This is a genomic window from Agarivorans sp. Toyoura001, from assembly GCF_005405585.1.
Classification (GTDB): Bacteria; Pseudomonadota; Gammaproteobacteria; order Enterobacterales; family Celerinatantimonadaceae; genus Agarivorans.
In genome coordinates, this window is record NZ_BJEQ01000020.1 from 1 (window position 1) to 57,671 (window position 57,671).

The window sequence follows — 57,671 nt, forward strand, 5'->3', positions numbered from 1 at the left end:
TGGTCGATGAATCGGTTAAGCTCTACAATGAATATAGGCCTCACGAGGCACTAAAATACAAAACGCCCGATGAAGTGCATCGAGCGTTTTAGTCAATCAAGTGTCAACCCATATCAGGACGGGTCATTGGCTAAGGTTTACTTCTTGGCTTTTTTGGCCAGCTTTTTAGCACGCCCCTTGGCCTTCTTCTTAGCCGCTTTTTTAGCCTCTACTGTTTTTGGCTTTTTCTTCTTGGCTGGCGGCGCTGCAACACGATGTGTCGGGCGCAAGCTGTCAATCACGCGGCGTTTAATCGGTTCATCGGTATAGCGCTCTGCTTTGGCTAACGCGCCCATATCATGCGCTTCGATTAGGTTTACAGCCATGCCTTTACGACCTGCGCGAGCGGTACGGCCAATGCGGTGTACATATACGTCTGGTGTACGAGGCATATCGTAATTAAATACGTGGCTAATCTCTGGCACGTCTAAACCGCGGGCTGCAACATCAGTGGCAATAAGAATCTTCACTTCGCCATCTCGAAAGGCTTGCATCGCTTGGTTACGTTTGTCTTGAGCCATTTCACCGCGCAAGTAAGACGCTTTAATATCGTCACTTTGCAGTTGCTCCGCTAGCGCATATAGGCGGTCACGGGTTTTTACAAAAACCACACAACGCTCGATTTCTTCGTTGAGTAGGTAATGGCGTAATAACTGGTATTTGTGGGCGGCATCATCACAAAAGTGCAATATTTGATGAATTTTAGCGCGTTCTCGGCGCGGTGAATCTACTTCAATTTGCTCAGGGTCTTCCATTACTTTTTCAGCAAAACGTAGCAAACCTGAACCTTCTAACGTGGCAGAGAATAGCGCGGTTTGGCCTCGTTCACTGGTTGCATCACTAATGGTTTCCATGTCTTTAATGAAGCCCATATCGAGCATGCGGTCGGCTTCATCAAGAATGAGAACTTCAATGGCTTGGGTATCAAACACCTTGTAGGTGATGTACTCCATTAAACGGCCCGGCGTGGCAATAACAATATCAATGTTGCCTTTAAGCTGCTCGGCGTGTACATCGTATTTAACTCCACCGGTAATATCGATGGTAGTCAGATTGGTGTGAGCAGTGGCTAAACGCGCCTGCTCGGCAACCTGCATAGCAAGTTCGCGAGTAGGGGTTAAAATAAGTACTCGTCCTGGACCTGCTTTACGGCGCGGGTAGTCCAGCAAGTGCTGAATAGCCGGCAGTAAAAACGCCAAGGTTTTACCGGTGCCTGTGGGGGCGCTAGCCAATACATCTCGACCATCAAGCATAGCTGGGATCGTTTGCTGTTGGACCATCGTCGCTTTTTGCAAGCCCATGTCGCTTACAGCGGCTAATATTTGTGAGTCTAGGTCGAGGTCTTCAAAGGTCATAAATCTACCAAGTTGTCAGGCGCCATCGACTTGAACCAAAAGCGCGGGTCATTTACATTCGCGGCATAGTATAGCGCCAAACAGGGGCAAGCAAGAAGTGATCGAACACAATCAACGACCAGGTTTTACTTTTAAGCAGTTTCACGTGGCTCATGATCAAACCGCAATGAAGGTGGGAACCGATGGGATCCTGTTAGCTGCTTGGTCGCCTCTGCATAATATTAAGCGTGTTTTAGATGTAGGAACGGGCACTGGGCTGATTAGTTTAATCTTGGCCCAGCGATTGGCTGGAGAGGTGGTTATTGATGCCATCGATATCGAAACCGATGCTTGTTCTCAAGCCCAACAAAACGTAGCACATAGTCCTTGGCCCTTGGCGGTTAATGTTCAATTACAAAGTATGCAAAACCATCGGAGCACGCAGAGCTACGATTTAGTTATTTCTAACCCACCATATTTTTCGGCTGGGCAAGTGTTTGAAGAAAAGCGCCAACAAGCCAGGCATAGCGCTAGTTTAAATGCCCAGGCGTTTTTTGCTGCGTTAGCAAAATTAGCCCATCAAAACACTCAACTGGCGGTAATCCTACCTTGTGACGTGGCCGAGCAATGGCTGCTTTTAGCTGCATTGGATGATTGGCATTTAGTGAGGCGTGCTCAAGTTCATTCTTTCGCCAATAAGCCAGCTATTCGCAGTATGTTATTACTTACTAAATCACCGGTTTCGTGTTGCCAGCAAGAGCAAATTCTTATCTATCAACAAGATAAAAGCTATTCTCCTCAGTTCGTTGATCTCTGTAGATATTTGTACCTTAAAATGTGATTTTTGTTGGCGTTGAGTTGGATCAATTATCACTAATGTAGTTCGATATACTGGTTTTATGTTTAAAAGCCATGCTATATACTTCTTTGCTTAAAATTATAAATGATTGCAATCTACAACGAGGAATACACGTGACCAAAGCACTTGGATCATGGAACACAATTAGTTTAGGGATGATGGTATTTGCCTTCTTTTTAGGCGCTGGTAACTTAATTTTTCCGCCTATGGCGGGCATGTTAGCAGGCGATAATTTGCTGTTATCGATGCTTGGCTTTTTAGTAACAGCGGTAGGTTTGCCATTGCTAGGCTTGTTGGCGATTGCTAAAGCTGGCGGCGGCATTGTTCATCTAGGTCGTTATTTGCCAAGTAAAGTGGCCAATGCTATCGCACTGGCTATTTACTTAGTGTTAGTGCCAATGTTTGGTATTCCTCGTACCTGTTTAGTGGCTTATGAGCTAGGTTTTGTACCTTTGGTAGAAAGTGCTAGCCAGCTAACCTTAATTGGCTACTCTCTGTTTTACTTTATTGCAGCACTATTCTTTATTTTACGTCGTGGCGGGCTGATCGACACCGTAGGTAAAATTATTACTCCGCTGTTGGTTATTTGTATCGCAGTGATTGGTGTGAGTGTATTTAGTGCACCGTTTGCCGAAATCGCCCCGGCTCAACAAAACTTTGCTGACATGCCATTTGGTCAAGGCTTTATCGATGGTTACAACACCATGGATGCCTTAGCTGCGCTAATGTTTGGTGTATTGATGATTGATGCGCTAAATGGCAAAGGTGTATCGGGTAAGTCTGAGCAATTTGGTTACTTGGTTAAAGCCAGTTTAATTGCCGCGGTGGGACTCACTCTGTTTTATGTTGTGCTGTTCTACTTAGGCGCAACCGCTACAGGTGTAGCGCCAGAGGCTAAAAACGGTGGCGAAATCATTGTCGCCTATGTTGGCGTGCTATTTGGTGCCAAAGGACAGTTTTTATTGTCTACGGTGGTTGGCTTAGCCTGTTTCACCACCGCTATTGGTGGTATTTCTTCGTTTTCTACTTATGTGAGTGACAATACCAAAATCTCTTACAAGCTCACGGCTATTCTAACGGCAGCGTGTTGTGCGCTGGTTGCTAACATTGGTTTGAATCAACTATTGGTTGTGTCTATTCCTATTCTGATAGGTATTTACCCGGTTGCAGTAGCATTGATTGCCTTTAATTTGTTGGTGGACTGTTTTAATCGCCCACAAATGGCGGCTCGTTTAATTATTGGTGTAGCCGCTATTTTTGGGGTACTTGATGCGATTAAAGCGGCAGGCGTAAATATGGATGCCTTTAATGTACTGCCTGGTTTCTCACAAGGTTTTGCTTGGTTATTACCCACTCTAGCGGCGGTAATGGTTAGCGTATTTGTTCGCGATAGCAAACAACAAGTGGTTGAAACCGCTTAACTGTTAAAGCGCTAGTAGCCCTGCTAGCGCTTTAGTTCTAATTATTCATCATAAAAAATCAACACAATCGGTTAGCTTACGTTTTTTTTGTTTGTCTTATCTCATTAGCTGAACGGCGGGATCTCGCATTCATTCAGCGTGGGTCATAACATGAATGATCATTAATTGCGCAGTGCAATACAAAATGGAGTTTGTCATGAAAGAAGTCCCATTTAGATGGATCGATCGCTATAACATTCATTTAAAGTTACAGGAGAAATTCCTGTTAATGTTTGCCTTTCCGATGTTGGCCTTGGTGGCCATTTTGCTTATTGTATCAAGTAATTTTGAACAGCATTTGGCGCAGGTACATTTGCAAGAAGCGCAATTGCTAAGCCAGGTGATTCAAGCCGAACCAGAGCATCTGCGCAGCGTGTTATCGCGCGCGGGGTATTCGTTACAGCAAAATACAGTGACTTCGCAACACGACGATACCTCAATATTTGATTTGTTTTCGGGATTTCAGTACGCCAGTATCGCGGCCATTTTATTTGTGGCGGGTTTGCTGTTTTATTACATCATGACCTTTATTGGTGGGGCGATGTACCAAATACACAACGCCCTAGATATGCTGGCCAAGGGTGACTTAACCTATCGTTTAAACTATTTTCCTGTACGTGATGAATTTAGCTCTATTGCCATCATTATTGATAAAGTCGCAGAGCGCGAGCATCAACTGGTAAGCGAAACCAATGCCACCAATGGCTTGGTAAAGCAGCTTTGCGAGCAACTAAGCAGTACCAGTGAACAATGCAACAGCCTTAGTGTTCAGCAGCAAGACAGGGTTGATTCGCTGGCAAGTGCTATTGAGCAAATGGTGGTCACTATTCGCAACGTTGCCGCAAACGCTAATGATACCGCCGAGCAAACCGGCCAAGCTAATCAAGCTACCAGTGACGGGCAGCAAAAAGTAGAGCTAACCGTAGACGCCATTGAGCATCTAATGAATGACGTGCAACGGGCGGAACAAGCGGTAACTCAGCTAGAACAGCGCACGCAAGATATTGGCGCAGTGGTCACCACTATTAACTCTATTTCAGAGCAAACCAACCTACTGGCCTTAAATGCGGCTATTGAAGCGGCACGAGCTGGCGAGCAAGGCCGTGGATTTGCGGTGGTGGCCGATGAAGTACGTAGTTTAGCTGGGCGCACCCAGCAAGCTACGGTAGAGATTCAATCGATGATTGAAGAGCTGCAATCTACCAGTTCCGGTTTAAGTTCTACAGTGAAAGAAAGTGTGCAGCGCGGTGAAACCAGCAAAGAGATGATGGGCGGAGTGCACCAAACTATTGCTGATATTCATCAGCGTACTGACATGGTCTCGGCAAAAATCTCTGAGATTGCTACCGCTTCCGAAGAACAAGGTGCGGTAGCCACAGGCATTTCGGATGATACTCATCAGTTGCGTGATCAAACGGTGTTGGTGACCGAACTCGTTCAAGGTTCAGACCAAGCGATTAAGTCTTTGTTAGAACAGGTAGAAGTGCTGGAATTACTGACTAAAGAGCTAAGTATTAAGCGCTAAGGTTTAGTACTCAGTTAATGCGATAACTATTCACATTGTCGTGTTAACTGAGTTCCTTTAGCTCTTGCTTTAACTGCTCACACCATTGATGAATGCGTTCATCACTTTGTTCAAACTGGTGTTCGTCGTCTAGCGCTAAACCATAGAAGAATTCTCCGTCTTCAGTAAGCGCTTTAGAAGCTTCAAATTCGTAACCTTGGTTTGGCCAAAAGCCAATAAAGTTTGCGCCAGAAGGCGCTAATTGCTCAAACAACATGCCCATTGCATCTAAAAACCATTCGCTGTAACCCATTTGATCACCCAAGCCAAACAGGGCGATGGTTTTGTTTTTTAATTCTAGGCCTTCAAGGTTGTCCCATACCGCTTCCCAATCTTCCTGTAATTCGCCATAATCCCAGGTAGAAATACCGAGGATAAGTAGCGAATAATCACTCATTTGCTGCACGTCGCAATCTTTGATGTTGAATACATCAAGGTTGTGCTCAGCAAATTCAGCTTGAATCTTTTCAGCTGCCATTTCGGTGTAACAGGTAGAAGAGCCGTAGAACAGGCCAATGCGCATGCTATGCATCCTTAAAAGCGTTGGAGAGTGCGCGGGCAGTGTACCAAAAGCCTTTAGTAACACCAATATGCTAAGTCTTAGCTTTGTAATGTAGTGAGCGAAATGCCAAGTAAGCAAGTTAAATCAAAAGCCAGCAAAATAGATAATCCGCATATCAACCGTTTTATCGAGCAACTGTGGTTTGAGCATAGCCTTGCCGAAAACACCCTTAATTCCTACCGAAACGATCTTAACCAGCTTGCCTGTTATTTACAGGGCAAACAGCTTGCGATTGAATTAGCTGAAGCATTGGATTTGCAAGGGTTTATCGCTTCGCGATTTGAGTTAGGTCAAAAGCCTGCTAGTGCGGCTAGGCAGTTATCTACCATGCGGCGTTTTTATCGTTTTTTACTGCAGGATAAAATCCGCACTACCGACCCTTGTGCATTGCTGGTTCAGCCCAAGCTGGAGAAGAAGCTCCCCGGTACCCTAAGTGAAAGTGAAGTTGAAGCCTTGTTAGATGAGCCGCAGCTCGATGATCCGATTCAACATAGAGACTTAGCCATGTTAGAGGTTTTGTATGCTACTGGATTGCGTGTTACCGAGTTAGTGAGTTTACAAATAGAACAGGTGAGTTTGCGCCAAGGTTTAGTCAGAGTTGTAGGCAAGGGCGGTAAAGAACGTTTAGTGCCTTTAGGTGAACAGGCTGTCGATGTATTAGAGCGCTATTTAAAACACGCCCGCCCAATGTTACTTAAACAAGAGAGTGATGTATTGTTTCCTAGCTTGCGTGGTAGCCAAATGACCCGGCAAACTTTTTGGCATCGCATTAAGCGTTATGCGAGTTTGGCGGGTATAAATAGTCATTTGTCGCCGCATACCTTGCGTCATGCATTTGCGACCCACTTGTTGAACCATGGTGCTGATTTGCGAGTGGTACAAATGCTGCTAGGCCATAGTGATTTGTCTACTACGCAAATCTACACCCATGTTGCTAATGAGCGTTTACGCTCGGTGTACCAGCAGCATCATCCGCGCGCTTAAATGCGCTAGTAAGCGCTTTGTAATTAAAATTTTTGCATTTAAGCCATAGAGACGGTAAGTTTTGCTGTGTTTGCACGGTCTGCTTAAACACCCCTAATTCGGAGAAGATTTAATGAAATTATCCAAGGCCTTACTGTTGTCGATGAGTTTATTCGGCCTGAGCCTAAATAGCGCGTGGAGTGAAGACGCAGCCCAGTTAAGCGCTGTTAAACTAGATACCAGTAAAACCCAACATGTCATTGAAGCACGTTTAGGGGTAAGTATTGACTCCATTGCTGAAACGCCCCTGGCGGGAATATATGAAGTAGCCACCAGCCAAGGTTTATTTTACGTAAGCTCAGACGGAAACTATTTACTGCAAGGTAGCTTGTTTGATTTAGTGAACCGGATAAACCTAACCGACCAAAGTATGTCTAAGGTGCGTTTAACACAACTGGCTAGCTTTGAAGATGACATGATTGTATTTAAAGCTAAGGATGAAAAACACGTTATTACGGTGTTTACCGATACGAGTTGTGGCTATTGTCGTAAGCTGCATAACGAGCTTTATACTTATAGAGATAAGAACCCAGAAACCAATAAAGTGGAAGACCTTCCAGGTTACACCGACTTGGGTATTACCGTTCGTTACTTAGCTTTCCCACGTGGTGGAGTGGAGTCACCAGTGTATGGTGAAATGCAAAGCGTATGGTGCGCCGATGATAAAACGACGGCTATGAGCGCAGCTAAAAATGGTAGCAACGTAGCACGTAGTAGCTGCGATAATACGGTATTAAAACAGTATCAATTAGGCGAAGCTTTTGGAGTACGTGGCACGCCAGCTATGGTATTGGAAGATGGCACTATGTTACCAGGCTACCGCCCACCTGCTGCTTTGCTTGAGTATTTAGAGCGCGGCTAAACATTAAGCGCCTGTAATTGGGCTCCTGCTTTTTAATTAGAGCGGAGCCTTTTTTATTTACTTCAAAAAAGAGTAAACCAACCGTGTTATTACGCCGCAGAGAAGACCTAGATACCCAAGCATTACCCAAAGACTGGCCAGAGCTGATAAAGCAGGTTTATGCACGCCGTGGTGTAAAAACTGCAGCCGACGTAGAGCGTCGAGCGCAAGCTTTGTTGCCGTTTCAAGGTTTACAAGGCATGGATGATGCGGTGAATTTACTCATCGAAAATCTCAGCGTAAGAAAGAAGATAGTGATTGTGGGTGACTTTGATGCCGATGGCGCTACGAGTACCGCGCTGTTAATGGCGGGATTGCCACAGTTTGGTTTTCGCCCGGTAGACTTTTTAGTGCCTAATCGTTTTGAGTATGGCTATGGTTTAAGCCCTGAGATTGTAGAGTTGGCTGCCGCTAAGGGCGCCGAGCTTATCATTACCGTTGATAATGGCATCTCGAGTATTAGCGGTGTAGAAAAAGCCAGTGCCTTGGGGATCCCGGTATTAATTACCGATCACCACTTACCTGGGGAGCAACTCCCCAAAGCAGCAGCGATTGTTAACCCTAATTTGTCGGCTTGTGCTTTTCCTAGTAAAAATTTAGCCGGTGTGGGCGTTGCTTTTTATTTGCTAATGGCGCTGCGCAGCAAAATGCGTGAACAAGATTTGTTTGCAAAACAAGGTTTGCAAGAACCTAACATTGCCAGCTTATTGGATTTGGTGGCGCTTGGCACGGTAGCTGATGTAGTCCCTTTAGACAGCAATAACCGTATTTTGGTACACCAAGGCTTGCAGCGTATTCGAGCGGGTGCGTGTCGCCCTGGCATTCAAGCCTTAATTGAAGTATCTGGCAGAAATAAAGCCAATATGGTGGCCAGTGATTTAGGGTTCGCTATTGGTCCACGTTTAAATGCTGTGGGTCGCCTAGATGACATGAGCTTGGGTATTCACTGTTTACTGAGTGACGATATTCATCATGCTCGCCAGTTAGCTAGCGAAATGGATAGCCTGAACAGCGAGCGTAAAGATATTGAACAAAGCATGCAGCAGGAAGCGCTGATTAGTGTGAATGAGCTGAGCTTAGATGCCGAATCACTCCCTAAAGCCTTGTGTTTATATCAAGCAGATTGGCACCAGGGTGTGGTGGGATTGGTGGCTTCGCGTATTAAAGAAAAGTATTACCGCCCAGTGTTTGCGTTTGCCGATGGCGATAATGGCGAGGTGAAAGGCTCGGGTCGCTCCGTTGCGGGGGTTCATTTACGTGATTTGTTAGAGCGTATTGATACTCAGAATCCTGGTTTAATTAGCAAGTTCGGTGGCCACGCTATGGCTGCGGGGTTATCGTTGCCGCAAGCGCGCTTTGCTGAGTTTAAAGCGTGCTTAGAAAATACCGCGAAAGATTTTATAGATGAAGAGTGTCTTACTCATATGCTGCTTAGTGATGGCGAGCTGCTACCCGAGCAATTGGTACTCGGTTTTGCTGAAATGCTCAGGGAATCAGGTCCTTGGGGGCAAGGCTTTCCTGAACCATTATTTGATGGCGAATTCGAGCTTTGTGCGCAACGGGTAGTAGGCGAGAAACACTTAAAAATGAGTGTAAAGCTGCCCGGCATGTCGCAAGAAATAGATGCTATAGCATTTAATGTGGATCGAAGTATTTGGCCAAATGCCAGCCTAAAACAGGTGCAGTTGGTTTACAAATTAGATGTAAATGAATTTAGAGGGCGCCGCAGTGTGCAGTTAATGATTGAGCATTTAGCGCCACTGTAAGTTGCTCGTTATTGGAGAATGAAATAAATGTCTGAATCACTCATCGTTATTTGCCCTAGTTGTAACGCAGGTAATCGTTTGCCTCAATCGCGTATTGGCGAACAGGCTAAATGTGGGAAATGCAGTGAAGCCTTATTTAAGGGCGAGCCGATAGATACGGATGAAGCAGGTTTTGCACGCCATATTGGTGGTGAGTTACTCGTTATCGTCGACTTTTGGGCACCTTGGTGTGGCCCATGTAAAAGCATGGCCCCAGCCTACGAACAAGTGGGCAAGCAGTTTGCTCACCAAGCACAGTTTTTAAAAGTGAATACTGAAGAGCAACAAGCCTTAGCGCAGCGCTATCAAATTCGCTCTATTCCCACATTGATGTGCTTTAAAAGCGGTAAACTGCTCGGACAACAAGCAGGGGCTTTACCTGCCCAAGCTATGCAGCAATGGATTGAGCAGTTTGTGTAATGAGTCAAAGCTGTATCTAGATAAAATGCCCAGCACATCGCTGGGTATAGTTTAGTTAGTTGGTCGTTAAGTTATGAAGGTGAGTGATGGCTTTAATCGCATTATCGAAAGAAAAGGCAACATTGGGCTCGGTGAGCAAAAGTGTTTCTAAGCTTTCGGGCTCAACTAATACAGCTTGGTGAATAGCACCATTGTAATCAATTAGGGCCCAGTCTATTGCCATGTAAGCGCCCGCATACTCGTAGGGAGAGTTAATTCTTACAATAGCTAAATTAGCTACAGTGTCATGTTTTACTGTCCAGCGACTATCACCTATCTCGATGGTATCGTCGCCTATCAACACGTAGTTAACTTGCCCAGGAAGAATCAATTCAGCAATTTACTCTAAAGTTTTTCCCTCGATAGAACCATTGCTGATGAAGCTCTCTTCGTCACTGACATCCACCATAATTAAGGGAACGGTAGGATAAGACACCATTTTGTAGCCATATCCTGCAAAGTTAGCGTCATCCCAGGTCCAGGGGACATCGCTAATGTTTAGCGCAGCATTTAATGCGCCTTGTTTAGATAGATCAACTTGCTCTGCGTAGATTTTAAAATTAACGTCCAAAATAGCACTGGATACTAACAAGTAATCATCAACCACTTGCATGTCATCGCCGTCATTAAAGAACTCTGTTTCAGGAAGAATATTCCATGACGTTCCATTCCAAACATTTGAGGTAAGTGAACTTGTCTCCGACTGCTGCTCTTCAAAAGTGTTGTCACTCATCGAATAAGCAATGGAGTAAGGCTGAGGATCTTGGGCAAATACTTCGATATTGATGGTATCTTCATCAAAATGGTTGAGCGGATCGTTGGAGACGTTAGCGATGTAGCTTTCATCCCAGCTTAATATCTGTTGGTACTGCTCTAAGCTCAACCTGTTAGGTGAAAACTCACCAGGAGTAGTCGGGGGCGTAGTGGGTTTGTTTGCGATTGGCGTTCCATCATCACCTCCGCCACATCCTGCCAAGGTTAAACTGATTGCTATCGTTATGGCACTTAAGGTTTTATTCATGTTTATTCCGTTAATACTTCGAATGACGTCATTGTCTTAGATTCAAAAAACGCACGATAATGACATAAAAGTTATTAGCTGGTCTATTGTTTTGTAAGATGGTTAGTGGTGGCGTTATGTGAGGCGATAGAACTAGGCAAGATTACAAAAATGGGCTGATAAGTAAGTGACTTAGCAGCGACAGACTAACTATTGGCTATTGTTTTTCATTAGCAGCAAGGTCAGTACTATTTTACTCGGTACCATCAGTAATAAACCCAGACCAATAGTAACGGCGATAATCTGCACACCACGAACGCCCATTGATACGCTAATGTTGGAAAATAGTGCTAAACCCACGCCCAGTATCACTAACGCTAAACCTATAGCGATTACGATATACAACAAATATGTCCAAGCCTTTTGAGTCATTGCTAGTGTCTATGGTTTGAGCGATGACGACTATTATTGAGCAGTAAAATTTGGTGTGCTTTGCGCTAGCGCAGGCTAAGGCTGATTGCTTACAACCTCAAATTTCCCCTTGCTGCTTATGGTATCTAATACTGCAATGTTGTCTTGCCATAATAGCTTCCCTTCCACTCGCCAGCGGGAGTTTAAGTTTGGATTGCTGGCCGCTGGAGCGATAATAATCACCGAGAGAGCTTGGTTGGGTAAAACTTTAGCATGTATATAGAGGGTATTGTCTTGTAATGGGCTAATACCTTTCACCACAATGCTTCCTTCTGCCCAAGCTGCAGTTTGACTGCTTAGTGCTTGCTCTAGGGCTAGTTTAGGGAGTTTCTTAAATGGGCTGGCTGGGGCCCAAGTGTAGTAGCAAAACAAAGCAATTAATAAGGCTAATACAAAAGGGATGCGTTTATCGATGACTCGAGGATCTTTTACCATTTTTCTCACTTATAACGTCATATTACTTAGTCCAGCATAACTGAGTTTTAGGCACTTAGCGCCCACCAGTTACATCCAAAATACTACCAGTTACGTAAGACGCTTTATCTGAAATAAGCCAAGCGATCGCTTCGGCTATTTCTTCTGGCTCGCCGCCTCGCTGTAGTGGAATTGCACTTCTTAATCGCTCAATACGATTTGGCTCGCCACCATCTGCATGCATTTCTGTGTGTATAAACCCAGGACGAACACCATTTACGCGTATTGCTTGCTCGGCTAATTCGAGAGATAAGCCTTTGGTTAGCGTATCTATGGCACCCTTGCTTGCTGCATAGTCAATGTATTCAAAAGGCGAACCTACACGAGCCGCAGCTGAAGATACATTAACAATGCTTCCTCCAGATCCGCCATGGCTAGTTCCCATTCTTTTAATCGCGTATTTACAGCACATGAATGCACTCGTGACATTAACGCTAAAAAGCTGATTAATTCGCTGAGCGTTCATTGCTTCAAGCCGCATTTGAGGAAACAACATTGCGGCGTTGTTGACTAGCGCGTTGATTGGCCCAAGCTGCTGATCTATATGATTAAAAAGTTGCTCAACTTGGTGTTCATCACTGATATCCGCTCTTATGGCAATGGCGGTACCTCCTGTAGATTGAATACGTTCTACGACCTCTGATGCTGCGGCTTGGTTTTTCTTATAGTTGATACATACCGAATAGCCTTGTTCAGCGAGCAAACATGCCGTGGCTGCGCCTATTCCTCTGCTCGAACCGGTCACTAAAGCAACCTTGCTCATCCATGCTCTCCTTCGCTTCAACATTTTATTCTATGCTAGCAAGCTTAACACCTTAACTGAATAGCGTTACAGCTCGTATTAAGTGGCGAACCTTCGAACTATTGTGCGAGACATTTGAGTGTGAAGCATTGGTTTTAAGCCTAAACCTTTCTAGACTCAAGCCACTTATTGTTACTTGAAGAGATTTATTATGGATATTACCTTTGACCTTGCCCGTGCATTGACTGAAAAAGCTTTAGGCCTTGCTAGTGAGAAACAAGCAAGTATTGCGGTAGCAGTAGTAGATGCACATGGTGAGTTAGTGAGTTTTGCGCGTATGGATGGTGTCGCATTTCATGCTGCGGTGTTGGCCCAGAATAAAGCCTATACGTCGGCGCGTGACCGCCAACCTACCGCCAATTTAGCTGCTTGGGCTCAAGAAACTGGCAAAGATATGGGCTATTGGAGTGATGCTCGTTTTACAGGTATTCAAGGCGGCGTGCCAATTTATCAACATGACCAAGTGGTTGGAGCGCTAGGTATTAGTGGCATGAGTGAGCAAGATGACGCTACTTTAGCTCAAGCCGCAATCGATACCTGCGTTTAATTCAGATCAAACTTTTGTCACGAAGCGCAGATCTTTAATTTGCGCTATTGATTAATCTCTCATATTATTCCCCGTTAATCTTATCCGTCAACTCGCCTATAGATTGTCTTAAAGGCGTAATAGGCTTGAGTAATAGTCCTTAATCTTGGTGAGTTTTAAGGTTTACTTTTCTTTAACACTTGAGAAACGTAGGTTTACCTATAGCTTAGTCATTTTATTTGGATACAAAGTGGCAACAGCTTTGCTTGGTTAGATTAGGCATTTAGCTGCCCACCTATTGGGCATGGCTGCTTTGGTAGTTACAGCAATGAAATACAGGGAAGTAATATGATTGTTCAAATTAACAGGCTTTTAAATCAATTTCTTAAAATGAGCTTGGTTACGTCGCTGTTGTTATTAACTGCTTGTATAGATGAAGAGGAAGAAGTATCTCCTGTACCTAACTCCGATGCAGCAGTGCAGGTTAAAAACTTGCGCCTACAAGAAGGTACTACAGAGCTTGCCGTTGGTGACTCCTCTCAGTTGGTTGTTAATGCTGACTACAATAATGGTACTACCAAGCCTTTGCCTAAATCAGGCCTTATTTGGCGCTGTGAAGGCTTTGCTGTAGATATTAGTTCAAGTAGTGAAGTGAGTGCTGTCAAAGCTGGTGAGTCAAACTGCATTGTTTCATTTAGTATGTTGCAACTCGCAGTAGATTTTGTCGTCGCAGCAAATGATAATCCGACTTCACCAGGAGAAGGTGATACGACTTCACCAAGTGATGTTCGCAAGCTTCGTTTAGGTGCTGGGGAAACATCTTTGAAAGAAGGTGACACCTCTCAATTAGTTGTTAACGGTGTTTATGCTGATAATTCAACTACGCCTATAGCAAACTCTGAGCTTGTTTGGCAATGTGATAGCCCAGCAGTGAATATTAGCGCCACTAGCTTCTTAAGTGCATATAAAGCTGGCGAGTCTATTTGTAAAGTCAGTTGGAACGCGTTGACGCTCTCTGTAAACTTCGTAGTAACAGCCAGTGAAGTCCTACCTGATTTTATTAGTACCATTCCTCAAGGGCATTTGATTCTTCCTTTGGCTACTAAGCAAGACATTAAGCTTACCGGATACTTCTCCAATGGCACCAGTGAGTCTGAGCCTTCTGACGCAACATTGAGCTGTGATACTAGTAACGTTAGTTTAAGTGCAGAGAATGTGTTGACCACCGAGAGTGTTGGCCAAGCCACTTGTACCGCTACTTGGAAAGAAAAGACTGCTCAGCTTCTGGTCACTGTGGTTGATTCTGCCGCTACCCAACGTAAACTGTCTCTGGCTTTCCTCGACCACCTACGTTTTTCCGATGAAGATTACAGTAAATTCACTGCTTGGGTAGATAAAGCGGTGGAAGGTAAACCAGGTTATGGCTTTTCACCGACAGACGCCATTTATATGTACTACCTAACCCAAGATAAAAAGTATATTGATTTAGCGATTGCAGATGTCGAAGCGCAAGTGGTTGCAGCTGAAGCCAAAATGGCTGCTAATGAGAAGCCTGCTGTTAGTGCAGATTCTTACCTACATGTTGGTAACTACATTTCTAAGCTAGCTTATGCTTATGACTATGGTTACGAGTTACTTAGTGAGAGTCAGCGAAAACGATGGGAAAACTACGCCGAACAAGCGATTTGGAATGTGTGGAATCATAAAGATGCGGAATGGGCGGGTAATTCCTTTTCATGGAGCGGTTGGGCGACTACTAACCCAGGCAATAATTACCATTTTAGTTTCCTGAAGGCGACTATAACTTGGGGGGTGGTTACTCAAAATGACACATGGTTAAACCTTTTAAGCAACGATAAACTGCCAAAGTTGGTAGCGTACTATGACCAATTTGAGAAAGGTGGTAGTCGAGAAGGAACCGGTTATGGTGTTGCTCAGCGCGATCTGTTTGAATTGTACCAAATATGGAAAGATTCAAGTGGCGAAGACCTTTCAGCCCAGTCTGTTCATTCTAAGGAGACTATCGATTACTGGATACACGCAACCACTCCTCCCCTAGAAATGTTTGCCCCGATTGGCGATCAGTCTCGAGTTTCTAAACCAAAGTTATTTGACTACCATGAAAACTTGATACACCGAGCTGCATCTTTAAATATTGGTACAGATGAAGCTAAACGCGGTAAGTGGTGGCTAGATAATAACTCAGTAAATCCAATTGTTTATGGGTTTAACTTAGATACCACATTGCTACAGCAAGAGCTTAATCAACTAAAACCAACCGAGTTGGTATATCACGCGACCGGTGCTGGGCACTTGTTTGTTAGATCTTCTTGGGAAACCGATGCTACTTGGCTATCTGCAGTCGCGGGTATTTATGATGAGTCTCATGCCCACCGTGATCAAGGTTCGTTCAGTTTGTATAAAGATGATTGGTTAGCGGTAACACAAAACATTTGGTCACACAGTGGCATCCATCAAGAATCTGAAGTACATAACATGGTGCGTTTTGTCGAAGATGGTGAAACCATTTTGCAAAAACGCCGTACTGAAGCGACCATGGATTACACAGTTAATGGCGCTGAAACTATTATCAACATGGATTTAAGCCAAATCTATGCGGCTTATGATTCAGTGACGTCATGGCAGCGCAAGATTAACTTCACTGCAAACCGAGTACTGGTAAGTGACCAGTGTGTTGTAGCTGACAGTGTGTCGGCTATTTGGCAAATTAACCTTCCTGTAGAGCCCATTGTTAATAATGATGGCACCATAACTGCTGGTAATTTACTTATTACTCCTATTGCCCCCGCTAATCCTTCACTAAATATTGTGAACTGGCAGGATGTGAATGAGAAAGAGTATAAAGATCCACATTATAAGTTAGAGCTGCAAGGCGCTGGCTGTAACTATCAAGTACAGTTAGATGTATTGAATTAATCATCTAAACAGTAGATAAAAATAGGGAGCCGATATGGCTCCTTTTTTTATTGTTTGATAGTTATTATTACGCAGCGAAGCTACTTGTAACCACTCTCTCTTAAGCGCTTATAAACAGTGTTTCGGCTTACACCAAGCTGCTGAGCGGTTTTAGATATGTTGCATGATAGGGATTGATAAACCGCAACAATATCTTGAGTGCTGGAGCTTTTAGTTGGGTGTTCGGCGTCGTTGCTGAGCGGTTCTGCAGAAGGCGTAAAGGCTTCCACATTGTTATTCTTGCTGTCTAAGTCAGCAAAGAAATCATCGGGTAAGTGTTGAAAATCGATGGCTTGATTGTCAGACATGGCCTGTGCAATTTGAATCACGCTGACCAACTGGCGAATGTTACCTGGCCAAGGGTGCTGGCAGAAACTCTGCATAGCACGTTCGGTAATTAAGCCATCTTGTGGCGTCTCAGCGTAATAATTAAGTAAGAACTGAATCAAGTGTTGGCGGTCACTGCGGTGGCGTAACGCAGGTAACTCTATGTTTAAACCGCTGACCCGATAATATAAATCTTGGCGAAAACCGCCGGCTTCTACCTCATCTTTTAAATTACGATTAGTCGCCGATACCAGTTTAAAATCTACAGGGTATGACTCAGTGCTGCCCAATGGGTTAACGCGGCGCTCCTGCAGTACGCGCAATAATCTAGCTTGCACATTTAAGGGCATGTCGCCAATTTCGTCTAAAAACAAAGTGCCTTTATCAGCTTTACGTATTAAGCCAATATACCCCTTATTGCTTGAACCTGTGAACGCCCCTTTTTCATAACCAAATAGCTCTGACTCGACCAACTCTTGGGGAATAGCAGCGCAATTTACCGTTACCATATTTTGTTTACTACGCAGGCTAGATTGGTGCAGCGCTTTTACAAACACTTCTTTGCCTACACCGGTTTCGCCGCGGATCAATATTGGGATCTCTTTATCAACAATACGCTTACTTTGTGCCACGGCTTTCGCCATTACCGGATCGCCGAGGTTGAGGTCATCTAACAAGAACGGCTGTTTCTTATCGCCTTGCTGGCTATCTGTGTTGGTATCAGTTTTCAACAGCGTCCTAAAGTCTAAGACCCTAGGTTTAGCTTGTTTAGGTTTGTGTAAAATGCCATGCACTCTAAATTGCTGACAGGTGAGCAAAGGAACTTGAAAGCTCTCTGGCTGGTTAATGAGCTGGCTCACGCTTATGTCGAATAATTCACTGATATTTACCAGTTTTAAATCTGTTGCTAGCACCAGCTCTGCTCTGCGATTGGCTGAGATAACGAGTCCATTCTCGTCAAATACAATCAATGCAGACCATTGGCTATCTATGTTTTCGGGGCTGGTATTAAAACGCAGTAAAAAGTGTTCACTGTTAAAGTGGGAGATAATGAGTTGGTTTTCTACCGCTTGTGACATGATTTTTACCATGCCTAAGGTATGAGATTCAGGTAGGTAGGTATCACTAGAGATATCGATTACGCCAACCATTTCTCGGTCCACTCCAAAAATAGGTGCAGCAGATCCGGTCATAAATCGATTGGCCACCAAAAAGTGCTCATCGTGATGAATTTGCACCACACTCCCTGTTTTTAGTGCGGTACCAATTGCATTAGTTCCTAATGCCGGTTCTTGCCAGCCGGTACCTGGAGCAAAAATCTCTTGGTGTTGTTGCTTAAAGCGCTGCTCCCCCCAGCTTTTTAATACGTAGCCTTGGTGATCTGCCAGCATTACTTGGCTGTTGCTGTTAGCTAAAAGGTTCTCGTAATAAGGCAAAACTTGGTGATGGGTGGTTTCTAACAGTTGATGATGCTGCTCTAACAAGCAAGACAAATCGCCCGCAGATTTATGTTCAACCTCCGGCTCACTGTGGTGGCTTAACCCCAAGTCTCGGCAACGCTGCCAAGAGTGTTTGATTAGTGCTTCATGCTCCAAATACCACTGAGTTTTTTCGCTCATTTTCGTCCTTTAATCAGCATCACATCAGTAAACGTGAACTTGATCAGGGCTGAACTTTCGCATACGAACATTATTTGGTCAAAACTGATTAACAAAATGTTCACATTGATCACGTTTTATGAACATGTTTAATTTCAATAAAAGCTTTAGTTAAAATTAAACCCTTTTAAATCAGTATCTTGATGAATTATTGAATGTGGCACGGCTCTAGCAATTATCTTCGTAGATTTGCGATTGTGAACACAGCGCGAACATTGTTTAGCGCTAAGTAAAAGGAGAGCCCCCACCCATGTCACTGACATTGGAAAACGTTACACGGATGGTTGACGGTCAATACTACATAAATCAAGCCAGTCTCAACTTTGAGCCGGGGTCGTTTAATGTATTACTTGGTCGCACCTTATCGGGCAAAACCAGCTTGATGCGATTAATGGCGGGTTTAGATAAACCCAATACTGGTCGAGTACTGATGAACGGATTAGATGTCACCGGAGTGTCGGTACAAGAACGAAATGTATCGATGGTGTATCAGCAGTTCATTAATTATCCCAACATGACGGTTTACGACAACATTGCTTCACCTTTGCGTTTAGCTAACGAATCGGAAACGCTGATTAACAAGAGGGTGATGGAAACAGCAGAAATGCTGCACATTACTTCTTACCTATCGCGTTTGCCTTTAGAGCTTTCTGGCGGCCAGCAGCAGCGTACAGCCATGGCAAGAGCCTTGGTAAAAGATGCCGACATTATTTTATTTGATGAGCCTTTGGTGAACTTGGATTACAAGTTACGTGAAGAGCTGCGCCAAGAAATGCGAGATTTGTTTGCTCAACGCAATACCATTGCGGTGTATGCCACTACCGAACCTAATGAGGCTTTAGCTCTAGGCGGTACCACCACCATATTGCATGAAGGGCGCATTATTCAAAGTGGCCCCACTGCTGAAACCTACCATTCGCCGTGCAATGTAACAGCTGCGGCGTTGTTTAATGAGCCACCGATTAATCTCATCACCGGCAAAATGAGCGCCACTGAAGTGACCTTTGATGACAAAGTGCATTTTCCTCTTAATGCTGACTTAAAAGCCTTGGGCGAGGGGGATTATCAGTTTGGTATTCGACCAAGCCATTTGAGTTTATTGCCTAAAAATGACGATGATCTAGAAATCTCGGTGCAAGTTGAGTTGGCTGAGATTTCGGGCTCCGAAACCTTTTTACATGTACGTAATGAGCACTTCCAATTGGTGCTGCATTTATCTGGCGTGCATTCCTACCATGTGGACGAAAAAATAAAAATCTATGTGCCTACCCACAAATTACACGTGTTTAACGGTGACGGGCAACTAATTCAGGCTTCGAGCCGTCGTATTGAGGACCATTATCATGGCTGAGATCCAACTTAAATCACTGGCTCACTGCTATGACAAGCAAGCAGACGAACCACTCTATGCCATTAGAGAGATGAATCATGTGTGGCAAAAGGGCGGAGCATACGCGTTGCTTGGGCCATCGGGTTGCGGAAAATCAACCTTGCTCAATATTATTTCTGGTCTGCTAGAACCCTCGGACGGGGAGGTTTTATTTGATGGGGTGAGGGTGAACGACATTCCGCCGCAAGAGCGCAACATTGCTCAGGTATTCCAGTTTCCAGTGGTGTACGACACGATGACGGTATTTGATAACTTAGCCTTTCCGCTGCGCAATATGGGCGCTAGCAAGGCCAAAGTGCAATCTAAAGTAGGGGAAATTGCTGAGATCCTCGATCTCACCGCGGTGCTCAATAAAAAGGCTGCCAACCTAAGCGCCGATGAAAAACAAAAGGTGTCGATGGGGCGTGGCTTGGTACGTGATGATGTATCAGCAATTTTGTTTGATGAACCGCTCACAGTCATTGACCCACACCTTAAGTGGAAGTTGCGCCGGAAGCTCAAGCAAATTCATGAGCAGTTCAACATTACCATGGTTTACGTGACTCACGATCAGCTAGAAGCCTCAACCTTTGCCGACAAAATTGCCGTGATGTACAACGGCCAAGTGGTGCAGTTTGGCACCCCGCGAGAGCTGTTTGAGCAACCTAACCATACCTTTGTAGGCTACTTCATTGGCAGCCCAGGGATGAACTTGATGGAAGTTGAGCGTTGCGAGCAAGGTGTGTGTTTTGGGCCACAACAAATTGCCTTAAGTCCAGTCGAGATGGCTGCGGTAAACGCAAGTCAGTCCAATAACCTAAAAGTAGGTATTCGCCCTGAGTTTGTGCATGTATGGGACAAGCCTAATGGCGATGCTTACCAAGCTGAAGTGTTGTTCGTAGAAGACCTAGGCACCTACAAAATCCTCAGTTTAAAGCTGGGTGAGCAGGTGATTAAAGCCCGCTTACAAGAAGACCAACGCGTACCGCAGCAACATGCCTACATTAGCTTTCCCGAACAATGGTTGATGCTGTACATCGATGAATACTTGGTAGCCAAGGAAGACAATCATGATTAAACCCTATACCAACAAAGCGTGGTACTTGGTCTTGCCAGTATTTGCGCTGGTGGCTTTTAGCGCCATCATCCCCTTGATGACGGTGGTGAACTACTCGATTCAGGATATTTTTGATGCCAATACTCGCTATTTTGTGGGCACCGAATGGTATCGAGAAATCCTTAACGATACTCGCTTGCACGATTCACTGGTTCGACAGTTTATTTTCTCTGGCTCGGTATTGTTAATTGAAATCCCATTGGGCATTTTAGTGGCGTTAATGATGCCTGCTCGCGGCCCTGGTTCGGTAGTGTGCTTGCTGGTATTGGCCTTGCCTTTGTTGGTTCCTCTGAATGTGGTAGGCACCATTTGGCAAATTTTTGGGCGGGCTGATATTGGTTTATTTGGCTGGGCCTTAAATAGCCTTGGTATCAACTACAACTATGCGGCAAACCCCATGGACGCTTGGTTTACCGTGTTGCTGATGGACGTATGGCACTGGACTTCGCTGGTGGCTTTGCTGTGTTACTCAGGCTTGCGGGCCATTCCTGATGCTTACTACCAAGCGGCGCGAATCGACCGTGCGTCAAACTGGGCGGTATTTCGTTTTATTCAGCTTCCTAAACTTAAAAACGTGCTGCTGATTGGCGTGTTATTGCGCTTTATGGACAGCTTTATGATTTACACCGAACCCTTCGTGCTCACCGGTGGCGGCCCGGGTAACTCCACCACATTTTTAAGCCAAACCCTAACCAAAATGGCTGTAGGTCAATTTGATATCGGTCCGGCAGGCGCGTTTTCCATCATTTATTTCTTAATCATCTTGTTAGTCAGCTGGCTGTTCTATACCGCCATGACCCATAACGACGGTAAGTAAGCACTAGCGAAAGGATGCAACTATGAACATTAAAAAAACACTAGGAATGGGCGCTTACATCTTGTTCCTACTGTTACCGATTTATTGGTTATTGATTATGTCGTTTAAGAGTAATCAGGAAATTTTGGGCGGCTTAAGTTTTTGGCCTGAACATTTCACGTTGGCTAATTACATCACTATTTTCAGTGACGCCAGTTGGTACATGGGCTACGTCAACTCAATTTACTACGTGTCGCTAAACATGGTGATTACCTTAGCGGTGGCATTACCCGCGGCTTATGCCTTCTCGCGGTTTCGTTTTATCGGCGACAAGCACCTGTTTTTTTGGCTGCTTACCAACCGAATGGCGCCTCCGGCGGTATTTTTGCTGCCCTTCTTTCAGCTTTATTCGTCGGTAGGTTTGTTCGATACCCACATTGCAGTGGCCTTGGCGCACTGCCTATTTAATGTGCCGTTGGCGGTGTGGATCCTCGAAGGTTTTATGTCTGGTGTACCAAGAGAAATTGATGAAACCGCCTACATCGACGGTTATAGCTTTCCGCGTTTCTTCGCCAGAATCTTCATTCCACTAATCCGCTCTGGCATTGGTGTCACCGCCTTCTTCTGTTTCATGTTTAGTTGGGTGGAGCTGCTACTGGCGAGAACTCTCACCTCGGTAGACGCGAAACCCATTGCCGCAGTAATGACTCGCACCGTCAGCGCCTCGGGCATTGATTGGGGCGTGCTCGCGGCAGCAGGCGTATTAACCATTTTACCTGGCGTATTGGTTATCTGGTTTGTGAGAAACCATGTGGCGAAAGGTTTTGCCCTCGGACGGGTATAGGAGAAACAACATGAATTGGATGGCTTGGACGACTCCATCAGCATTATTTTTTACCGGCATTGGCTGCATTTTGTTTGCCATGACTTGCTGGGAACTAAAGAGCCCTTGTGTGGCACGTAAAGGGTTTTTACCGATCACTACCACCCGTGGTGACCGATTGTTTATTGGTTTATTAAGCAGTGCGTTTATTCATCTTGGTTTTATTGGGATGACTGAACTGAGCATTTGGTTACCGTTTTCGGTAGCGGTGGTGTGGCTGTTTATTGTGATGAAATGGGGGTGACCTGCACACAATTTGAGAGCAAAAAAGGATGTGCGAAGGCATCAGTAGATGCCGCAGAAAAAACAACATGCACTTTAAAAACAAAAGGAATGAAGAAATGCCCTACAATAAAAAATCAATGTTTAAGCTAGCTCGCCTTAGCGTGGCAATGGTTATTGCCGGCTGCAGTAGCGTAGCCTTAGCAGATCAATACAGTGATGCCGCCAAACAGTGGGTAGGTGATGAATTTACACCTTCTACGCTAAGTCAGCAGCAGCAAATGGATGAGATGGCATGGTTTACAGAAGCGGCAAAACCATTTCGCGGTATGGAAATTAATGTTGCTTCAGAAACCATTACCACCCATGAATATGAAAGTAAGACCTTAGCCAAGGCGTTTTTCGAGATTACTGGGATCAAGGTTAATCATGACTTGATTCAAGAAGGTGACGTAGTAGAAAAACTGCAAACGCAAATGCAGTCGGGTCGTAATATTTATGATGCCTACGTAAACGATTCAGATTTAATTGGTACTCACTTCCGTTACGGTAAAGTGGTGCCTATTAGTGACTTTATTAAAGGTGAGGGTAAAGATGTCACCCTCCCAACTCTAGATTTAGAAGACTTTATCGGTCTGAGTTTTACCACCGGCCCAGATGGCAAAATCTATCAACTGCCAGATCAACAGTTTGCCAACCTCTACTGGTTCCGTGCCGATTGGTTTGAGCGCACCGACTTAAAAGAGAAGTTTAAAGCGGAATACGGCTACGAGTTAGGAGTACCACTTAACTGGTCTGCCTATGAAGACATTGCTGAATTCTTCTCAGAAAAAGTAAAAACCATTGATGGCGAACGTGTTTATGGCCACATGGATTATGGTAAAAAAGATCCTTCACTCGGTTGGCGCTTTACCGATGCTTGGTTATCTATGGCGGGTGCGGGCGACAAAGGCATTCCTAACGGTGTGCCGGTTGATGAATGGGGCATTCGGGTAGAAGGCTGTAACCCTGTAGGCTCAAGCGTAGAACGTGGTGGTGCCACCAATGGCCCTGCGGCAGTTTATGCCACAGCTAAATACGTAGAATGGCTTAAAAAATACGCGCCACCAGAAGCCCCCGGCATGACCTTTGGCGAAGCTGGCCCAGTACCTGCGCAAGGTAGCGTAGCCCAACAAATCTTCTGGTACACCGCCTTTACCGCCGATATGACCAAACCCGGATTACCAGTCGTGAATGAAGATGGCACGCCAAAATGGCGCATGGCTCCTTCGCCGCGCGGCCCATACTGGGAAGAGGGCATGAAGCTGGGTTATCAAGATACCGGCTCATGGACGTTCCTAAATTCAACGCCGCTAGACAGACGCCAAGCTGCTTGGTTGTATGCCCAGTTTGTGGTGTCTAAATCAGTATCGCTTAAGAAAACCTTGGTGGGCTTAACGCCTATTCGTGAGTCAGACATTAACTCGCAAGCAATGACCGACGCCGCGCCTAAGCTAGGTGGTTTGGTGGAGTTTTACCGCAGCGATGCACGGGTACAATGGACACCAACCGGTACCAACGTGCCAGACTATCCAAAACTGGCACAGCTTTGGTGGCAATACGTGGCAGAAGCGGCCAGTGGTGAGAAAACCCCACAACAAGCAATGGACGGCCTAGCTGCCGCACAAGACAAAGTGCTAACACGCTTAGAGCGCAGCGGTGCGCAAGGCGAGTGTGGTCCTAAGCTTAATCCCAAGCAAGACGCCTCTTACTGGCTAAACCAACCTGGCTCACCTAAAGCCAAGTTAGCCAACGAGAAGCCGCAAGGTAAAACCATTGCTTATAAAGATTTAATCGCCCAATAAGCAAATCAGTAAATCAAAAGACCCAGCCTTGGCTGGGTCTTTTTGTTAGTGATTAAGTTCGAGCAGCGGGTTACTTGTTTGTGAATAGAACACTTTAAGTGACGAAGTGAGAAAGTTTAAAGTGACTCTGACCCTTATTATTAAAGACAGGTGCTACGACGGAATAAGTAAGGTTAGCGCTGCCCGCTGTTTGGGTAATCTACGGATATCAGCATGAGAACCGACGAACTTACTTGCTTCAAGCTCATGCATTAACTCGCCCTTTAGGCAAAGAGCAATGGTTCACACGAGCTAGGGGGTTAGGCGCTCAACTTGACATGGGGAGTCATACCAACGCCTCAATAAGAGGAAATTTATAGCTGGCTAAAATGTTGAACGCAGTGAAAACAGCCAGCTGTAAATTTTCCTGCTTGATTGCCTTGTTAGCTGTATTTAAAGCCAAAACTGCCACCATTTTTTACTTTCTTGTACTTTGTAACCAGTAGGTTCTTTTTCTTCTACGCTACGGTTATCTTCATACTCTATACCTTGATACTCGCCACTGTGGCCAGTGATTACAATTTTACCATTATCTAACCACTCAAGAACTTTCTCAACTTCACCTAGTATCTGGGGGTAATAATCATCTACCTTTTCGTTGTATTGATCAGGACAGGTTATACCTAGACCATATCCCAATCCTAAATTGTCCATGAAGTCGAAACCATCACAATATAAGTCGTAACACTGTTCTATGTATTTTTGAACATCAGTGGGCTTATCTGTTATTTTTTGCAGTATATTTCGAATGTTCCATTCGTAATACTTCCCCATTGAAAAATAATTGGAAAGCACTTTCTCAGCTTCATAAAGACCCGAAGGGATTTTGTAATTTATCGAAATTAGTTCTAAGTAATCATCAGAATTTAATGTTTCTTCAAGCTTTGATTCTGAGTACACCCATTTCTCAAATTCTGATAATTCGATCTCATGAGAAACTAACTTAAAGAAAACCAACTCTACAGGATTCAATGAACTCTCTTATACAGCTAACAGTTTATTAATAGGAAAATTTCCTTGTTTAAACACGGAATTTTTCCTCTTTCACGCATTTGATAAATCCAAGATTATCACCTTTCCTAAATTACATCAGCCATCTAGCTCTAAAAGTAACAAAAACATCAGCAAGAAAGGTGGGATACACTTGGGAAAGAAGGAATCACAATTTACTTGTGTAAAATCACTGTGCTTTATTGGTTCGAACTTACTAAAGCAAAGAGTAAACAGGAGTAAGGTTGCTGCTTAGTGCCGCCGAAGTTGCATACGTTTAGTCGTAAATGCTGCCGATGTTGGCGCTAGATATAAACTTAGGATGCTTCTTTAGCCGTTGCTGTAGTAAGTCTAGTTGGATTGAATCACTGTATTTAGGAAATACGCTCACATCAGCAAGTTGGTTGATAGAAAGCCTGCTTCGTCGCCATTTAGCCCACCTAGCATTAAGCAATAAACGGTCGGTTTCACGAAGGAATTGCTTGCTGCGGTAACGCCATATTATTTGCTTTAATACACGGCTGAGAAATTTGTTTTGCTTAGTCATAGCCAGCTGGTAAAGATACTCATAAAACGACAAGTCTTCTTCACTCTTAGGTGATAGCTGTTTTAAGTCTGTGGTAGTAATTGGTTCAGAAAATTTAAAATTAGTAACATCGTTGAGCTGCATCGCCATATGAGTTCGATAACATTTGGCACAGCGCCCGCAATTGTAGTTTGGGTCTTTCCAGCATACCCATAAGTTGTGCAGGGCATCGGGGTAGTGTTTGATGGCGGCGATTTTCTTTGCTCGATCTGCTTCTAAACCCACATGTGATAACTCACAGGACTCTGATGACCAGAGTGGGTCTATCAAAGGGTGGCCGTTTGAAGGGTGCACTGCATCATAAGTAACCGCTGCGCTGCACAAAGCACTTTTAGGGTTAAGCAGCAGTGCCACGCTGGCAAGCGAGGCACCAAAATTAGCGAAACGCGCTAAACGGGTCCAGCCGGTAAACTCCTTCAAATTGCTTTCAACACATATCAATCGCTTGTCGAAGATGTGAGCCGTTTTCTGACAGCGTGCCACCATATTGCGCCAGGTGGTTTTGTCCATGCTGAAATCAAAGCCGTTTATCAGAATAAGATTCTCTAGTTGGTTTAGATGCTGAATCAACGAATAGGTGCCGTCTACGCCGCCAGAAAAAAATACACTATGACCCAACTGTTTATTTGACGGTTTAAAGCTTTGAGTGGTGGCTTGAATATTGATTATCTTAAAAATGGGGTTCCAAGCATGCATGATGGTTTGGATTTTCTGCAAGTTTTCTAGCAAGGTTGCGGATACGTAATACTGCCTATCAACCACGATATCTTCACCCAAAAACATCGCCGGGGCTAAGGCTGAACAAATAAATGGGCTGGCATCGTTCCCCGCTAAAACCAAATCGGGGCTGCTCTTAAACCATAAGGGAAAAGGACCAAGCATGGCTGAGAGTTTATTGTAACGGCGGTGTTTTTCTAGGTTAAGTTGATGAATTCGCATAAGGCGGACTAGTGCTTTTTAACGAGTTGTTTTAGTTTGTGGGCGTAGCCGTGAAGCACTAAGTCATCAAATTGATTGGCCAGTTCTCGTAGTTGAAAGTTTCGTTTTATATGCTCAAGGGCTTCGGTCAATACCTTGTCGTGAGCTTGCTTTGCCTGCTCTATGTTTTCTTCAAGAAACTGCACATCATGCACGTTATACAATTTTAGTGGGCGGAGGCGTTGCTTGATTTTTTGGTCGCTAAGTTTAGGAAAGGTGTTGCACTCTATGCCGAGTGCTCGCAAGCTGCTCATGGTACGTAGGCATTTTTCGCATTCACCGCAGTTATAACCATGATCGTGCCAGCATACTCGGAGTATGTTTAGGTAGTCAGGGTCTTGGCTTAGCACCTTTAGTTTGTCGATTCTTTTACAAGCTGCACCATGGTGTTCTATTTGAGTATGGTGATTACTCCATAAATGATCGGTGATGTAATTAGAGCCCTCTGGAATATTGTTTTCATAGGTTAGCCCAGACGCGATAAAGCATTTTTTCACGCCCAAGGCTAAAGCAATGCTCGATAAACCGCCGCCAAAACACACTCCCCAATTTAGCTGGTGGTGATAACCTAAAAAACGCACATTGGTTTCGCAGGGGACCAGCTGCTTGCCTTTACTGGCCAAATATTGCTCGTTGCAGTTATAGGCTTGTTGATACAAGTTATCGCTGGAAAGCTGCATATCAATGCCTTTAGCAAACAATAGGTAGTCTATCTGCTGCTGTTTTTGGTTAAAGGTGTAACTCCCATCTATACCTCCAGAAAAAAAAGACACCGTGTCGTTGTTAGCGTTAGCCGGCTCCATGGCGACACCGCCGTTTACTTTAATAGTATTCAGTTGATGCTTAAGGTAGGGCTGCCAGTAGCTAAAAATATGTTGCAGTTGCTCTAGGTTATTCAGCAAAGTGGGTGAGTAGTTGGCGCTATCTTCTAATTGTAAATCTTGATTCTTGGCCATGCTTATTAGCAAGCAGGCTGCAATAAAGGGATCAGCACTTAAGACCGGAGGGTACTGCTCTGGAAACTTATACCACAAGTCAAAACCCGCGCAGTCGGCACGTAAAATAGCATGTCCTGCAGTGTGTTCTATGCGGATTTGAGAAATCTTCATAAAGCCTCCTCGCTAGCTGTTAATCCTAGTGGCAATAAGCTTTTTTATACAATTAAGCGGGAGGACTAAGGCGAGGATTCGTCAGAAAAGCCTTAGTTGCAGTTAGCTATTGTTTACACTTGCCCGAGCCAACTTGTTCGGTTCAGGTACAATCATTATTTAAAATGCGTTAATTCATTAGCTTAAATTTCATTTAAATAGGCCAAGCAAACTGCCGTTGCACTGGTTCGGTTCTCTACGGCTAACTTTTGAAATATAGCTTCAAGGTGTTTATTGACGGTACGCGGGCTCATATCCAATATTTGGGCTATTTCACGATTGGTTTTTCCTCTCGCTAACCAAAACAGTACTTCGGACTCACGTTCAGTTAAGGCAAAGCGTTGGCGCAATGAATCCCGCATGCTGTGCTCGTCGTTGTCGACTAATCGCAGTAAGTGTTCTCCGGGGGATGATTGCCCCAGATAGCGGATCTGCAGCGGCTTATCTAGTTTAGCTAGCGACAATATCGAATGTTTCTCTGGCTTATGCATAAGCCACGTTTTTAGTTGTTGGGTGAGTAATTCAAGGTTTTGATTAAGCTCTATGCTTATTGAGCTTAAAAGCGCGGCCGCTTTAGAGCTACGCCAAATAACAGCTGCTTTATTGTTGATGGTGAAGGTGGCTTGGCCTAACTCATCTAAAGCGCCGTGAGCGCTGCGAGTGAGGCGCGCGTTGCTAAGGTGAACTTTTATTCGCGCGAATAACTCATCGAGCTTTATGGGTTTATGGATATAGTCGACACCGCCTGACTCTAAGCCCTTAATCATTGATTCGCTGTCGCTCAAACCGGTCATAAATATCACTGGAATATCGCTAAAATCGCTATCTTGTTTAAGCAGTTGGCAGGCTTCAAAACCGTCCATGTTGGGCATTAAGGCATCCATGAGTACTAAATCTGGATTAATCCGTAGGCTAATATCTAGGGCCTGCTGTCCATCCATGGCAATGAGTACCGTATAACCTTGTTCGTTGAGGGCGGTGTTTAACATGGCTAAAGATTCGGCCGCGTCGTCGACCACTAAAATAACGCCTTTCGAGCTTGCCGTGTTCATGATAAATCCTCCTTTTTCATGAGCTGTTCGCAAGCCATGCTTATTTTAGAAAACTGAAATTGACTTAAGTCTTGTCTGAACTGCTGGGTAATGACTAAAAGCTTTGGGTCACATTCTAAGTGCTGCAAACCTTGCTCAATGCCTTGTACAAAACCCAGTTGCGCCATCTGGTTAATCTCGTTTAGCTGTTCTCGCTGATGTTGATTGATCGTTGGCGCTGTATTTGCCACTAGCGAAGAGGGTTGAGGTGGTGTTGGCGGCGTTATTGGGCTAAATCGCCAAGTAATGGCTAAGGCTTTGGCTATTTTCTCAAGTAGTGCGTTGTAACGTATTGGCTTGGCTAAATAGTCATTGTGAAGAGCTTGTTCAACATGGCGGATCCCAGCGTCTAAAAACGAGGGTTCATTAGCATTCGCCGACACCATAATTATGGGTGATTCTACCGCTTGTTTACGCAACTCAGCCAGTAATTGCCAACCACTCATCACGGGCATGGAGATGTCTAATAGAAACAAATCAACCTTGTTGTGTTCTAGAGCACTTAAACAGTCAATGGCATCGCTGGCTTCTAACACGCTAAAGCCCAAAGGCTGGAGAATTTGTAGCACTAGACTTCTATGGTTGGGGTCATCGTCTACTACCATAACGGTTTTACTTGGCCCATTTATGGATTCTATTTTGCCTAAGGCTGGCGCTTGGCTGGGGGCTTTTTCAATGCTTGATAGCATCAGACTTAATTTAAATACGCTGCCTTTTTCAGGCTCGCTAGTGAGGCTGATATTGCCACCCATTATTTCAGTGAGCAATTGAGTTATGGTTAAACCAAGGCCAGTTCCTTGAGCTTGTACTGAACCACTGCTACGTACTCGCTCAAAGGGTTTGAAAACCCGTTCTTGGTCTTGTTCACTTATGCCAACACCAGTATCACTAATGGTAAATTCGGCCACTTGATTGCGATAATGCACTTTTAGCGAGACTTCACCATGTTGGGTAAATTTTACCGCATTGGATAGTAGGTTGATTAAAATTTGCCGTAAGTGGGTTTCATCTGCCACCACCCAATGAGGTAGATAAGGACTCGGTTGGTAGCTAAAACTAATGCCTTTATTCTTGGCTTGTAAGCTAAACATATCGACCAAGTCGTTGAGTAAGGCACCTATTTCCACTTGGTCTCGCTGCAGTTCAAGCTTACCTGCTTCAATTCTTGATATGTCCAACAAGCCTTCGATAATGTCGGCCAAGTGCTCGCCACTGCGTTTGATTAATGAAACTTTAGCCACATGTTCGTTAGCCAAGGTGGGGGCTTTTTCTAATAACTGGGCATAACCCAGTACTGAGTTTAGCGGTGTTCTTAACTCGTGACTAATGCCGGTGAGATAGCGGCTTTTGGCATGGTTAGCCGATTCTGCGGTTTCTTTAGCTTGCTGTAAGGCTTGGTCAGTGGCTTCGTGGGCAGAGATTTCTTGGCTGAGTAATTGGGTTTGGCGCTGTGATTCATCTAGCGCAAATTGGCGGCTGTCGTTGGCCAATACAAACAGCCATACCAACACCCCCATAATGATCATTAGTAAAAAGAATATATGGCTTAAAGTGGCAGAAATAGCGGCTTTGGTGGCTACTTCGCTTCCCGGTATTCGCGCGTACACCAGATAAAACAAACTCGCGATAAGCATGGCGATTAGCGCCATTAAACCAGAAAAGTGCAACAAGCGGGTATTCATTAACGACGAGACAGATTTAGGGAGAATTAAGGCGACAAACTGACTTAATTGCTGGCCAAATCGGGCGTTGGTTTTGCACTGATCGTGGCAGCGTGCATCTAAGGTGCAACACAAAGAACAAATTGCTCCACCGTAGGCTGGGCAACTGGCTAAATCCTCAATCTCAAAGCTATTTTGGCAAACCGTACACTCACCTTGGAGTGTGTTAGGCAGTGTGGATTCCCTAGCTAGGTAATAGCGCCCTTGGGTGAGCACCGCAATAATGGGCGAGCAAACAAATGCACAGCCCAAACCTATAAATGGCGCTAGTGCTTGGGCGGTATCGCCGAGGTTGCCGGTATAACAATATATTCCGGCAAACGAGGCAAATACCATGGCGCCTACTCCAACCGGATTAATGTCGTAGAGGTGAGCGCGCTTAAATTCAATATGTTTGGGGCTTAACCCTAAAGGTTTGTTGATGATCAAATCGGCAACCAGCGCACCTACCCAAGCCACGGCCACATTAGAATAGATACCTAGAATATCTTCGATGGCCGAGTAGATACCCAGCTCCATAATAAGCAGCGCGATGATGACATTAAACACCAGCCAAACCACTCGCCCTGGGTGGCTATGGGTTAAGCGCGAAAAAAAGTTAGACCAAGCAATAGAGCCAGCATAAGCATTGGTAACGTTAATTTTTAGCTGACAAACTAGTACGAAAATACCGGCGAGCGATAGGGCAACCAGCGGTGACTGCGTCATATATGAAAAAGCGACTTGGTACATTTGAATTGGGTCACCAGCCACGTCTTCGCTCACTCCTGCGTTAATCGCTAACACCACTAAAAATGATCCCAGTAAAATTTTCACCGCGCCGACAATTATCCAACCGGGACCGGCCGAGAGTAATGCTAACCACCAACATGCTCGATGTTTTTTGTTGGCCTCTGGCATAAAGCGTAAAAAGTCGACCTGTTCGCCAATTTGCGCCATTAAAGAGAACAGTATTCCCGATGCTGCACCAAATAGATGCAGGTTAAATTGGCCGGTTGCATCGCTTTCCTGAGCGCCTTGGTATTGTAACCAGTTGTCTATGGCATTCGATTCGTGCCACAGGATAAATACGAAAGGGGTGATTTGTAATATTAGCCACAGGGGTTGGCTCCAAAGTTGAAAGCGGCTAATAAACGTAATGCCGTGGGTAACTAAAGGAATAACAACAACCGCGCTAATTAAGTAACCAATGCTTAGAGGGATATTAAATAATAGTTCTAAGGCTGAGGCCATTATCGCCGCTTCAATGGCAAAAAAGATAAAGGTAAAAGAGGCGTAGATTAGCGAGGTAATGGTAGAACCAATGTAGCCAAAGCCCGCACCCCGGGTGAGTAAATCGATGTCTACGCCGTAACGTGCCGCGTAGTAAGAAATAGGCATACCGCAAAAAAAGATAATCGCTGAAACGACTAAGATTGCGGCGATTGAGTTGCTAAAGCCATAGCTGAGCATTAACGCTCCGCCTATTGCTTCTAAGGCAAGAAAAGAGATAGCGCCTAAGGCGGTATTAGAGACGCGAGCAACCGACCATTGCCTCGCGCTTTTAGAGGTAAACCTCAGCGCATAATCTTCCAAGGTTTGATTGGCGACCCAGCGGTTGTAGTTTCGCCTTGCCTTAAATACGTGCTGATCCTTCATGGTTTACGCGCCTTCCTTTTATTGGCTTAGCCAGAAGCAAGCATTAATCACGCCGAATTATCTCCACGATAATGTCATAAATATCAATAGAATCAGTATGTTATTGATAGGTTGAGAATATGGGAATGGCTTGTTATCAGCATGCGCTAATGAGTCTTGACCCTAAATCAATCGTTGCATTGTGGCTATGCGTCAAATGACGTAGTGGGCTAGAGCAATTAGCTCATTTTGCTGTTTAGCTGATTTTTGCAAAATGGTAGTCAGCAAGTATGGACACATTGTCTTACACACTCAGCAGGGACTATCACTATGCAAAAACTTAATAAATCAGGCTTAAGCAATGTGCTACGCCGGAACATTTTAAAAGGAATGATGGCATTGCCAGCAGCTATGTTGGTGTCACAGCTAAGTTTAGCCGCAGCCATGAGCACCGCCGATGTGAATACCACCGGTTTAGCGGTGACCGACGATACCGTGAAGGTAGGTATCTTACATTCCATCACTGGCACCATGGCCATTAGTGAGACGGGTTCGGTACAAGCAGAGATGTTGGCGATTGAGCAGATTAACGCTATGGGTGGCGTATTGGGTCGTCAAATTGAATATGTGCAAGAAGATGGCGCCAGCGACTGGCCAACCTTTGCTGAAAAATCTAAAAAACTATTAGTAAAAGATAAGGCCGCTGCGGTATTTGGTTGTTGGACATCGGCATCGCGCAAAGCGGTACTGCCAGTGTTTGAACAATACAACGGCATGCTTTATTACCCTACATTTTATGAGGGTTTGGAGCAGTCGCCGAATGTTATTTACACGGGTCAAGAAGCCACTCAGCAGATTATTGCTGGTATCGATTGGGTAACCAAAACCAAAGATGCTAAAAGCTTTTTCTTGTTAGGTTCGGATTATATTTGGCCGCGTACCTCTAATAAAATTGCGCGTAAGCACATTGATAAATTGGGTCTTAAGGTCGTTGGCGAAGAGTACTACCCGCTAGGTCACACCTCATTTAACTCTGTTATCAACAAAATCAAACTGAAAAAACCTGATGTTATCTACGCGATTGTGGTGGGTGGCTCTAACGTGGCTTTTTACAAGCAACTTAAAGCGGCTGGCATTGATATGACCAAAGAGAAACCATTGGTTCTGACTATCTCAGTAACCGAAGATGAAATTTTGGGTATAGGTGGCGAAAACATGCAGGGTGCTTACGCGGCAATGAAGTACTTCCAAAGCCTGACTAACACAAATAACCAAGAGTTTGTTGCTGCCTTTAAGAAGCGTTGGGGTGACGATATTGTGATTGGCGACGTAACTCAGGCGGCTTACTTAGGCCCATGGTTATGGAAAGCCGCAGTAGAAAAAGCCGGCTCGTTTGATATTGATAAAGTACGCGCGGCGTCACCAAATCTTGAACTTACCACTGCACCAGAAGGTTACGTGAAGGTACATGAAAACCATCACTTATGGTCTAAAACACGTATCGGTCATGCCTTGCCAAATGGCCAGTATGAAGTGGTGTATGAAACAGAAGACCTGATTGAGCCAAACCCATTCCCTAAAGGTTATCAGTAACCACGTGTTCGTGACCTAGTTAGCTAGGTCACCTTCCTTTTCTATAGCTTTAATGAGGAACACAAGATGTTTGCCGATTATACCAGCTCAGAGCTTACCGCCATTTTCGCCATGCAGGGATTTGCCGGTCTAATTTTATTTTCTGTATTTGTTCTTATGGCTTTAGGTTTGGCCATTATATTCGGCCAAATGGGTGTTATTAATATGGCGCACGGCGAATTTATGATTCTCGGCGCTTACATTACCTACCTTACCTCTCAGCTATTTAGCGCCTATTTACCTAGCTTATTTGACGGCTACTTCTTTATTGCCATGTTGCTGGCTTTTGTGGTCACCGGAGCCTTAGGGGCTCTTGTGGAGTGGGCAATGATTCGACATTTGTACAAGCGCCCTTTAGATACCTTATTAGCAACGTGGGGCTTAAGCCTAATTTTGCAGCAACTTTACCGCACCGTATTTGGTGCCAGAGAAGTAGGGGTGAGTTTACCTGATTGGTTAATGGGATCTTACGCCATCACCGACATTATTGAAGTGCCGATTAACGGCATATTTGTCATGGTGCTTACCATCTTTATCACTATTGGCGTTTACTTGTTGATGCAAAAATCACGCTTGGGTAAACAAACCCGCGCAGTAGTACAAAACCGCGCTATGGCAGGTGCTGTAGGCATTAATACCGAGAAGGTGGATCGCTATACCTTTGCTTTGGGCTGCGGTATTGCAGGCGTCGCTGGCTCGGCCTTTACCATGGTGGGATCTACCGGACCTACCGCCGGGCAATTGTACATTGTAGATACCTTTTTAGTGGTGGTATTTGGTGGCGCTTCTAGCTTACTTGGCACAGTCGCCTCTGCCTTTACCATCTCACAAGCTCAATCCACCATGGAATTTTTCCTTAGTGGTTCTATGGCTAAAGTTCTCACCTTATTGACCGTGGTCGGCATTTTAATGTTACGCCCACAAGGTTTGTTTTCGCTCAAGGTTCGTCGTTAGGGAGAATGATGATGTCATCACAAATTAGTGCTGCGCCTGCGCAGAATAGTAGCCCAGTAGATTGGTGGAAGTACCTGTTATTGGCTGTAATCTTATTAGTTGTTTTACCTTTGGCATTAGATATTTTCCGGCTGAATTTAATCGGCAAATACCTTACCTACGCTTTTGTCGCGATTGGCTTGGTGTTGTGCTGGGGATGCGGCGGCATTTTAAGTTTAGGCCAAGGGGTATTCTTTGGTTTAGGTGGGTATTGCATGGCGATGTTTTTGAAGCTGGAGGCTTCAAACCCAGAAGCCACTGCCATCCAATCTACTCCTGGTATTCCTGATTTTATGGATTGGAATCAGCTCACCGAGTTGCCTTGGTTTTGGCAGCCCTTCCATAGCTTAAGCTTTACCTTATTGGCGGTGATTGCGGTGCCGGTGATATTCGCTTTTATCATTGGTGTTGCGATGTTCACACGACGGGTGGGTGGCGTGTACTTCGCCATTATTACCCAAGCCATTGCCGCTATTCTCACCATTTTGATTATTGGCCAGCAAGGCTATACCGGTGGGGTAAACGGCATTACCGATTTACGCACCTTTGTAGGCTGGGACATTCGTACCGAGTCTGCTCAGTATCTTCTTTACTTCGTGAACGTTGCTTTGCTATTTGCGTGCTTGTTTGCAGCCTTGTATATCAAACGCTGTAAGTTAGGTCGTTTGCTGGTGGCGATGCGCGAGAAAGAAGACCGAGTGCGCTTTTCTGGCTACAACGTAGCAAGCTTCAAAATCTTTGTTTTTTGTATAGGTGCAGCATTTGCGGCTATTGGTGGCGCAATGTTTACTCTGCAGGTGGGCTTTATGTCGCCTTCGTTTGTGGGCATCGTGCCGTCGATTGAAATGGTGATCTTTTGTGCGGTAGGCGGACGTTTGTCGCTGTTGGGCGCAGTATACGGCACTTTATTGGTTAACTTAGCCAAAACCAGCTTCTCAGAGTCTTTTCCTGAGCTGTGGTTATTTGCCATGGGGGCGCTGTTTATTGGCGTGGTATTGGCGTTTCCAGACGGCTTAGCTGGCTTGTATCAAACCTACATTCAACCTTGGTTTAAGCACTTTATTAATCGTGAAAAAGTGGGGCTAACTCCGCCAGCGCCAATCCCAGAAAAAACCACCACTCCAGCTAAAGAACCAGTGGCGTCTAGCCTGTCATCATCACTTGAGGAGAGCCGTAATGTCCCAGCTTAATCAAAAAACTAGCGACAAAGACTTTGTACTAAGTGTTGAGGGCTTAACGGTGTCCTTTGACGGATTTAAAGCGGTAGATGATTTGTCCTTATATGTAGAAGAGCAAGAAATCAGAGTCATTATTGGCCCCAATGGCGCGGGTAAAACTACGGTATTAGACCTTATCTGTGGCCGAACTAAAGCCACTGAAGGCTCAATAAAATTTAAGAAAAAGGAGCTAACCAGGCTTAAAGAGCACCAAATTGTGCACGCAGGGGTTGGGCGAAAATTTCAAACACCATCGATATACGAAGACCTAAGCGTATTTGAAAACCTAGAAATATCTTACCCGCGGGGTCGAAATGTTTGGGGAGCTTTAACCTTTAAACGCGACCAGCAAGTACAAGACAAGATTCTAGAAATTGCAGAAATGGTGTTTCTCACAGACAAGCTTCACGACCAAGCTGACTTACTCAGCCATGGCCAAAAACAATGGTTAGAAATAGGCATGTTGCTGATTCAAGACCCTGAACTACTGATGCTTGATGAGCCTGTAGCAGGCATGTCAGTGGCCGAGCGCAAGCAAACTGCAGAGTTGCTACAAAGCATCACTAAGCAGCGTTCGGTGCTGGTGATTGAGCATGATATGCAATTTGTCGAAGACATTGCAGATCGGGTGACCGTGTTGCACCAGGGAAAGGTGCTATCTGAAGGCTCGATGCAGCGGGTGAAGAACGATCCCAAAGTTATTGAAGTTTACTTAGGTCATTAAGGAGAAGGCGATGTTGGAACTAACAGATTACCACGTGGCTTATGGTCAAAGTGAAGTGATATCAGGAATGAACTTTAGCCTGAAGAAGAACGAAATTGTGGCGATTCTTGGCAGAAATGGCATGGGTAAAACCACTTTGATGAAGTCTTTGATTGGCATGATTCCAAGTCGTTCTGGTGAAGTAAAGCTAGAGGGAACATCGCTAAGTGAGCAAAAAAGTCATCAACGAGTGGCTTCTGGCCTTGGCTTTGTGCCGCAAGGGCGAATGATTTTTTCCACTATGACGGTGCAAGAGAACATAGAAACAGGTTTAACCAGTATTGGCTCCAGCAAAATCCCCGACGACTTATACAGTATTTTCCCGGTGTTATGGGAGATGCGCCATCGCCGAGGTGGCAATTTGTCGGGCGGGCAGCAGCAACAGTTAGCGATAGCCAGAGCGCTAGCCAGCAACCCCAGCGTACTGCTGTTAGACGAACCTACCGAGGGAATTCAGCCCTCCATCATTAAAGACATGGCCAAAACACTAAAGCAAATCCGCGACCAGCGTGGTTTGTCGATAGTGGTATCGGAACAAGTATTAAGTTTTGCCCTTGATGTGGCAGACCGAATATTGGTGATAGAGAAAGGACAAATCGTTCACGACGTTCAGCGTGACGAGGTTGATGAACAACAAGTTGCCGCATATTTGTCGGTTTAAACGGCCAGTGTGTGAAGTTTACATTCAAGGAGAAAGACCATGGCAGAAACAATCATTAAAATTGACCTAAAACAATCAGCATACGACAACGAAAAGCTACATAACCGTTGGCATCCAGATATTCCAATGGCTGCAACGGTGAAGCCCGGTGATGACTTTATTTTAGAGTGTGTAGATTGGACCGGCGGGCAAATAAAAAATGACGACGACGCTTCCGATGTTCGCGATGTTGATTTATCTCAGGTGCATTTTTTATCTGGTCCAGTAGGCGTAGAAGGCGCGGAACCCGGTGATTTGCTCGAAGTCGATATTCTAGACATTGGTACCTTTGACGATTCGCAGTGGGGCTTTAACGGCTTCTTTTCAAAGCAAAACGGTGGCGGCTTTTTGGATGAACACTTTCCAGAAGCACAAAAATCGATTTGGGACTTCAATGGTATGTTTACCAAATCTCGGCACATTCCGGGTGTTGAGTTTGCGGGTTTAATTCACCCTGGTTTAATTGGCTGCTTACCTGACAAGAAGATGTTAGACGAGTGGAACCGCCGTGAAAAAGAACTGTTTGATACCAATCCAGACAGAGTACCTATGTTAGCTGCATTGCCATATGCGCCTACCGCGCATATGGGTAACATGAAGCCAGAAGAAGCCAAAGTCGCAGCTGAAGAAGGCGCAAGAACAGTACCACCGCGCGAACATGGCGGTAACTGTGATATTAAAGATTTATCTCGTGGTTCAAAAATCTATTTTCCAGTGTATGTAAAAGGCGCCGGCTTGTCGGTGGGCGATTTGCACTTTAGCCAAGGCGATGGCGAAATCACGTTTTGTGGTGCGATTGAAATGGCCGGTTGGATTCACTTACGGGTTAACTTAATTAAAGACGGCATGTCTAAATATGCGATTAAGAACCCTATCTTCAAACCAAGCCCAATTGCCCCTCGTTATGACGATTACCTGATCTTTGAAGGTATCTCGGTTGACGAAAACGGCAAGCAGCATTATCTCGATGCCAACGTGGCCTACCGTCAAGCTTGCTTGAACGCCATTGAGTATCTGAAAAAGTTTGGTTACAGCGGGGCGCAAGCATACTCGCTGTTAGGCACTGCGCCAGTGCAAGGGCATTTAAGTGGGGTGGTTGACGTACCAAACTCGTGTGCCACCTTGTGGTTACCAACTGACATCTTTGAGTTTGATATTAAACCTAATGCCGATGGCCCAACCAAGTACCTAGATGGTAGCGTTGATATGCCTTTAGCGCCTGACCTAGATAAGTAAGCGAGGTGGACTATGCCAGTTTATGACTATAAATGTGCTGAACATGGTTTGTTTTATGAATTAGCCGCTATGGACGATAGCGCTAAGCCAGCTAAGTGCCCGAAGTGTGACGCGTTGTCTGCAAGGGTGATTATGTTGCCACCCTCGGTACTCGATATGGCGGCAGAAACCAAACAAGCCATAGAGAGAAACGAACGAGCGCGGCACGAGCCGCAACATTCAACGGCTGATACCAGAGCTGAAAATGCCGAGAAAGTGAAAAAAGGTTGTGGTTGTACTCATACTAAACGGGGAGGCTCAAAGCTGTTTTATACCGCCAGTGGGGAGAAAATGTTCCCGTCTATGCGGCCGTGGATGATTAGTCACTAAGCTTGGCTAGTTAGAGTTGTTCTAAAGTAGGCTTCGGCCTACTTTTTTAGTGGGTAGATTTAATCCGAATGCTTAGAGGGTTAAAAAGTGACTTGCAAAAGTGAAGAAGATTTGGGTTTATGCCAGTTTACGATATACTGCGCAGCAAGTGACCAATTAGGCACTTAGTTACACCGTTAAACGAGGATATTATGGCTGATAAGAAAGCCGCCAAGCCGATGCTTGCTCATGAGCATGGCCGAGGGCAAATAAATGACAATGTGATAAAGGCACTGGTAACCAGTCCATTATTTAAAGCAAAAGTAGAAAGACCCAAAAAAGGTAAAGGGTCATACAACCGAAAGGGGCAGAAGCTGAAGGGCTATGCCCCTTTTGACTTTTTAAGCGTACGTAAAGTTATGCCGCCTCTAACAGGGTTTGCAGCTGCTTAAGCGAGCTCACTTCATGATGAGGTTCTATTCCTGCGGGTCTGTCTTTCCCATGTCTATTTAACCAACAGGTATGAACACCAGCGTTTAAGCCACCTTGCACATCTGAATGCGGGTTGTCCCCAACCATCAATACCTTGTGTTTCTCTGGATGTTGCATGTGCGCAAAGGCGTGCTCAAAAATATCTTTATGTGGCTTGGCTACACCTACCTGTTCAGATATAACCAGCGGTGAGAAATACCCGGTTAAGCCGGTGCGCTCTAAGCGAATGTTTTGCAAAGCGGTAAACCCGTTAGTAATAATGCCCATTTTCACCTTGCCCTTTAAGGCATCAAGCAGTTCTTTAGCACCAGGCAATAAGCTACAAATATCCGCCATAGCCTCTAGAAAGGCGTCATTAAGCTGCTGAGGGTGTTGCTCGAGTTTATTAGCCCAGTATTCAAAGCGCTGCTGTTGCAGCTGCTCAGCGTTTACTTGGCCTGCTTGGTAGGCATCCCAAAGTGGCAGGTTACGGGCTTGATAATGTTGGTAATCTTGCTGTTCAAAACTCACACCGTAACGCGAGAACATTAATTGTAAGCCAGCAAAGGCATCAAAATGAAACAACGTCTCATCGGCATCAAACAATATCCACTGGTACTGCATAAACTTATCGCCTACATATCTGCAAAAAGACGCTTATGTTGGTGCAAGTCTTAGTTTAAGTCAAAGCCCGCTGAGTTGTTGTCTGCATCTAGCTAGTGGCTTGATGTGCTTCGGCTTTTTTAGTGCGGAATCACGATGGAATTACCACACTTATTAAAGTCGGCAAGAAGCGGTGTATTTAGATTGCCGCTAAAGCGGGGTATGGCTTGCAATTAAGCTAAAAAGGAGTACAATTCCGCGGCTTCAATTAGCGGGGATCCCATTTCGGGACCTTAAATTTTTTAACTAGTATGAGGACGATATGGTTACCATTCGTTTGCAACGTGGCGGCGCAAAAAAGCGTCCATTCTATCAAGTAGTTGTTACTGATAGCCGTAATTCACGTGACGGTCGCTTTATTGAGAAATTAGGTTTTTTCAATCCGATCGCCAAAGGTCAAGAAGAGCGTATTCGCTTGGAACAAGACCGCATTGATCACTGGGTTGGCCAAGGCGCTGCGGTTTCTAACCGTGTAGCTAAGCTAATCAAAGACTCTAAAGCAGCATAATTCAGTTTTTTTGGTGGAGTTAAGATGAGCAATACAGAACAGCCCATCGTGGTAGGTCGCTTAGGTGCCGTTTACGGTATTAAAGGTTGGCTTAAAGTTAACTCATTCACCGATGATTCAGAAGCTGTATTTAACTATCAACCTTGGTTGATAGGTCGTTCTGGCGAATATACTTCAATTGAAGTGACAGAATGGCGGCGACACAGCAAATCTTTCATCGTTAAGCTCGCGGGCTTTGATGTAAGAGAACAAGCACAGAGTTTAACTGGAATGGATATTGCGGCTTTGCCACAAGACCTACCAGAGCTAGCTGAAGATGAATATTACTGGCGTGACCTTATAGGCATGCAAGTGGTTAATCGCAGTGGCTATAACTTAGGGCAGGTAACCGATTTAATGGAAACTGGCTCGAATGATGTCTTGGTTGTGAAAGCCAATTTGAAAGATGCCTTTGGCAAAAAAGAACGGTTAATTCCGTTTGTAGAGTCTCAGATAATTGATAACGTCGATCGCGAGTCTCAAACTATTACTGTTGATTGGGATCCTAGTTTCTAGGTTCCATTATGGCTGAGCAAACACCACAGTTGTGGGTGGGAATAGTAAGTCTATTCCCGGAAATGTTTTCTGCTATAAGCGAGTATGGTGTAACTGGGCGTGCGGTTAAACGCGGCCTGATTAAGATTGAGTGTTGGAATCCTCGTGATTTCACCCACGATCGTCATCGTACGGTGGACGACCGACCTTACGGCGGTGGCCCTGGTATGTTAATGATGGTGCAACCCTTACGGGATGCAATTCATGCTGCTAAACAGGCTGCTGGTGATGGGGTAAAGGTGATTTATATGTCACCGCAAGGGCGTACCTTGAAGCAAGACGGAGTAATAGAGTTAGCTCAACAGCAAAAGCTGATAATAGTTGCTGGTCGCTATGAAGGCATTGACGAACGCTTGATTCAAGCCGAAGTTGATGAAGAATGGTCGATTGGTGATTATGTGTTAAGTGGTGGTGAGCTGCCAGCAATGAATATGATAGACGCCGTCTCGCGGTTAATTCCGGGAGTACTGGGGGATAAAGCTTCAGCTGAGCAGGATTCATTCTCTGATGGATTGTTGGATTGTCCACATTATACTCGTCCAGAAGTTTTGGATGGGCAGGCAGTACCTGAGGTATTGCTAAGTGGTAACCATAAAAAAATTGAAGAATGGCGGCACAAACAGGCACTTGGGCGAACCTACTTGAGGCGACCGGAGTTATTGGAGAATCTAGCTCTGACTGACAAGCAAGAAAAGATTCTTGCTGAGTTCATCCAAGAGCAGAAGCCCTTGGATAATAAATAAAGTTTCAGTTAATTCTAGGAAAATAGTAATGAGCAATATTATTAAACAGCTCGAAGATGAGCAATTGAAGCAAGACGTACCTGCGTTCGCACCTGGTGATACAGTTGTAGTTCAGGTAAAAGTAAAAGAAGGTGACCGTGAGCGTCTACAGGCGTTTGAAGGTGTGGTAATTGCTAAGCGTAACCGTGGTTTACACTCTGCATTTACTGTACGTAAAATTTCAAACGGTGAAGGCGTTGAGCGTGCATTTCAAACTCATAGCCCGCTAGTTGAGAGTGTTACTGTTAAGCGTCGTGGTGACGTTCGTCGTGCTAAGCTTTACTACTTACGTGAACTTTCTGGTAAGAAAGCACGTATTAAAGAAAAGTTGGCGACTAAGTAAGTCTACTTCTTCGAGAACAAAAAGCCCGCAATTGCGGGCTTTTTTTATATCTGAAAATGAGTTATTGGGCTAACTGTAATACAGAGTTATCGCCGTCTACACCATTGGCTTGGTAGGCATCAGCTTCCCAATCATTGTCGTATGCTTCTACGCCATCAGCTAAACATAGCTTGTATTTAAATTGGTAACTGGCTTGTTGGTCAGTAGGTACATTCACTACTACCTTAAATTTGCCATTCTTAAGTTTACTTAGCTCTAAAGGTTGCCACTCATTAAACTCTGCCAGCAAAAATATTTGCTCGGCATCTTGAGTTGCTTCCTTCTCAATTTCAAAGGTAACTTTTACTTCTGGCTTGGACTTTAGATATTGCTTTTTCAACGGCATGGTTTTCTCCTCCGAGAGATAATATAAATCCGTATACAATGTGACCAAGCTTGATTCTTTCAAATAAGTGAGAGCTCGGTCAATAGTTGATTATTTTTTTTACAATTGAAAGTAGTCGCGGAGCAGTGCTGAAGTGAAGCGGGTTCGAAGATAATAACCACGAGGAAGGGTTTGAATTGGCTGCCCGTTTGGCCCAATAGCAGCCGTGCGAGCCTTGTTATTAGCGGCTTTAGGCCGTAATTGCAATACTTGACCGTGGCGCGCAGTTATTTGATCAATTTGGCCGAAGCTGATCATTTCTACTAACTCTTCCCAATCTGATCGGAGCAGTTGCTCTTGCTCGGCTGTTGGGCTCCAAAGGATAGGATTCGCTACAATTCTCTGATCAACAGGGATCTGTCGCTCAGCCAAAATAGGGATCCACAATACCCGCGATAGCTTGTTATACACGTTGCTGGTGTGCCAAGTTGCACCTTCAATATTGGTGAGCGGAGTGATGCACACATAAGTGCTTTCTAAGGGCTTCCCTGTGTTATCGATAGGAATGGTTTTGAGTTCAATACCCAGTTCAGGAAAGTCTTGAATAGGTTTGCTGCCAGCTGTCGCGCCTAAGCACCATTCTATAAGTTGTCCACCCCAGCCTTTTTCGCGCTTCAGGTCTTTGGGGATCGCAAGGCCTTCTCGTTGAGCAAGCTCACCAAGGCTTAGGCCTGCCAACGATTGGGCTCTCTCAAACAATTCTTGTTCGGTTTTTGGTGTGCTGATCATGTTGAGTTCGTTTGCTATTAAAGCTCTATTGTATAGAAGCTGCTCAGTAAATGCAGCAGCTGAGATGAGGGTGACGTGTCACTCTTAACTATATGATTATATTGGTTTTTATCGTTTTTAGTTGAGTGTTGCACTCAACTAAGAGCCGTTATTCATAACAAATAGCGAGTTACGAACAACCTTATCCACAAAAAATATGGATAACTATCCTCAATTGTTATTAACTTGGATTTTATGCACAGAACCACGTCGTTTAACTCAAAATGTATAGAACAGCGGCTGATTGGGATTAATAAATAGTAGTTATACGGTGATTGTGTGAATTTTGAGCGCTTGAAGTTATAAACAGAGTGGGGGGCTAATAACTTAACTTTTGCTAACTAGGTTTTGTTTTAAGTATATGTTTTAATTGTATTAATATTATTTTCTTTACTTAATTGTAAGTACATTTAAATAAGTTTGGCTAGCCTTTTATCGGTTTGAAGCAAGTTATGCACAGCCTTTCGCACAGATAAATCGAATAACTATGGCTTAGCCGTTGTTAGTACAATTTACTCCCTTTGTGATAGGCATATTTGCCGCGCTTGTGTTTCTGTGAAAGAATCAGATTATCTATAGTTTTTAGCTGAAGGTTGTTTCAGTGATTGATGGGGATGGTTATCGTCCCAACGTAGGCATCGTTATTTGTAATCAACGTGGTCAAGTTTTATGGGCGCGTAGATATGGTCAACATTCATGGCAGTTTCCTCAAGGAGGCGTTGACGAGGGAGAGTCTGCTGAACAAGCGATGTATCGTGAGTTACATGAAGAAGTCGGCTTGTTGCCGCAAGACGTAAAAATTTTAGCAACAACCAGACATTGGCTGCGTTATAAATTACCAAAACGCTTAATTCGTTGGGATAGTCCGCCGGTTTGTATCGGACAAAAACAAAAGTGGTTTTTGCTGCGTTTAGTGGGCAAAGAATCGAATATTAAATTTGACCGTTGTGGTCATCCAGAGTTTGATGATTGGCGCTGGGTGAGTTTTTGGTATCCCGTAAGACAGGTGGTGTCTTTTAAGCGGGAGGTTTATCGTCGTGCTTTAAAAGAGTTCGTTACTGCGGCTTTACCCTTTAACCGTTCGGACAAAAGCCAAAGTAAAGATAAGCGACGACGCTTCAAAAAGCGCAAGGGAGCATAGCAAGTGTTAGGAGAGTTACGCGCCATTGTTGAACAGGTAAGCAATGCCGATACTCTCGACAGTGCGCTTGCTATTTTAGTTAAACAAATCCGTCACACTATGCTTACCGACTGCTGCTCGGTATATGTGACTGACTCGCAACAGCAACATTTAGTGTTACGTGCAACCGACGGCCTCGCTAGCGAAGCCGTTGGTAAAGCCTTTATGCCGCTTGGCGAAGGGGTTGTTGGCCAAGTGGCCATGCGTGAAGAGCCCATTAACTTAGCCGACGCCCGGCTTAATCCTCACTTTAAGTATCTTCCTGAAACCGCCGAAGACGGTTTCTTTTCCTTTTTAGGCACGCCTATTACCCACCAACGCAAAGTGTTAGGGGTATTGGTGGTTCAGCAATCAGAAACGCGTAGTTTTGATCAAAGCGAAGAATCTTTTCTTGTTACCTTGGCTGCCCATCTGGCGGGTGTATTAGCAAATACTGATTTTCAAGCAGTATTGAATGAGCCTTCTAAGCAGAAATGGAGCGAGGCAATTAAAGCGGGCTCTAGCTCTAGCGGAATTGCAATTGCTCGGGCTTGGATTAACCGCTCTTCTGGCGCCTTGGAGTTACAGCAAATTCAGAAAGCCAGCGATGTTTCGCATCAATTAGCACGGTTTAATGGCGCGTTAGACATTACCCGCGATGAATTTCATAGCCTTGCCATTAAGCTCTCTGAACAACTTCCAAAAGATGTCGCCTCTATCTTTGAGGTGTATCAGCACATGTTGGCTGATGCCAGTTTGGCCGGAGATATTCGCCGTAAAATCGAAGAAGGGTACCAGGTTGAAGGGGCTTTACGTTTAGTGATAGAGCACTACGTTAAGCAGTTTCAAGAAATGAATGACCCTTACTTGAAGGAGCGTGCAGTTGACGTTAAAGACGTTGGTTTGCGCTTACTACATGCTTTAGAGCTTGGCCCTAATGCTGATTTGCTACCTACTGAACCAGTAATAGTGGTCGCAGAAGAAGTGACTGCGACTATGTTTGCGCAAATTCCTCGTCAGTTTCTTGCCGGTGTTGTTTCACAACGTGGAGCAGCCAACTCCCACGCGGCGATTTTAGCGCGAGCCATGGGCATTCCTGCGCTAATGGGCTTAAGTTTTAATGTTAATAAACTCCGTGGTTGCGAGTTGATTCTAGATGGTTATTCAGGTGAGTTATTCGTAGAGCCAGACAAAATTATTCGTGATGAGTATTTGGCTTTGCTCGCTCAAGAGAGCGAGATCAATAGTTTAGTTCAGCATGACTTAGATAAACCGGCGCTAAGTACCGATGGGGTAGCAGTAGAAATGCTGATCAATGCCGGGTTAAGTGCAGATAGTGACATTGCCGTTAATGCTGGCGCCGACGGTGTAGGACTTTACCGCACCGAAGTTCCCTTTTTGATGCAAGACCGCTTCCCGTCTGAAGACGAACAATATATTCGATATCGAGATATATTGAAGAGCTACAGTGGTAAAGAAGTATGCATGCGCACCTTAGATGTGGGGGGAGATAAACAGCTTCCGTATTTTCCTATTGTGGAAGAAAATCCATTTTTGGGCTGGCGTGGAATACGCTTAACCCTTGATCATCCAGAGATCTTTTTAGTGCAAGCGCGTGCTATGTATCGCTCGGCGATAGAGTGCGGCAATTTGTGCATTATGTTACCGATGATTAGCTGCTTAAATGAAGTTGATGAAGCATCGCGTTTATTGGAGCAAGCTTGGGCAGAAGTGGTTGATGAGTTGGATTTACGTGAGCCTCCAGAGCGACCCAAACATGGGGTGATGCTTGAGGTGCCGTCGGTGTTGTTTTTACTGCCAGAGTTGGCTCAGCGAGTTGATTTTTGGTCGGTGGGCAGCAATGATTTAACCCAATATTTATTAGCAGTGGATCGCAACAATACTCGAGTTGCTGAGCTATTTGATACTTTCCACCCGGCGGTGGTGCGAGCCCTTAATCAGATTATTGAGCAGGCCAATTTAACCAATACTCCTGTGAGCTTTTGTGGTGAGTTAGCGGGTGAGCCGGTGGGAGCCTTGTTAGTGTTGGCTTTAGGTTATCGCCGCTTAAGTATGAGCAGTTTCAATCTCGCCAAAATCAAGTACATTATTCGCCACGTTAATATGGCTGATCTCACTAAGTTACGTGAACAAATTTTACTTAGCCAAAGTGGCTCTGCTATTTACAGCTTGTTATATGACTATCTTGAACAGCTGCAGCTGTCTCAGTTAGTGCGCGTGAGTAAACATTAATAATTATGCCACCAGTCAAAGCTTGTCTCGTGGCCTTTTTCACTGCAAAATGCCCTTTCTTTTTACTCCCTAAATAGAGCTATTTATCGTGTCTACACCTTTGCAATTCCCTGAGATTGACCCGATTGCCATAAGCATCGGTCCATTAGACGTGCGCTGGTACGGTTTAATGTATTTATTCGGCTTTTTATTTGCGATGTGGTTAGGCAACCGCATGGCTGATAAGCCCGGAAGCGGTTGGACACGTGCTGAAGTCAGCGACTTGTTATTCTACGGTTTTGTTGGGGTGATTATTGGTGGCCGTATGGGCTACGTCATGTTTTACCAATTCCCGCAGTTTTTAGACGACCCTTTGTATCTATTTAAAATCTGGACGGGCGGCATGTCATTCCATGGTGGCTTGTTAGGCGTGATTGGCGCAATGATGTGGTTTGCTCGCCACACTAAAAGACACTTCTTTACGGTGGCTGATTTTATTGCGCCGTTGATTCCATTTGGCTTGGCAACCGGGCGCTTAGGAAACTTTATGAATGGCGAGTTGTGGGGTCGCGCAACAGACATGCCTTGGGGGATGGTGTTCCCTAGTGGTGGTATGGTGGCAAGACACCCTTCTCAACTATATGAAGTCGCTTTAGAAGGAATTGTACTGTTAGTGTTGTTGTTAATTTACGCTAAACGCAAACCGCCAATGGGAGCGATATCAGGTGCCTTCTTGCTTGGCTATGGTAGCTTCCGCTTTATTATCGAATTTTTCCGCGAACCCGATAGCCATTTAGGTTTGCTGAGTTTGGGCATGAGCATGGGACAAATCTTGTCTCTGCCAATGATTATATTTGGCGCTTTGTTTATCGCTTGGGCTTACCGCCGTAATACCAAAGAGAGTAACGCATGAAACAGTATTTAGATCTTTGCCAACGGATTGTTAACGAGGGTACATGGATTGAAAATGAACGCACCGGTAAACGATGCTTAACGGTTATTAATGCTGATCTTGAATACGATGTCGCTAACAATGAGTTTCCCTTAGTGACTACTCGCAAAAGCTACTGGAAGGCGGCGATTGCAGAGTTGCTAGGTTATATTCGCGGCTTAGATAATGCTGCTGAGTTTAAAGCATTAGGCACCCCAACTTGGTTAGCTAACGCGAATGAAAACCAAGCTTGGCTAAATAACCCTGCACGTAAAGGCGACAACGATATGGGGCGTGTTTACGGGGTTCAAGGGCGTTCATGGCGCAAGCCTGAAGGTGGCTCGGTAGATCAACTCAAAAAAATCGTTGATGACTTAACTAATGGTATTGATGACCGCGGTGAAATATTGTCCTTTTATAATCCTGGTGAATTTCACTTGGGGTGTTTAAGACCATGTATGCACACCCATACCTTTTCGTTGTTAGGCGATACTTTGTATCTCACTTCGTCACAGCGTTCTTGTGATGTGCCGTTAGGGCAAAACTTTAACCAAATTCAGGTGTTTACTTTCTTAGCGTTGATGGCACAAATTACCAGCCACAAGGCGGGTAAGGCTTATCATAAAATTGTTAATGCTCACATCTACGAAGATCAGCTTGCACTGATGAAAGACGTGCAGCTTAAACGTGAGCCTTATGCTGCACCTAAGTTACATATCAACCCTAAAATTAAATCTCTAGAAGATTTAGAAACCTGGGTAACGCTGGATGATTTTGAAGTCAGTGATTACCAGTTCCACGACCCTATTGCTTATCCGTTTTCGGTTTAAAGCATCAAATAAAACCTGATAAATCGTTTAAGTCTTGTCAGGTTTTATTTTCAATTTGTATTAATAAATGGTTAAGCCGTTGCTTGTAGTTTTTATCATCGGAATATCCGATGATAAGCGTAATTACAAGTGAATATGTTTTAACACACCGCTGAGTAAAATAATGTCTTCATTTTTCTCTGTGAGCTGTTATGAAATCATTTCTTGATCGTTTTTTAAGAATGGAAGCTGCCGGTGGTATCTTGTTGATGCTAGCTGCCGTGGTAGCACTGTTTATGGCAAACAGTGCTTGGTTATCTCCTGCATATTTCGCATTTCTTGATACCCCATTTCAAGTGCGTATTGCCGAACTCGATATTAACAAGCCCTTATTGTTGTGGATCAACGATGGGTTAATGGCTGTGTTCTTCTTGGTTATTGGCTTAGAAGTTAAGCGCGAAATGGTTGAAGGAGCGCTGTCATCTAAAGAACGTGCCTTATTACCTGTAGTCGCTGCGATTGGCGGTATGGTAGTACCCGCAGCCGTATACTTAATATTCAACATTGGTGATACAGAGCTGGCTAAAGGCTGGGCGATTCCTGCGGCAACTGATATTGCTTTTGCATTGGGTGTTATGGCGCTGCTAGGTAAGCGCGTTCCAGCAAGCTTAAAGGTATTTTTACTGGCGCTAGCAATCGCCGACGATTTGGGCGTAATTGTTGTTATTGCCTTGTTTTACACCAGTGAAGTCGCGATTATGCCGTTGGTGTGGTCGGTGGCAGCAACCCTTGGTTTATGGATGCTTAATCGGCGCGGACATGGTGGCTTAAGCGCATACATGTTGCTTGGTTTAGTGCTTTGGGTAGCGGTGCTTAAGTCGGGCGTACACGCCACCTTAGCGGGCGTAATAGTTGGCTTTATGATCCCAATTAAAGCTAACTCAGGCGGCTCTCCGCTGAAGAAGCTAGAGCACGCCTTACACCCTGCATCGAGCTTTTTCATTGTGCCTATTTTCGCCTTTGCTAATGCGGGTGTTCCTCTGGCCGGAATTAGCTTAGAAAGCTTCCAAAGTCCGTTAGCTTTGGGTGTTATTCTTGGCTTGTTAGTGGGTAAACCTTTAGGTATTTATACCTGTAGCCGCATAGCGATTCGTGCTGGCTGGGCTAAGTTGCCAGAAGGTGCTAACAACATGCAGTTACTTGCAACGTCTATGCTGTGTGGTATTGGTTTCACTATGTCTATCTTTATCTCGTCGTTAGCCTTTGCGGGTCAAACTGATTTGATAGGACTGTCGCGTTTAGCTATATTGGCAGGCTCGGTGACTGCAGCATTGTTGGGTTACGGTTTATTGCACAGGTCTACCCGTGAAGAAGCCGCTAAGCTAGCAGAGCTAGAGCTCGGTCAATCCAGCAAAACATTAAGTACGTCTTCCATGTAGTTAAATTGAAGGCCGAACAATAACAATGATGCAAACCCCGTTTTCGGGGTTTGCTGTTAGGTAAGGCATGTCACATTTAAACTACAACCATCTTTACTACTTTTGGATGACCTACAAGCGAGGATCGGTAACTGCTGCCGCTGAGGCGTTGTTTTTAACCCCACAAACCGTAACGGGCCAAATTAAGCAACTGGAACAGCGTTTAGCGGGTGAGTTGTTTATTCGCCGAGGCCCTAAAATAACCCCTACCGAACTGGGCCAGCTGGTCTATAAATATGCCGATCGAATGTTCAGTCTCAGTTATGAAATGCTCGATATCGTTAACTATTCACAACAAGATAAATTATTGTTTGAGGTGGGTGTCGCTGACGCTTTATCGAAACGTTTAGCTAGCCGTATTTTGCTTTCTGCTGTGCCACCCGACGGTAATATTCGCCTACGTTGTGTTGAGTCTACCCACGAATTGCTTTTATCTCAGTTAGCAGAGCACAAGTTAGATATGATTTTGTCAGACTGTGGTTTGGACAACGCTCAGCAAGACGGCGTGCTGAGCAAGAAACTGGGGGAAAGCGGCATTGCGTTTTTTGCTAACGAACCACTTCCTCTCTTGCCATTTCCTGCTTGTTTAGAACAACGTAGTCTATTGCTGCCCGGCAGACGTAGCTCTTTAGGCCGAAAACTGTGGACTTGGTTTGATGAGCTAGGTTTAAAAGTATCGGTATTAGGAGAATTTGATGATGCCGCGTTAATGAAAGCGTTTGGTGCATATACCGACGGTATTTTTGTTGCTCCAGCCATATATACGGAAGAAATTTTGGCTAACCCTAATACACGCTTATTAGGCATCACTAATGAGTTAACGGAGGAATATCACGTGCTGTTTGCGGAGCGAATGATTCAACACCCTTCGGTAAAACAGCTTTGTAATAGTGACTTTTCAACCTTGTTCTCAGGTGAGCAGCAATTACAAAATGTGGATGAGATTCTAAACATCAGTTGTGACTAGCTGCAGCTGGTATAAAAATTATTTAATATTATTTATTGAATAAGCGAAACAATATACCGTTTTAAAACACTTTTCTTATTGTGAGTAATATCAAATATTTTGGTTTGACCTTGAGCATTATTTGAAGCCGCGCATGTTTAGCGCTTATCTTGCTTAATTATTCACCTCCCAAGCGCTACTCTGCTATTTATAAAATACAGAACAATATTTGGGCCTTTAGCAAAATAGGCTAAGCAATAGCTGCTATTGCGCTCAATAGAATAATAATTGTTGGCAATAACGACCAACACAAAATGTTTCTGGTAACTCCCTGTTATGGAGGGTTTTTTCGCCATGGCACTGAGCTGTAGTACAGAGGCCTCGCTAAATTATAGGTATATCTCAACCTGATTTAGTGGGTGATGCCGTAAGGTATCTGAGCGCAGAAACAAACAGTAGTAGGGTTATATAAATCGGTTAACACTAAACGTTCCCATGTTTGGCTTCTGTATTTTTAACAGCGAGTAAGCGTATGAGTGGCCTTAAGCCACGAGTGCGGGAAAGGAAGCAAATCATGAAAAAGGTGTTTGCCATAAGTATGGTGGCAGCGTCGATCTCTGCGCAGGCGGAAATTGCAGCGACTCATATTTATCATAATCATATGCCAAATTTTTGGCCGTACTACGATGTAAGTCAATATGAAGGTTTGTCGGTAGGCGACCCCGTTCGTTATGCCTACGACGGCCAAGTCATTAACCTCAAGAATAGTCCTCCAGCTAACTACACGTTTTATATTCCCGGTAGCGGTGCCCCAATGCCGCACGACGATTTAGTCTCTTATTATCAGCATCATGCTAAAAAAGGTGCCTACTTAAGTTGGCCAATGGATACGGCCAAAGGCAACAACGGCAATCATCCTCAAAGCCAAACGCATGTCACCATGTCAGCATCAGTGATTAACAACGTGCAGAGTTTTGGCGAGTTAGGTAATTTGGACGGTTACAATTTGGGCTGGGGTGCTTATTGGCGTGATACCCAAAACAGTACTAAGACCAGCGGTGGTTTTAATGCTCTAGACACTATCCACTTCTCTGGTCACCACACCATGGGGCCTTTGGTGGGTAATGACTATTTCTTAAAAGATTTGATTTATCAAAACGTTACTTTGGCTCAAGATTATTTCTTAGGTGATTCATTTAAATCATCTAAAGGCTTCTTCCCAACAGAGCTAGGCTTTTCTGAGCGAATTATTCCGGTATTGACCAAGTTAGGCATTGAGTGGTCAGTATTAGGTAACGTGCATTACTCGCGTACCTTACGTGATTACCCTTACCTAAACGACCCGGGTAAAGACACCTTAATCTCACCACCTAACCGTGCCGACTTACAAAACGTTAGTGATATTGGTGCTTGGACTGAACTGCACATGTTTAATGAGCAGCAGGTTACCTACAATAAATTCCCTTTTGCTTCTATTCCGCACTGGGTGCAATACGTAGATCCTAATACCGGCGAGCAGCATAAGGTGGCGGGTATTCCGGTAGAGCAAGCGAGTTCTTGGGAAGAGGGCTACCAAGGCTCTGTAACTGCTGATGTGCTTAAAGCATTTGAAGGTGACGCAGCATCGCTTGGTAGAACTCAGTATTTCACTATTGCTCACGATGGCGATAACTCATCTGGACGTGCTGGCGACGGCGGTACTTGGGCCAACTCAGGTAACGTAACCTATGCAGACAGTTCGGTTCGCGGTATGGGGGTGGATGAATATCTAAAAGCTTACCCAATTCCTGCGGATGACATTGTTCACGTACAAGATGGCTCTTGGATTGATACTCGAGATTCATCTGCTGATCCAACGTGGTATCACTGGCATATTCCAGTGGGTGTGTGGCGTGGCCAAATGGCTGATTTTAATACTGCCAATGGCACTGATTTTGTCGCCACTCGCGAGCATATGGTATCGCTAGAGCTAGGTTATCATTATCTAGAGCGTAACTTTGCCTTACTGCAAGCGGCAGAAAACTACGCAAAAACAGCTGAGCAAATCTGGTTAGACAATAACCCTAACCATTGGAGCCCAAGCACCGCGCGTGATAACGAAGTGACCTACCCAGGTAACCAGTTAAACCCGTGGATGATGTCTTACCCTGTTAAAGGTGATGCCGGAAACAACTACGCCGGTGGTGCAAACCCAGCTGAATTAGGTTGGTATTTCTTGCTAGCATCTATTGATTCAGGTTTTGGTTATTATGACGAAAACGTTGATGACGGGGTAAAACCTACCATTTCGTTTAATCAGTCTTTGCACTTCACTACACCTTATGTAGATGCCAACTTGAGCCAAGATAAAACCGGCCCGTCTGTTTGGTGGCCTCAGCGCTACCCTTACAATCCTGGTAGTGCCAACTCAAGTAAGGCTGAAGGGTGGGCGACGGTTTACGCTGATACTAAGTTTGCTATTTACACCTATGGTTATGACGTAAATGGCATTCAAGATATTAAAGTTAAGGTACGTGTTCACAAAGATAAGTGGGCGACCGCAACCGATAAAACCTTTAAGTTGTACGATCCAAGTGCTCACAGCAGCGATCCAAATGTTGACCCATCGCGTGTAGGTGAATGGCAAAGCTTTGACATGAATGAACGCGACTTAAGTGGCGATATCAATGGTGTGACTTGGCAGCCTTCTGGTAAAGAAATGTTTGATGTAGTACCTGCCCAAGAAATTGGTAACTTGTACTTCAGCTACATTGACCAATACCAGGAGCAATTGCTTGATTACTACATTGAAGCAACAGATAGCAAAGGCAATGTGACTCGTTCTGAGATTCAACAAGTTTACGTAGGTGCTGGCCAGTTTAGTTCGGTGGGCGGTAAAACAGTTGAAGATGTTAATGGCGCAATTGCTGGCGAAGCCATGTTCTTTACTGATGGCGTGGTAGTGGGAGATAAACGCCCTGTTGCCAATATAGATGCTACTGGTGGAGAAGTGGCATTGGGTACCGTTGTTACCTTAAGTGCTGCAGGCTCTTCAGATGAAGAAGGTCCAATTGCTAGTTACTTATGGAGCACTGGTGAAACTACCCCTTCAATTACAGTTACGCTAAATGAACGTACTACTGTGTCGGTGACTGTGACCGATAGCGTGGGTCAAAAAGCCTCTACCAGTGTGACTTATCGTATTATTGGTCAGTCTCTTACTTCAACGGTGTACTATCAAGACAACAGCGGTTGGGGGCAAGTATGTTTGCATTACACCGTTGATGGTGCGGTAACTTGGACAGTGGCACCTGGCGAAGCTATGCAAAGTGTTGGTGGTAACTGGTACAGCTTAACCGTAGACCTAGTGGATGGTACTCAACTAGAGTTTGTCGCTAACAACTGTAGCGGTACATGGGATAATAATGGCGGTCAAAACTACAAAGTAGATGATGGCAGTTGGAATGTTGTCTCGGGAGCCATCGCAGCAGGTATACCAGATGGTTTAGATGGTAACGCGGCACCCGTAGCTGCTATTAGCCCTAGCAGCCAAACAGTAGCGAAAGGCTCTGTGGTGACCTTAAGTGGTGCAGGTTCAAGTGATAGTGACGGGTCAATTGCCAGTTACAGCTGGAGTACTGGTGCAAGCACTGAGTCTATTTCGGTCACGGTGAATGAAACTCAAACCATTAGCCTTACGGTTAGCGACGACAAAGGTAAAACTGCCAGTACCTCGGTAACACTGACGGTAGTGCCAAATAAAGCACCTATCGCCAACATTTCTCCGGCGAATCAAACCGTTGCCACTGGGACTACTGTTACCTTGAGTGCAGCTGGTTCAAGTGATGAAGATGGCTCTATTACGAGTTACTTGTGGAGCACAGGCGAAACAACTAGCAGCATTGATGTAGTGGTAGATGTAAGCAAAACCATCAGCGTAACTGTCACTGATAATGAAGGTGCTACAGCAACTGCTAACGCTGTGTTAAGCGTGGAAAGCGATGAAAAAGCGAAAAACTTTAATCAGCTTTATTTCCGCGGAACAGCAAACGGCTGGGTAACTACTGCGATGGACCTGGTTGCTGATAATACATGGCAACTAGTAGTTGAACTTGATGGCCAAGCTGATCAGCGCTTTAAGTTTGATGTAAACGGTGATTGGGGGCAGAACTACGGCGATAACAATGCTGACGGAGTGCTAGAGCAATCAGGTGGAGATATTTTCACTACGCTAACGGGTTCTTATTTAATCGAAGTTAATGATCAGACGCTGGCTTACAGCATCACTGAGCTTAATGCTAACCAAGCTCCCACGGCCATTATTGGTGCCTCGGCTACTCAAATAGATATTGGCCAAAGCATTACTTACAGTGCGGCCGGTTCTAGTGATAGTGACGGCACCATTGCTAGCTACCTATGGAGCAATGATGCGACCACAGAAACCACTACTGTAAATTACGCTACTGCAGGTTCTTATGGTATGAGCCTTACCGTAACCGATGACGGCGGTAAAACGGCAAAAGCGTCTGTTGTTGTAGAGGTGATTGACCCAAATGCTAACTTTACTGCTAACTTCCAACAGCTGTTCTTTAGAGGAACGGCTAACAACTGGCAAACTGGGGCAATGAGCTTAGTGGCAAATAATACTTGGCAAACTACGGTAAGCTTTGACGGCCAGAATGAGCAACGTTTTAAGTTTGATGTTAGTGGTGATTGGTCAAATAATTACGGCGACAATAATAACGATGGCGTACTAGAGCAAACGGGTGGAGACATCTTCACCAACGTTGTAGGCAATTACATAGTGGAAGTGAATGATGCCACTATGCAATATAAAATCATCGCTCAATAAACCTATCTCACCCTAAGTAAAAGCCGCTACATAGCGGCTTTTTTCTTTGCTTCGCATTGGCCGCTTAGGCGGCTGGCTAGCGAGTTCCAGTGATTTCACGTATAGTTTGCCTTAATTGCTTCACTAGGTAGAAAGATGAATATAGAAGACATGCAAAAAAATGCAGAGCCTGCATTAAAGCTCCTTAAAGCCCTAGCTAACGAAAGCCGTTTAATGATTTTGTGCCATCTAGTCGAAGGTGAGTTAACGGTAGGGGAGTTAAACCAACGGGTTCAGCTTAGCCAGTCTGCTTTATCACAACACTTAGCATGGTTACGCAAAGATAAGCTGGTAAGCACCCGTAAAGAGTCTCAAACCATCTTCTATTCTTTGGCTAGTGATGAAGCCAAAGCGGTGTTAGGCCAGCTGCACGCGCTGTACTGTGCTGATTAGCTGAATTTCAGATATAAAAAAACCGGCCAAGGCCGGTTTTTTTTATCAAGCGCTTTAAATTAAAGTGCGTTGATTTTAGCAACAATGCGGCTCTTATGACGAGCTGCTTTGTTTTTGCTGATCAAACCTTTAGACGCGTAACGGTCTAAAACTGGTTGAGCGGCTTGGTATGCTGCTGTAGCTGCTTCTTTATCGCCTGCTTCGATAGCTGCAATAACTTTTTTCAAATTAGTGCGCATCATAGAGCGACGGCTAGCGTTATGTTGACGACGCTTTTCAGCTTGGACAGCGCGTTTTTTAGCTGACTTAATATTAGCCAAGTGTAACTCCTGAACTTTGTCTTGGAATTATGAATTTTAAGGCCGTGGAATATGCCCGTTTTTCATGTTTATGTCAAACAATTTTTAACCAACTATAAATATCCAAGTGCGTAAAGGCCAAGTAAACGTTACGGCCGTAGCATAGATCTGTATAGGCGGGTAAACTGTGGCGCGATTCTACCAGCATTTTCTATGTTAGGGCAGAGGAATTTGTATAAATTGGCAACAGGACAGTGCATTGAGTAAAACCTTGTTAAAATCGGGCGCTATTGTTAGCGGTATGACCTTGATTTCTCGCGTATTGGGTTTAGTTCGAGACGTAGTAATAGCAAACTTGATGGGGGCGGGCGTAGCCGCCGATGTATTCTTCTTTGCCAACAAAATCCCCAACTTCTTACGCCGACTATTTGCCGAAGGCGCGTTTGCCCAAGCTTTTGTGCCAGTGCTTAC

At 44.7% G+C, this 57,671-nt stretch carries 54 protein-coding genes (1 of these 54 running past the window's edge); 37 read left to right on the forward strand and 17 right to left on the reverse strand.

Translation table 11 applies throughout. The annotated features are described in order from the left end of the window. Positions 1–92, forward strand: a 92-nt coding sequence (locus tag FFR00_RS21730) for an integrase core domain-containing protein (protein WP_137674858.1), incomplete at its 5' end; no start/stop codon positions are given. A 45-nt stretch (positions 93–137) separates the two neighbouring features. Here FFR00_RS21730 and srmB read toward each other — a convergent pair. Continuing rightward, positions 138–1,394 (reverse strand): ATP-dependent RNA helicase SrmB, encoded by a 1,257-nt coding sequence (gene srmB, locus FFR00_RS18285; RefSeq protein ID WP_137674859.1) that lies wholly within the window; start codon positions 1,392–1,394, stop codon positions 138–140. Between the two features lie 145 nt (positions 1,395–1,539). Here srmB and FFR00_RS18290 point away from each other — a divergent pair, with 145 nt between their 5' ends. The 3 genes from FFR00_RS18290 to FFR00_RS18300 all read left to right on the forward strand — a co-directional run bounded on the left by FFR00_RS18290 (position 1,540) and on the right by FFR00_RS18300 (position 5,217). Continuing rightward, entirely contained in the window at positions 1,540–2,214 is a 675-nt protein-coding gene (locus tag FFR00_RS18290) for a tRNA1(Val) (adenine(37)-N6)-methyltransferase (protein ID WP_137674860.1), read from the forward strand. A gap of 131 nt (positions 2,215–2,345) precedes the next feature. Further along, the gene (gene brnQ / locus FFR00_RS18295) at positions 2,346–3,653 is read left to right on the forward strand and encodes a branched-chain amino acid transport system II carrier protein (protein WP_137674861.1); all 1,308 of its coding nucleotides are present in this window, start codon (positions 2,346–2,348) and stop codon (positions 3,651–3,653) included. 196 nt (positions 3,654–3,849) lie between these two features. Beyond that, entirely contained in the window at positions 3,850–5,217 is a 1,368-nt protein-coding gene (locus FFR00_RS18300; RefSeq protein ID WP_161985206.1) for a methyl-accepting chemotaxis protein, read from the forward strand. 43 nt (positions 5,218–5,260) lie between these two features. Here the strand turns inward: FFR00_RS18300 and fldB are convergent, their stop codons facing one another. Next, positions 5,261–5,779, reverse strand: coding sequence for a flavodoxin FldB (gene fldB, locus FFR00_RS18305; protein ID WP_137674863.1), 519 nt, complete (start codon positions 5,777–5,779; stop codon positions 5,261–5,263). Positions 5,780–5,881: 102 nt separating this feature from the next. Between fldB and xerD the strand changes: the two genes are divergently transcribed. The 4 genes from xerD (at position 5,882) to trxC (ending at position 9,967) form a co-directional block, all read left to right on the forward strand. Continuing rightward, positions 5,882–6,802 carry a site-specific tyrosine recombinase XerD gene (gene xerD / locus FFR00_RS18310; RefSeq protein ID WP_137674864.1) on the forward strand — a complete coding sequence of 307 codons (921 nt, stop codon included), beginning with the start codon at positions 5,882–5,884 and terminating at the stop codon, positions 6,800–6,802. A 112-nt stretch (positions 6,803–6,914) separates the two neighbouring features. Continuing rightward, a complete protein-coding gene (locus FFR00_RS18315; RefSeq protein ID WP_137674865.1) occupies positions 6,915–7,703 on the forward strand; it encodes a thioredoxin fold domain-containing protein in 789 nt (262 codons plus the stop codon). An 83-nt stretch (positions 7,704–7,786) separates the two neighbouring features. Beyond that, a complete protein-coding gene (gene recJ, locus FFR00_RS18320) occupies positions 7,787–9,508 on the forward strand; it encodes a single-stranded-DNA-specific exonuclease RecJ (RefSeq protein ID WP_137674866.1) in 1,722 nt (573 codons plus the stop codon). 27 nt (positions 9,509–9,535) lie between these two features. Beyond that, positions 9,536–9,967: a thioredoxin TrxC gene (gene trxC / locus FFR00_RS18325; RefSeq protein ID WP_137674867.1), complete on the forward strand. Its 432-nt coding sequence runs from the start codon at positions 9,536–9,538 to the stop codon at positions 9,965–9,967. Between the two features lie 55 nt (positions 9,968–10,022). On the opposite strand, the gene FFR00_RS18330 is transcribed toward trxC, so the two are convergent. The 5 genes from FFR00_RS18330 to FFR00_RS18350 all read right to left on the reverse strand — a co-directional run bounded on the left by FFR00_RS18330 (position 10,023) and on the right by FFR00_RS18350 (position 12,714). Next, entirely contained in the window at positions 10,023–10,310 is a 288-nt protein-coding gene (locus FFR00_RS18330) for a hypothetical protein (protein ID WP_137674868.1), read from the reverse strand. 36 nt (positions 10,311–10,346) lie between these two features. Beyond that, complete coding sequence (locus FFR00_RS18335; RefSeq protein ID WP_137674869.1) at positions 10,347–11,027, reverse strand: hypothetical protein; 681 nt, start codon at positions 11,025–11,027, stop codon at positions 10,347–10,349. Between the two features lie 189 nt (positions 11,028–11,216). Next, the gene (locus FFR00_RS18340; protein ID WP_137674870.1) at positions 11,217–11,438 is read right to left on the reverse strand and encodes a hypothetical protein; all 222 of its coding nucleotides are present in this window, start codon (positions 11,436–11,438) and stop codon (positions 11,217–11,219) included. A gap of 75 nt (positions 11,439–11,513) precedes the next feature. Beyond that, positions 11,514–11,912, reverse strand: a complete 399-nt coding sequence (locus FFR00_RS18345) for a hypothetical protein (RefSeq protein WP_137674871.1) — start codon at positions 11,910–11,912, stop codon at positions 11,514–11,516. Positions 11,913–11,967: 55 nt separating this feature from the next. Continuing rightward, positions 11,968–12,714, reverse strand: coding sequence for an SDR family oxidoreductase (locus FFR00_RS18350; RefSeq protein ID WP_137674872.1), 747 nt, complete (start codon positions 12,712–12,714; stop codon positions 11,968–11,970). A gap of 190 nt (positions 12,715–12,904) precedes the next feature. Here FFR00_RS18350 and FFR00_RS18355 point away from each other — a divergent pair, with 190 nt between their 5' ends. Next, complete coding sequence (locus FFR00_RS18355) at positions 12,905–13,300, forward strand: heme-binding protein (RefSeq protein WP_137674873.1); 396 nt, start codon at positions 12,905–12,907, stop codon at positions 13,298–13,300. A gap of 327 nt (positions 13,301–13,627) precedes the next feature. Beyond that, complete coding sequence (locus tag FFR00_RS18360; RefSeq protein ID WP_137674874.1) at positions 13,628–16,216, forward strand: hypothetical protein; 2,589 nt, start codon at positions 13,628–13,630, stop codon at positions 16,214–16,216. Positions 16,217–16,296: 80 nt separating this feature from the next. Here FFR00_RS18360 and FFR00_RS18365 read toward each other — a convergent pair whose 3' ends face one another. Beyond that, entirely contained in the window at positions 16,297–18,201 is a 1,905-nt protein-coding gene (locus FFR00_RS18365; RefSeq protein ID WP_137674875.1) for a sigma-54-dependent Fis family transcriptional regulator, read from the reverse strand. A gap of 289 nt (positions 18,202–18,490) precedes the next feature. Here FFR00_RS18365 and FFR00_RS18370 point away from each other — a divergent pair, with 289 nt between their 5' ends. The 6 genes from FFR00_RS18370 to FFR00_RS18395 all read left to right on the forward strand — a co-directional run bounded on the left by FFR00_RS18370 (position 18,491) and on the right by FFR00_RS18395 (position 24,471). Further along, a complete protein-coding gene (locus FFR00_RS18370) occupies positions 18,491–19,591 on the forward strand; it encodes an ABC transporter ATP-binding protein (protein WP_137674876.1) in 1,101 nt (366 codons plus the stop codon). Further along, positions 19,584–20,687, forward strand: a complete 1,104-nt coding sequence (locus tag FFR00_RS18375; protein WP_137674877.1) for an ABC transporter ATP-binding protein — start codon at positions 19,584–19,586, stop codon at positions 20,685–20,687. The genes FFR00_RS18370 and FFR00_RS18375 overlap by 8 nt, the downstream gene beginning before the upstream one ends. Beyond that, positions 20,680–21,543, forward strand: coding sequence for a carbohydrate ABC transporter permease (locus FFR00_RS18380; RefSeq protein ID WP_137674878.1), 864 nt, complete (start codon positions 20,680–20,682; stop codon positions 21,541–21,543). The genes FFR00_RS18375 and FFR00_RS18380 overlap by 8 nt, the downstream gene beginning before the upstream one ends. A gap of 22 nt (positions 21,544–21,565) precedes the next feature. Beyond that, positions 21,566–22,366, forward strand: coding sequence for a carbohydrate ABC transporter permease (locus FFR00_RS18385; protein ID WP_137674879.1), 801 nt, complete (start codon positions 21,566–21,568; stop codon positions 22,364–22,366). A 10-nt stretch (positions 22,367–22,376) separates the two neighbouring features. After that, positions 22,377–22,649 carry a DUF2160 domain-containing protein gene (locus FFR00_RS18390; RefSeq protein WP_137674880.1) on the forward strand — a complete coding sequence of 91 codons (273 nt, stop codon included), beginning with the start codon at positions 22,377–22,379 and terminating at the stop codon, positions 22,647–22,649. Positions 22,650–22,746: 97 nt separating this feature from the next. Continuing rightward, the gene (locus FFR00_RS18395) at positions 22,747–24,471 is read left to right on the forward strand and encodes an ABC transporter substrate-binding protein (protein ID WP_137674881.1); all 1,725 of its coding nucleotides are present in this window, start codon (positions 22,747–22,749) and stop codon (positions 24,469–24,471) included. A gap of 432 nt (positions 24,472–24,903) precedes the next feature. Here FFR00_RS18395 and FFR00_RS18400 read toward each other — a convergent pair whose 3' ends face one another. The 5 genes from FFR00_RS18400 to FFR00_RS18420 form a co-directional block, all read right to left on the reverse strand. Further along, on the reverse strand, positions 24,904–25,482 hold the full coding sequence (locus FFR00_RS18400) for a hypothetical protein (protein WP_137674882.1): 579 nt from the start codon (positions 25,480–25,482) through the stop codon (positions 24,904–24,906). 295 nt (positions 25,483–25,777) lie between these two features. Beyond that, the gene (locus FFR00_RS18405) at positions 25,778–27,025 is read right to left on the reverse strand and encodes a hypothetical protein (RefSeq protein WP_137674883.1); all 1,248 of its coding nucleotides are present in this window, start codon (positions 27,023–27,025) and stop codon (positions 25,778–25,780) included. A gap of 8 nt (positions 27,026–27,033) precedes the next feature. Further along, on the reverse strand, positions 27,034–28,173 hold the full coding sequence (locus FFR00_RS18410) for a hypothetical protein (protein ID WP_137674884.1): 1,140 nt from the start codon (positions 28,171–28,173) through the stop codon (positions 27,034–27,036). A gap of 182 nt (positions 28,174–28,355) precedes the next feature. Continuing rightward, on the reverse strand, positions 28,356–29,264 hold the full coding sequence (locus tag FFR00_RS18415) for a response regulator (protein WP_137674885.1): 909 nt from the start codon (positions 29,262–29,264) through the stop codon (positions 28,356–28,358). Then, the gene (locus tag FFR00_RS18420; protein WP_137674886.1) at positions 29,261–32,662 is read right to left on the reverse strand and encodes an ATP-binding protein; all 3,402 of its coding nucleotides are present in this window, start codon (positions 32,660–32,662) and stop codon (positions 29,261–29,263) included. Before FFR00_RS18420 ends, FFR00_RS18415 begins: the two co-directional genes overlap by 4 nt. A 309-nt stretch (positions 32,663–32,971) precedes the next feature. Here FFR00_RS18420 and urtA point away from each other — a divergent pair, with 309 nt between their 5' ends. The 8 genes from urtA to FFR00_RS18460 all read left to right on the forward strand — a co-directional run bounded on the left by urtA (position 32,972) and on the right by FFR00_RS18460 (position 39,982). Then, on the forward strand, positions 32,972–34,234 hold the full coding sequence (urtA, locus tag FFR00_RS18425; protein WP_137674887.1) for an urea ABC transporter substrate-binding protein: 1,263 nt from the start codon (positions 32,972–32,974) through the stop codon (positions 34,232–34,234). Between the two features lie 66 nt (positions 34,235–34,300). Next, positions 34,301–35,227 (forward strand): urea ABC transporter permease subunit UrtB, encoded by a 927-nt coding sequence (gene urtB, locus FFR00_RS18430; RefSeq protein ID WP_137674888.1) that lies wholly within the window; start codon positions 34,301–34,303, stop codon positions 35,225–35,227. Positions 35,228–35,238: 11 nt separating this feature from the next. Next, positions 35,239–36,456: an urea ABC transporter permease subunit UrtC gene (gene urtC, locus FFR00_RS18435; protein ID WP_137674927.1), complete on the forward strand. Its 1,218-nt coding sequence runs from the start codon at positions 35,239–35,241 to the stop codon at positions 36,454–36,456. Further along, the gene (gene urtD / locus FFR00_RS18440; RefSeq protein ID WP_137674889.1) at positions 36,443–37,207 is read left to right on the forward strand and encodes an urea ABC transporter ATP-binding protein UrtD; all 765 of its coding nucleotides are present in this window, start codon (positions 36,443–36,445) and stop codon (positions 37,205–37,207) included. The genes urtC and urtD overlap by 14 nt, the downstream gene beginning before the upstream one ends. A 10-nt stretch (positions 37,208–37,217) precedes the next feature. Next, the gene (urtE, locus tag FFR00_RS18445; RefSeq protein WP_137674890.1) at positions 37,218–37,907 is read left to right on the forward strand and encodes an urea ABC transporter ATP-binding subunit UrtE; all 690 of its coding nucleotides are present in this window, start codon (positions 37,218–37,220) and stop codon (positions 37,905–37,907) included. Between the two features lie 39 nt (positions 37,908–37,946). Further along, complete coding sequence (gene fmdA / locus FFR00_RS18450; RefSeq protein WP_137674891.1) at positions 37,947–39,182, forward strand: formamidase; 1,236 nt, start codon at positions 37,947–37,949, stop codon at positions 39,180–39,182. Positions 39,183–39,194: 12 nt separating this feature from the next. Continuing rightward, positions 39,195–39,551, forward strand: a complete 357-nt coding sequence (locus FFR00_RS18455) for a zinc ribbon domain-containing protein (protein WP_137674892.1) — start codon at positions 39,195–39,197, stop codon at positions 39,549–39,551. Between the two features lie 191 nt (positions 39,552–39,742). Beyond that, positions 39,743–39,982, forward strand: a complete 240-nt coding sequence (locus tag FFR00_RS18460; RefSeq protein WP_137674893.1) for an alternative ribosome-rescue factor A — start codon at positions 39,743–39,745, stop codon at positions 39,980–39,982. Here the strand turns inward: FFR00_RS18460 and yjjG are convergent. Further along, positions 39,948–40,625 (reverse strand): pyrimidine 5'-nucleotidase, encoded by a 678-nt coding sequence (gene yjjG, locus FFR00_RS18465; protein ID WP_137674894.1) that lies wholly within the window; start codon positions 40,623–40,625, stop codon positions 39,948–39,950. The genes FFR00_RS18460 and yjjG overlap by 35 nt on opposite strands. A gap of 301 nt (positions 40,626–40,926) precedes the next feature. Here yjjG and rpsP point away from each other — a divergent pair, with 301 nt between their 5' ends. From rpsP to rplS, 4 genes are read left to right on the forward strand one after another with little or no spacing between them, the layout of a single operon-like run. Next, complete coding sequence (gene rpsP, locus FFR00_RS18470; RefSeq protein ID WP_016401327.1) at positions 40,927–41,172, forward strand: 30S ribosomal protein S16; 246 nt, start codon at positions 40,927–40,929, stop codon at positions 41,170–41,172. Positions 41,173–41,196: 24 nt separating this feature from the next. After that, positions 41,197–41,727, forward strand: coding sequence for a ribosome maturation factor RimM (gene rimM / locus FFR00_RS18475; RefSeq protein ID WP_137674895.1), 531 nt, complete (start codon positions 41,197–41,199; stop codon positions 41,725–41,727). 8 nt (positions 41,728–41,735) lie between these two features. Beyond that, positions 41,736–42,509: a tRNA (guanosine(37)-N1)-methyltransferase TrmD gene (trmD, locus tag FFR00_RS18480; protein ID WP_373681418.1), complete on the forward strand. Its 774-nt coding sequence runs from the start codon at positions 41,736–41,738 to the stop codon at positions 42,507–42,509. 28 nt (positions 42,510–42,537) lie between these two features. Beyond that, complete coding sequence (rplS, locus tag FFR00_RS18485; protein ID WP_137674896.1) at positions 42,538–42,891, forward strand: 50S ribosomal protein L19; 354 nt, start codon at positions 42,538–42,540, stop codon at positions 42,889–42,891. 61 nt (positions 42,892–42,952) lie between these two features. Here the strand turns inward: rplS and FFR00_RS18490 are convergent, their stop codons facing one another. Next, the gene (locus tag FFR00_RS18490) at positions 42,953–43,276 is read right to left on the reverse strand and encodes an isoamylase early set domain-containing protein (protein ID WP_137674897.1); all 324 of its coding nucleotides are present in this window, start codon (positions 43,274–43,276) and stop codon (positions 42,953–42,955) included. 99 nt (positions 43,277–43,375) lie between these two features. Then, positions 43,376–44,044 (reverse strand): DNA mismatch repair endonuclease MutH, encoded by a 669-nt coding sequence (gene mutH / locus FFR00_RS18495; RefSeq protein ID WP_137674898.1) that lies wholly within the window; start codon positions 44,042–44,044, stop codon positions 43,376–43,378. Between the two features lie 640 nt (positions 44,045–44,684). Between mutH and rppH the strand changes: the two genes are divergently transcribed. The 8 genes from rppH to FFR00_RS18535 all read left to right on the forward strand — a co-directional run bounded on the left by rppH (position 44,685) and on the right by FFR00_RS18535 (position 56,901). Next, entirely contained in the window at positions 44,685–45,224 is a 540-nt protein-coding gene (rppH, locus tag FFR00_RS18500) for an RNA pyrophosphohydrolase (RefSeq protein ID WP_137674899.1), read from the forward strand. Positions 45,225–45,227: 3 nt separating this feature from the next. Beyond that, positions 45,228–47,495, forward strand: coding sequence for a phosphoenolpyruvate--protein phosphotransferase (gene ptsP / locus FFR00_RS18505; RefSeq protein WP_137674900.1), 2,268 nt, complete (start codon positions 45,228–45,230; stop codon positions 47,493–47,495). A gap of 85 nt (positions 47,496–47,580) precedes the next feature. After that, the gene (gene lgt / locus FFR00_RS18510; RefSeq protein ID WP_201798775.1) at positions 47,581–48,387 is read left to right on the forward strand and encodes a prolipoprotein diacylglyceryl transferase; all 807 of its coding nucleotides are present in this window, start codon (positions 47,581–47,583) and stop codon (positions 48,385–48,387) included. Beyond that, positions 48,384–49,235, forward strand: a complete 852-nt coding sequence (locus FFR00_RS18515) for a thymidylate synthase (protein ID WP_137674902.1) — start codon at positions 48,384–48,386, stop codon at positions 49,233–49,235. Before lgt ends, FFR00_RS18515 begins: the two co-directional genes overlap by 4 nt. 191 nt (positions 49,236–49,426) lie before the next feature. Beyond that, positions 49,427–50,653, forward strand: coding sequence for a Na+/H+ antiporter NhaA (gene nhaA, locus FFR00_RS18520; RefSeq protein ID WP_137674903.1), 1,227 nt, complete (start codon positions 49,427–49,429; stop codon positions 50,651–50,653). A gap of 67 nt (positions 50,654–50,720) precedes the next feature. Next, a complete protein-coding gene (nhaR, locus tag FFR00_RS18525; RefSeq protein WP_137674904.1) occupies positions 50,721–51,659 on the forward strand; it encodes a transcriptional activator NhaR in 939 nt (312 codons plus the stop codon). 553 nt (positions 51,660–52,212) lie between these two features. Continuing rightward, positions 52,213–56,469, forward strand: a complete 4,257-nt coding sequence (locus FFR00_RS18530; protein ID WP_137674905.1) for a PKD domain-containing protein — start codon at positions 52,213–52,215, stop codon at positions 56,467–56,469. A gap of 135 nt (positions 56,470–56,604) precedes the next feature. Beyond that, positions 56,605–56,901: a metalloregulator ArsR/SmtB family transcription factor gene (locus FFR00_RS18535; protein ID WP_137674906.1), complete on the forward strand. Its 297-nt coding sequence runs from the start codon at positions 56,605–56,607 to the stop codon at positions 56,899–56,901. Between the two features lie 59 nt (positions 56,902–56,960). Here FFR00_RS18535 and rpsT read toward each other — a convergent pair whose 3' ends face one another. Continuing rightward, positions 56,961–57,221, reverse strand: a complete 261-nt coding sequence (gene rpsT, locus FFR00_RS18540; protein WP_137674907.1) for a 30S ribosomal protein S20 — start codon at positions 57,219–57,221, stop codon at positions 56,961–56,963. Between the two features lie 238 nt (positions 57,222–57,459). Between rpsT and murJ the strand changes: the two genes are divergently transcribed. Then, positions 57,460–57,671 carry the 5' end (the start) of a murein biosynthesis integral membrane protein MurJ gene (gene murJ / locus FFR00_RS18545; protein WP_137674908.1) on the forward strand. The gene runs 1,366 nt beyond the window's last position, so the window shows 212 of its 1,578 coding nt (coding positions 1–212); its start codon is at positions 57,460–57,462; its stop codon lies off the right edge, out of view.

What these genes read in the sequence shown, in the direction of transcription:
- srmB (WP_137674859.1), bottom strand. Translation starts at nt 1,394, where the DNA reads ATGACCTTTGAAGACCTCGACCTAGACTCACAAATATTAGCCGCTGTA.
- FFR00_RS18300 (WP_161985206.1), top strand. Translation starts at nt 3,850, where the DNA reads ATGAAAGAAGTCCCATTTAGATGGATCGATCGCTATAACATTCATTTA.
- fldB (WP_137674863.1), bottom strand. Translation starts at nt 5,779, where the DNA reads ATGCGCATTGGCCTGTTCTACGGCTCTTCTACCTGTTACACCGAAATG.
- xerD (WP_137674864.1), top strand. Translation starts at nt 5,882, where the DNA reads ATGCCAAGTAAGCAAGTTAAATCAAAAGCCAGCAAAATAGATAATCCG.
- FFR00_RS18315 (WP_137674865.1), top strand. Translation starts at nt 6,915, where the DNA reads ATGAAATTATCCAAGGCCTTACTGTTGTCGATGAGTTTATTCGGCCTG.
- trxC (WP_137674867.1), top strand. Translation starts at nt 9,536, where the DNA reads ATGTCTGAATCACTCATCGTTATTTGCCCTAGTTGTAACGCAGGTAAT.
- FFR00_RS18335 (WP_137674869.1), bottom strand. Translation starts at nt 11,027, where the DNA reads ATGAATAAAACCTTAAGTGCCATAACGATAGCAATCAGTTTAACCTTG.
- FFR00_RS18340 (WP_137674870.1), bottom strand. Translation starts at nt 11,438, where the DNA reads ATGACTCAAAAGGCTTGGACATATTTGTTGTATATCGTAATCGCTATA.
- FFR00_RS18345 (WP_137674871.1), bottom strand. Translation starts at nt 11,912, where the DNA reads ATGGTAAAAGATCCTCGAGTCATCGATAAACGCATCCCTTTTGTATTA.
- FFR00_RS18350 (WP_137674872.1), bottom strand. Translation starts at nt 12,714, where the DNA reads ATGAGCAAGGTTGCTTTAGTGACCGGTTCGAGCAGAGGAATAGGCGCA.
- FFR00_RS18355 (WP_137674873.1), top strand. Translation starts at nt 12,905, where the DNA reads ATGGATATTACCTTTGACCTTGCCCGTGCATTGACTGAAAAAGCTTTA.
- FFR00_RS18360 (WP_137674874.1), top strand. Translation starts at nt 13,628, where the DNA reads ATGATTGTTCAAATTAACAGGCTTTTAAATCAATTTCTTAAAATGAGC.
- FFR00_RS18365 (WP_137674875.1), bottom strand. Translation starts at nt 18,201, where the DNA reads ATGAGCGAAAAAACTCAGTGGTATTTGGAGCATGAAGCACTAATCAAA.
- FFR00_RS18370 (WP_137674876.1), top strand. Translation starts at nt 18,491, where the DNA reads ATGTCACTGACATTGGAAAACGTTACACGGATGGTTGACGGTCAATAC.
- FFR00_RS18375 (WP_137674877.1), top strand. Translation starts at nt 19,584, where the DNA reads ATGGCTGAGATCCAACTTAAATCACTGGCTCACTGCTATGACAAGCAA.
- FFR00_RS18380 (WP_137674878.1), top strand. Translation starts at nt 20,680, where the DNA reads ATGATTAAACCCTATACCAACAAAGCGTGGTACTTGGTCTTGCCAGTA.
- FFR00_RS18385 (WP_137674879.1), top strand. Translation starts at nt 21,566, where the DNA reads ATGAACATTAAAAAAACACTAGGAATGGGCGCTTACATCTTGTTCCTA.
- FFR00_RS18390 (WP_137674880.1), top strand. Translation starts at nt 22,377, where the DNA reads ATGAATTGGATGGCTTGGACGACTCCATCAGCATTATTTTTTACCGGC.
- FFR00_RS18395 (WP_137674881.1), top strand. Translation starts at nt 22,747, where the DNA reads ATGCCCTACAATAAAAAATCAATGTTTAAGCTAGCTCGCCTTAGCGTG.
- FFR00_RS18405 (WP_137674883.1), bottom strand. Translation starts at nt 27,025, where the DNA reads ATGCGAATTCATCAACTTAACCTAGAAAAACACCGCCGTTACAATAAA.
- FFR00_RS18410 (WP_137674884.1), bottom strand. Translation starts at nt 28,173, where the DNA reads ATGAAGATTTCTCAAATCCGCATAGAACACACTGCAGGACATGCTATT.
- FFR00_RS18415 (WP_137674885.1), bottom strand. Translation starts at nt 29,264, where the DNA reads ATGAACACGGCAAGCTCGAAAGGCGTTATTTTAGTGGTCGACGACGCG.
- FFR00_RS18420 (WP_137674886.1), bottom strand. Translation starts at nt 32,662, where the DNA reads ATGAAGGATCAGCACGTATTTAAGGCAAGGCGAAACTACAACCGCTGG.
- urtA (WP_137674887.1), top strand. Translation starts at nt 32,972, where the DNA reads ATGCAAAAACTTAATAAATCAGGCTTAAGCAATGTGCTACGCCGGAAC.
- urtB (WP_137674888.1), top strand. Translation starts at nt 34,301, where the DNA reads ATGTTTGCCGATTATACCAGCTCAGAGCTTACCGCCATTTTCGCCATG.
- urtC (WP_137674927.1), top strand. Translation starts at nt 35,239, where the DNA reads ATGTCATCACAAATTAGTGCTGCGCCTGCGCAGAATAGTAGCCCAGTA.
- urtD (WP_137674889.1), top strand. Translation starts at nt 36,443, where the DNA reads ATGTCCCAGCTTAATCAAAAAACTAGCGACAAAGACTTTGTACTAAGT.
- urtE (WP_137674890.1), top strand. Translation starts at nt 37,218, where the DNA reads ATGTTGGAACTAACAGATTACCACGTGGCTTATGGTCAAAGTGAAGTG.
- fmdA (WP_137674891.1), top strand. Translation starts at nt 37,947, where the DNA reads ATGGCAGAAACAATCATTAAAATTGACCTAAAACAATCAGCATACGAC.
- FFR00_RS18455 (WP_137674892.1), top strand. Translation starts at nt 39,195, where the DNA reads ATGCCAGTTTATGACTATAAATGTGCTGAACATGGTTTGTTTTATGAA.
- FFR00_RS18460 (WP_137674893.1), top strand. Translation starts at nt 39,743, where the DNA reads ATGGCTGATAAGAAAGCCGCCAAGCCGATGCTTGCTCATGAGCATGGC.
- yjjG (WP_137674894.1), bottom strand. Translation starts at nt 40,625, where the DNA reads ATGCAGTACCAGTGGATATTGTTTGATGCCGATGAGACGTTGTTTCAT.
- rpsP (WP_016401327.1), top strand. Translation starts at nt 40,927, where the DNA reads ATGGTTACCATTCGTTTGCAACGTGGCGGCGCAAAAAAGCGTCCATTC.
- rimM (WP_137674895.1), top strand. Translation starts at nt 41,197, where the DNA reads ATGAGCAATACAGAACAGCCCATCGTGGTAGGTCGCTTAGGTGCCGTT.
- trmD (WP_373681418.1), top strand. Translation starts at nt 41,736, where the DNA reads ATGGCTGAGCAAACACCACAGTTGTGGGTGGGAATAGTAAGTCTATTC.
- rplS (WP_137674896.1), top strand. Translation starts at nt 42,538, where the DNA reads ATGAGCAATATTATTAAACAGCTCGAAGATGAGCAATTGAAGCAAGAC.
- FFR00_RS18490 (WP_137674897.1), bottom strand. Translation starts at nt 43,276, where the DNA reads ATGCCGTTGAAAAAGCAATATCTAAAGTCCAAGCCAGAAGTAAAAGTT.
- mutH (WP_137674898.1), bottom strand. Translation starts at nt 44,044, where the DNA reads ATGATCAGCACACCAAAAACCGAACAAGAATTGTTTGAGAGAGCCCAA.
- FFR00_RS18515 (WP_137674902.1), top strand. Translation starts at nt 48,384, where the DNA reads ATGAAACAGTATTTAGATCTTTGCCAACGGATTGTTAACGAGGGTACA.
- nhaA (WP_137674903.1), top strand. Translation starts at nt 49,427, where the DNA reads ATGAAATCATTTCTTGATCGTTTTTTAAGAATGGAAGCTGCCGGTGGT.
- nhaR (WP_137674904.1), top strand. Translation starts at nt 50,721, where the DNA reads ATGTCACATTTAAACTACAACCATCTTTACTACTTTTGGATGACCTAC.
- FFR00_RS18530 (WP_137674905.1), top strand. Translation starts at nt 52,213, where the DNA reads ATGAAAAAGGTGTTTGCCATAAGTATGGTGGCAGCGTCGATCTCTGCG.
- FFR00_RS18535 (WP_137674906.1), top strand. Translation starts at nt 56,605, where the DNA reads ATGAATATAGAAGACATGCAAAAAAATGCAGAGCCTGCATTAAAGCTC.